40 protein-coding genes and 4 rRNA genes (1 of these 44 cut by a window edge) are annotated in these 57,671 nt (G+C 41.3%); 12 read left to right on the plus strand and 32 right to left on the minus strand.

Features of this window, described 5'->3' with window-relative positions:
• Together BG00_RS00565 and purL are read right to left on the minus strand one after the other, a co-directional pair.
• A protein-coding gene (locus BG00_RS00565; RefSeq protein WP_036979840.1) for an intermembrane phospholipid transport YdbH family protein crosses the window boundary here: on the minus strand, nucleotides 1-1,769 show its 5' portion. 673 nt of this gene lie to the left of the window's left edge; the window shows 1,769 of its 2,442 coding nt (coding positions 1-1,769); it begins with the start codon at nucleotides 1,767-1,769; the stop codon falls past the left edge of the window.
• Between the two features lie 174 nt (nucleotides 1,770-1,943).
• Nucleotides 1,944-5,834, minus strand: coding sequence for a phosphoribosylformylglycinamidine synthase (gene purL, locus BG00_RS00570; protein ID WP_036979842.1), 3,891 nt, complete (start codon nucleotides 5,832-5,834; stop codon nucleotides 1,944-1,946).
• Between the two features lie 211 nt (nucleotides 5,835-6,045).
• Between purL and mltF the strand changes: the two genes are divergently transcribed.
• A complete protein-coding gene (mltF, locus tag BG00_RS00575) occupies nucleotides 6,046-7,509 on the plus strand; it encodes a membrane-bound lytic murein transglycosylase MltF (RefSeq protein WP_036979844.1) in 1,464 nt (487 codons plus the stop codon).
• A gap of 106 nt (nucleotides 7,510-7,615) precedes the next feature.
• On the plus strand, nucleotides 7,616-7,786 hold the full coding sequence (locus BG00_RS17750) for a hypothetical protein (RefSeq protein ID WP_008468235.1): 171 nt from the start codon (nucleotides 7,616-7,618) through the stop codon (nucleotides 7,784-7,786).
• On the opposite strand, the gene tadA is transcribed toward BG00_RS17750, so the two are convergent.
• A complete protein-coding gene (gene tadA / locus BG00_RS00580) occupies nucleotides 7,783-8,289 on the minus strand; it encodes a tRNA adenosine(34) deaminase TadA (protein WP_036979847.1) in 507 nt (168 codons plus the stop codon). The two genes, BG00_RS17750 and tadA, sit on opposite strands and share 4 nt — an antisense overlap.
• A gap of 177 nt (nucleotides 8,290-8,466) precedes the next feature.
• On the opposite strand from tadA, the gene BG00_RS00585 reads away from it, so the two are divergent.
• A complete protein-coding gene (locus BG00_RS00585) occupies nucleotides 8,467-9,771 on the plus strand; it encodes an inosine/guanosine kinase (protein ID WP_036979850.1) in 1,305 nt (434 codons plus the stop codon).
• Nucleotides 9,772-9,793: 22 nt separating this feature from the next.
• Here BG00_RS00585 and glsB read toward each other — a convergent pair whose 3' ends face one another.
• The 6 genes from glsB to BG00_RS00615 all read right to left on the minus strand — a co-directional run bounded on the left by glsB (nucleotide 9,794) and on the right by BG00_RS00615 (nucleotide 18,317).
• Complete coding sequence (gene glsB / locus BG00_RS00590; protein ID WP_036979853.1) at nucleotides 9,794-10,717, minus strand: glutaminase B; 924 nt, start codon at nucleotides 10,715-10,717, stop codon at nucleotides 9,794-9,796.
• Between the two features lie 894 nt (nucleotides 10,718-11,611).
• Nucleotides 11,612-11,726, minus strand: a 5S ribosomal RNA gene (gene rrf, locus BG00_RS00595).
• A 64-nt stretch (nucleotides 11,727-11,790) separates the two neighbouring features.
• Nucleotides 11,791-11,905, minus strand: a 5S ribosomal RNA gene (gene rrf, locus BG00_RS00600).
• A 195-nt stretch (nucleotides 11,906-12,100) separates the two neighbouring features.
• Nucleotides 12,101-14,986 (minus strand): 23S ribosomal RNA (locus BG00_RS00605).
• A 295-nt stretch (nucleotides 14,987-15,281) separates the two neighbouring features.
• Nucleotides 15,282-16,815 (minus strand): 16S ribosomal RNA (locus tag BG00_RS00610).
• The 16S, 23S and 5S rRNA genes sit together here, the layout of an rRNA operon.
• A gap of 644 nt (nucleotides 16,816-17,459) precedes the next feature.
• The gene (locus BG00_RS00615; RefSeq protein WP_036979855.1) at nucleotides 17,460-18,317 is read right to left on the minus strand and encodes a tetratricopeptide repeat protein; all 858 of its coding nucleotides are present in this window, start codon (nucleotides 18,315-18,317) and stop codon (nucleotides 17,460-17,462) included.
• 109 nt (nucleotides 18,318-18,426) lie between these two features.
• Here BG00_RS00615 and BG00_RS00620 point away from each other — a divergent pair, with 109 nt between their 5' ends.
• On the plus strand, nucleotides 18,427-19,737 hold the full coding sequence (locus BG00_RS00620; protein ID WP_036979857.1) for a M20 metallopeptidase family protein: 1,311 nt from the start codon (nucleotides 18,427-18,429) through the stop codon (nucleotides 19,735-19,737).
• A 65-nt stretch (nucleotides 19,738-19,802) separates the two neighbouring features.
• Here the strand turns inward: BG00_RS00620 and BG00_RS00625 are convergent, their stop codons facing one another.
• From BG00_RS00625 to pomA, 4 genes are all read right to left on the minus strand, one after another.
• Nucleotides 19,803-21,731, minus strand: coding sequence for a DNA topoisomerase III (locus tag BG00_RS00625; protein WP_036979860.1), 1,929 nt, complete (start codon nucleotides 21,729-21,731; stop codon nucleotides 19,803-19,805).
• A 71-nt stretch (nucleotides 21,732-21,802) separates the two neighbouring features.
• On the minus strand, nucleotides 21,803-22,291 hold the full coding sequence (locus tag BG00_RS00630) for a hypothetical protein (RefSeq protein ID WP_036979862.1): 489 nt from the start codon (nucleotides 22,289-22,291) through the stop codon (nucleotides 21,803-21,805).
• 147 nt (nucleotides 22,292-22,438) lie between these two features.
• Nucleotides 22,439-23,359: a flagellar motor protein MotB gene (locus BG00_RS00635; protein WP_028834921.1), complete on the minus strand. Its 921-nt coding sequence runs from the start codon at nucleotides 23,357-23,359 to the stop codon at nucleotides 22,439-22,441.
• Between the two features lie 2 nt (nucleotides 23,360-23,361).
• A complete protein-coding gene (gene pomA / locus BG00_RS00640) occupies nucleotides 23,362-24,129 on the minus strand; it encodes a flagellar motor protein PomA (RefSeq protein WP_036979865.1) in 768 nt (255 codons plus the stop codon).
• A 303-nt stretch (nucleotides 24,130-24,432) separates the two neighbouring features.
• Here pomA and xseB point away from each other — a divergent pair, with 303 nt between their 5' ends.
• From xseB to dxs, 3 genes are all read left to right on the plus strand, one after another.
• Nucleotides 24,433-24,675: an exodeoxyribonuclease VII small subunit gene (xseB, locus tag BG00_RS00645; RefSeq protein ID WP_010390946.1), complete on the plus strand. Its 243-nt coding sequence runs from the start codon at nucleotides 24,433-24,435 to the stop codon at nucleotides 24,673-24,675.
• Nucleotides 24,676-24,677: 2 nt separating this feature from the next.
• Nucleotides 24,678-25,565: a (2E,6E)-farnesyl diphosphate synthase gene (ispA, locus tag BG00_RS00650; protein WP_036979869.1), complete on the plus strand. Its 888-nt coding sequence runs from the start codon at nucleotides 24,678-24,680 to the stop codon at nucleotides 25,563-25,565.
• Nucleotides 25,566-25,680: 115 nt separating this feature from the next.
• On the plus strand, nucleotides 25,681-27,543 hold the full coding sequence (gene dxs, locus BG00_RS00655) for a 1-deoxy-D-xylulose-5-phosphate synthase (RefSeq protein WP_036979872.1): 1,863 nt from the start codon (nucleotides 25,681-25,683) through the stop codon (nucleotides 27,541-27,543).
• Nucleotides 27,544-27,605: 62 nt separating this feature from the next.
• Here the strand turns inward: dxs and BG00_RS00660 are convergent, their stop codons facing one another.
• The 14 genes from BG00_RS00660 to BG00_RS00725 all read right to left on the minus strand — a co-directional run bounded on the left by BG00_RS00660 (nucleotide 27,606) and on the right by BG00_RS00725 (nucleotide 43,536).
• On the minus strand, nucleotides 27,606-30,692 hold the full coding sequence (locus BG00_RS00660; protein WP_036979875.1) for a ligand-binding sensor domain-containing diguanylate cyclase: 3,087 nt from the start codon (nucleotides 30,690-30,692) through the stop codon (nucleotides 27,606-27,608).
• Nucleotides 30,693-30,723: 31 nt separating this feature from the next.
• A complete protein-coding gene (locus tag BG00_RS00665; RefSeq protein ID WP_008110211.1) occupies nucleotides 30,724-31,209 on the minus strand; it encodes a phosphatidylglycerophosphatase A family protein in 486 nt (161 codons plus the stop codon).
• Nucleotides 31,206-32,180, minus strand: coding sequence for a thiamine-phosphate kinase (gene thiL, locus BG00_RS00670; protein ID WP_036979878.1), 975 nt, complete (start codon nucleotides 32,178-32,180; stop codon nucleotides 31,206-31,208). The genes BG00_RS00665 and thiL overlap by 4 nt, the downstream gene beginning before the upstream one ends.
• Before the next feature lie 84 nt (nucleotides 32,181-32,264).
• Nucleotides 32,265-32,678: a transcription antitermination factor NusB gene (nusB, locus tag BG00_RS00675; protein ID WP_008110215.1), complete on the minus strand. Its 414-nt coding sequence runs from the start codon at nucleotides 32,676-32,678 to the stop codon at nucleotides 32,265-32,267.
• 15 nt (nucleotides 32,679-32,693) lie between these two features.
• Complete coding sequence (ribH, locus tag BG00_RS00680) at nucleotides 32,694-33,158, minus strand: 6,7-dimethyl-8-ribityllumazine synthase (RefSeq protein WP_008110216.1); 465 nt, start codon at nucleotides 33,156-33,158, stop codon at nucleotides 32,694-32,696.
• 93 nt (nucleotides 33,159-33,251) lie between these two features.
• Nucleotides 33,252-34,364, minus strand: coding sequence for a bifunctional 3,4-dihydroxy-2-butanone-4-phosphate synthase/GTP cyclohydrolase II (gene ribBA / locus BG00_RS00685; RefSeq protein WP_013464232.1), 1,113 nt, complete (start codon nucleotides 34,362-34,364; stop codon nucleotides 33,252-33,254).
• Between the two features lie 28 nt (nucleotides 34,365-34,392).
• Nucleotides 34,393-35,046 (minus strand): riboflavin synthase, encoded by a 654-nt coding sequence (locus BG00_RS00690; RefSeq protein ID WP_036979881.1) that lies wholly within the window; start codon nucleotides 35,044-35,046, stop codon nucleotides 34,393-34,395.
• Nucleotides 35,047-35,070: 24 nt separating this feature from the next.
• On the minus strand, nucleotides 35,071-36,198 hold the full coding sequence (gene ribD, locus BG00_RS00695; protein WP_036979884.1) for a bifunctional diaminohydroxyphosphoribosylaminopyrimidine deaminase/5-amino-6-(5-phosphoribosylamino)uracil reductase RibD: 1,128 nt from the start codon (nucleotides 36,196-36,198) through the stop codon (nucleotides 35,071-35,073).
• A gap of 2 nt (nucleotides 36,199-36,200) precedes the next feature.
• Nucleotides 36,201-36,650 (minus strand): transcriptional regulator NrdR, encoded by a 450-nt coding sequence (gene nrdR, locus BG00_RS00700; RefSeq protein WP_010390928.1) that lies wholly within the window; start codon nucleotides 36,648-36,650, stop codon nucleotides 36,201-36,203.
• 107 nt (nucleotides 36,651-36,757) lie between these two features.
• Complete coding sequence (gene glyA, locus BG00_RS00705) at nucleotides 36,758-38,014, minus strand: serine hydroxymethyltransferase (RefSeq protein WP_013464229.1); 1,257 nt, start codon at nucleotides 38,012-38,014, stop codon at nucleotides 36,758-36,760.
• Between the two features lie 268 nt (nucleotides 38,015-38,282).
• Entirely contained in the window at nucleotides 38,283-39,566 is a 1,284-nt protein-coding gene (gene thrC / locus BG00_RS00710; protein WP_036979887.1) for a threonine synthase, read from the minus strand.
• A gap of 11 nt (nucleotides 39,567-39,577) precedes the next feature.
• Complete coding sequence (thrB, locus tag BG00_RS00715) at nucleotides 39,578-40,513, minus strand: homoserine kinase (RefSeq protein WP_036979889.1); 936 nt, start codon at nucleotides 40,511-40,513, stop codon at nucleotides 39,578-39,580.
• 9 nt (nucleotides 40,514-40,522) lie between these two features.
• Entirely contained in the window at nucleotides 40,523-42,940 is a 2,418-nt protein-coding gene (gene thrA / locus BG00_RS00720) for a bifunctional aspartate kinase/homoserine dehydrogenase I (RefSeq protein WP_036979893.1), read from the minus strand.
• Between the two features lie 230 nt (nucleotides 42,941-43,170).
• On the minus strand, nucleotides 43,171-43,536 hold the full coding sequence (locus BG00_RS00725) for a response regulator (protein ID WP_175416134.1): 366 nt from the start codon (nucleotides 43,534-43,536) through the stop codon (nucleotides 43,171-43,173).
• Between the two features lie 379 nt (nucleotides 43,537-43,915).
• Here BG00_RS00725 and BG00_RS00730 point away from each other — a divergent pair, with 379 nt between their 5' ends.
• Together BG00_RS00730 and rdgC are read left to right on the plus strand one after the other, a co-directional pair.
• Entirely contained in the window at nucleotides 43,916-45,682 is a 1,767-nt protein-coding gene (locus BG00_RS00730; protein WP_036979900.1) for an ATP-binding protein, read from the plus strand.
• Between the two features lie 73 nt (nucleotides 45,683-45,755).
• Nucleotides 45,756-46,667: a recombination-associated protein RdgC gene (rdgC, locus tag BG00_RS00735; RefSeq protein WP_036979903.1), complete on the plus strand. Its 912-nt coding sequence runs from the start codon at nucleotides 45,756-45,758 to the stop codon at nucleotides 46,665-46,667.
• A 66-nt stretch (nucleotides 46,668-46,733) separates the two neighbouring features.
• Here the strand turns inward: rdgC and BG00_RS00740 are convergent, their stop codons facing one another.
• Nucleotides 46,734-47,573, minus strand: a complete 840-nt coding sequence (locus tag BG00_RS00740; protein ID WP_036979906.1) for an HDOD domain-containing protein — start codon at nucleotides 47,571-47,573, stop codon at nucleotides 46,734-46,736.
• A gap of 281 nt (nucleotides 47,574-47,854) precedes the next feature.
• Between BG00_RS00740 and BG00_RS00745 the strand changes: the two genes are divergently transcribed.
• Complete coding sequence (locus tag BG00_RS00745; RefSeq protein ID WP_036979909.1) at nucleotides 47,855-49,555, plus strand: dipeptidyl-peptidase 3 family protein; 1,701 nt, start codon at nucleotides 47,855-47,857, stop codon at nucleotides 49,553-49,555.
• A gap of 57 nt (nucleotides 49,556-49,612) precedes the next feature.
• Here BG00_RS00745 and BG00_RS00750 read toward each other — a convergent pair whose 3' ends face one another.
• On the minus strand, nucleotides 49,613-50,143 hold the full coding sequence (locus BG00_RS00750) for a protein tyrosine phosphatase family protein (RefSeq protein ID WP_036979911.1): 531 nt from the start codon (nucleotides 50,141-50,143) through the stop codon (nucleotides 49,613-49,615).
• Between the two features lie 31 nt (nucleotides 50,144-50,174).
• Nucleotides 50,175-50,573, minus strand: coding sequence for an HIT domain-containing protein (locus BG00_RS00755; RefSeq protein ID WP_036979914.1), 399 nt, complete (start codon nucleotides 50,571-50,573; stop codon nucleotides 50,175-50,177).
• 107 nt (nucleotides 50,574-50,680) lie between these two features.
• Here BG00_RS00755 and BG00_RS00760 point away from each other — a divergent pair, with 107 nt between their 5' ends.
• Both BG00_RS00760 and BG00_RS00765 read left to right on the plus strand, forming a co-directional pair.
• Nucleotides 50,681-52,906: a S9 family peptidase gene (locus tag BG00_RS00760; protein WP_036979917.1), complete on the plus strand. Its 2,226-nt coding sequence runs from the start codon at nucleotides 50,681-50,683 to the stop codon at nucleotides 52,904-52,906.
• 273 nt (nucleotides 52,907-53,179) lie between these two features.
• Entirely contained in the window at nucleotides 53,180-54,817 is a 1,638-nt protein-coding gene (locus BG00_RS00765) for a methyl-accepting chemotaxis protein (RefSeq protein ID WP_036979920.1), read from the plus strand.
• Between the two features lie 80 nt (nucleotides 54,818-54,897).
• On the opposite strand, the gene BG00_RS00770 is transcribed toward BG00_RS00765, so the two are convergent.
• Both BG00_RS00770 and dinB read right to left on the minus strand, forming a co-directional pair.
• The gene (locus BG00_RS00770; protein ID WP_036979922.1) at nucleotides 54,898-56,433 is read right to left on the minus strand and encodes a M17 family metallopeptidase; all 1,536 of its coding nucleotides are present in this window, start codon (nucleotides 56,431-56,433) and stop codon (nucleotides 54,898-54,900) included.
• A 110-nt stretch (nucleotides 56,434-56,543) separates the two neighbouring features.
• Nucleotides 56,544-57,599, minus strand: coding sequence for a DNA polymerase IV (gene dinB / locus BG00_RS00775; RefSeq protein WP_036979925.1), 1,056 nt, complete (start codon nucleotides 57,597-57,599; stop codon nucleotides 56,544-56,546).
• Nucleotides 57,600-57,671: the final 72 nt, after the last annotated feature.

A 57,671-nucleotide genomic window follows, 5' to 3' on the forward strand; every position in this document is an offset into this window, starting at 1 on the left:
CCCGTTAAGCGGCTACTAAAATGCTTAGCTAAATAATCGTTGTATAAGCCACTTACCTGTTCTACTTGAAATGTAAACTCAGCCTGCTGTAAATTAACATCTCCGCGAACAACCCCATTAAAGCTACCGTCGGTCAGCGTGGCTAATGGTTCAAACTGCTGTAAAACAGGGTTAAGTTTAGTCACGGCTTGCTCTGCAACTGTTATCTCAAATGGATGCTCCACAGCAGATATGTGGTGACTGGCTACCAATTCAATACCATCAATAAATACATGATGTGAGGCTTGAAGCGCCCGACTTTGCAAGCCTTTAGAGCTTATGCGAATATTACTTAGGTTTAAAAAGTCACTGTTAAGTTGGGTAAGTTTAGTTTCACTGTTTAAATCGACAAATAATTCGCCAACAGCCAAACTAGAAAATGCTGATAATTGATTATTTACACCACGCACTTGGTATTGCTCATAAGCCACTGAGCGTAATTGGCTATTTAGGCTAGCGTTGATATTTTGTTTATCATCAAGCTCAGCACTAAACTGCGCCTTGTAGCCCTTTACTGTTAATTTATCAAAACTAAGCTCAGCAAAAGTCATCTCGCTAGTTATTTTTGCATTTTGCTGACGCTGTAAAACATTCTCTATTTGAAATAGGCCAGTGCTTGCTACCTTTTTAGCTGATGCGGGTAAAAAGTCTGGCAGCTCATCGACGTTTAATTGGTAGTTGCCATCTACAGCCAAATTATTTAAAGCTGCCTCTATTTCTATATGCTTAATACCTTCGCTGATAAACAATAACTTAATATTGCCTTTAGCATACTCTAACGGTTGCTGAACATTAATTGCTAGGTTTTTCAGGCTGAGCTTCGTTTGACTATTTTTAGTGTTTAATAGCATTGACGGTATAACAAGTTGTCCGTTTTCAAACTTTACCGTATCACTGAGCATCAATTGCCACTTTAACGGCAGCTGCTTGGCTATAAATTCACGCTGTGATTGATTGTTTATAAGCGCCAAACAATCGCTATCAAACGTTACCAAACCGCTTAATTGCTGTGCATTTAACAAAGCTTTTTTATCGTTAAAATGATAGTACATATTCATATTACCAAAAGCATTTAGCGTTACTGGGCATTTACTAAACTGCTGTGTAAAATCAGCATCTATGTTTGATTTTATATCAACGGATAACCCATCGAAGATGAAATCATGCTCACTGTTTAGTGAAAGCGCGGGCATCGGCTTTATCTTTGTTAATATTCCATCAGCTACCTTAAAATGACCAGTAACTTTATGATTGCTGACTGTTATCTCGGCAATTGCATCACCTGAAATCACAAATGTATTTAACTTCTCTTCACCAATGCTAAAAACTAGTTCATCATGAAGTTGTGGGTGGGTAATTAACAATCTTTTGATATCAATTTTAGGCCGTTGCTTGGGTAAATTAAGTGCCAGCTTTTTGAAGGAATTATTACTTGCTGAGACACTCTCGCTATCATTTAAACGAAGATTAGCGCGGCCAACTGTTATTTTTTTTGTATCAGCCACAATGCCACCAAGCTCAATTTGATGGCCTTGGTAAGCCAAACATAATCGGTTTACGTCTAAGCTAATATTTGAGTTTAGTGACCAATCTAAACAATGTAGTTCAACACCAGATTGGCTCAAAGATGACGCTATAGCCCATTGAGTTATAGGCATACGAAATACATAACCCAGTGTTAAAACACTCAGAAATAAAAACACGATTCCCCATGCGATGCGTTTGATCATACTATCCTTAATTTGAACCTTGAACCTTGAACCTTGAACCTTGAACCTTGAACCTTGAACCTTGAACCTTGAACCTTGAACCTTGAACCTTGAACCTTGAACAGTCTAAACAAAAAAGGCTGCACAAGGCAGCCTTTTTTATTTTACATCCAGATCATGAATCTAGTGTGTATATTAACCTACATTTTTACGCGCATTACGGAACATACGCATCCATGGGCTATCCTCTTTCCACTCATCTGGGTGCCAAGAGTTAGCAACAGTACGAAATACACGCTCTGGATGTGGCATCATTACAGTTGCACGACCATCTGTTGATGTAATACCGGTGATACCTTCTGGCGAGCCGTTCGGGTTCGCTGGGTATTGCGTTGTAGGGTTGCCATAGTTATCAACAAATTTAACCGCTACAGTACCACTTGCAAGTGCTGCTTTTGTTGCTGCTTCGTTTGCAAACTCTGCATGGCCTTCACCATGAGATACCGCAATTGGCATCCGCGAGCCCGCCATACCATTAAAGAATACCGATGGATTCTCTTGTATTTCAACTAAGCTAAAGCGTGCTTCAAAACGCTCTGACTTGTTCGTTACAAAGCGTGGCCAATGCTCAGTACCTGGGATCAACTCTTTTAATGTTGATAGCATTTGACAACCGTTACATACCCCTAAGCTAAAGGTGTCTTCACGGTGGAAGAAACTTTGGAATTGATCGCGTGCCATGTCATTAAACAATATTGACTTAGCCCAACCTTCACCCGCACCAAGCACATCACCGTAAGAGAAACCACCACACGCCACTAAACCTTTGAACTGTTCAAGTGTTAAACGACCTTCTAAAATGTCGCTCATGTGCACATCAACCGCTGCAAAGCCCGCACGGTTAAATGCAGCTGCCATTTCTAAATGAGAGTTTACACCTTGCTCACGTAAAATAGCCATTTGCGGTTTAGCACCAGTTGCAATATATGGAGCTGCAACATCTTCATTTAAATCAAAGTTAAGTTTTACATTTAAGCCAGGATCTTTTGCGTCAAACTTAGCGTCAAACTCTTGCTTAGCACAATCTGGGTTATCACGACGCGCTTGCATTTGATACGTTGTTTCGGCCCAAATTGTACGAAGTTCAGTACGAGTATGATTAAGTACTGTTTGCTCACCACGATTAAACACTATGTTATCGTCGTTATTTAGCGAGCCAATCACATGACTAATTGCGGCAACTCCATGCTGCTCAAATACCGCATTTACAGCCTCTAAATCGCTATTCGCTACTTGAATTACAGCACCTAGCTCTTCGTTATAAAGCGCTTCAATATCAGAGCCGGTCAAAGTCGCTAAATCAACGGTAACACCGGTGTGACCGGTAAACGCCATTTCAGCGATAGTGGTAAATAAGCCACCGTCTGAACGGTCATGGTACGCAAGCAACTTGCTATCAGCGACTAGCGCTTGCATTGCGTTGTAAAAACCTTTTAGTAGCTCTGGGCTATCTACATCAGGTGTTGTATCACCTAATTGCTTATAAACCTGAGCAAGGCTTGATGCGCCCAGTCGGTTTTTGCCCGCGCCTAAGTCAACTAAAATAAGCGATGTATCGCCTTTATCTGTTCGTAACTGTGGGGTCACTGTTTTACGTACGTCTTCAACACGACCAAACGCAGTGATAATAAGCGATAACGGGGATGTTACAGATTGCTCTGTAGCATCATCTTCGTTCTTCCATGTCGTTTTCATCGACATAGAATCTTTACCTACAGGAATTGTTAACCCAAGTGCCGGACATAACTCTTCACCCACCGCTTTTACTGCTTCGTATAAACCGGCATCTTCTCCTGGGTGTCCCGCTGCGGCCATCCAGTTTGCAGATAACTTAATATTTTCAAGAGAGCCAATGTTTGCACAGGCAATATTCGTTAACGATTCTGCCACGGCTAAACGCGCTGAAGCGCCATAGTTAAGTAGTGCTGCAGGCGTACGTTCACCCAGTGACATTGCTTCACCGTGGTAAGTGTCATACGTTGCTGCGGTTACTGCACAGTTAGCTACTGGTACTTGCCATGGGCCTACCATTTGATCGCGTGCTACTAAACCTGTTACCGAGCGATCGCCAATAGTAATGAGGAAGGTTTTTTCAGCAATGGTTGGTAAACGTAATAAACGTTCTGCAGCATCAGCAGCACTGATATTTTCAACGTCGAGTGCTTTACCTAACACTTGTTGTGATGTTACATCACGATGCATTTTAGGTGCTTTCCCTAATAAAACATCGAGCGGTAAATCAACAGGATTATTTTCAAAGTGACTATCAGCCACCGTTAAATGAGGCTCTGCAGTTGCTTCACCAATGACCGCATATTGCGCTCTTTCACGCTTACAAATAGCTTCAAAACGATCAAAATCTTCAACAGCAACAGCGAGTACATAGCGCTCTTGCGATTCATTACACCAAATTTCGTGTGGTGCCATGCCCGGTTCATCATTTGGGATATTGCGAAGCTGAAATTTACCGCCACGTCCACCGTCACTAACAAGTTCAGGGAATGCGTTAGATAAACCACCTGCACCCACATCATGAATAAACGCAATTGGATTTGCATCACCTAGCTGCCAACACTTGTCGATGACTTCTTGGCAACGACGTTCCATTTCTGGGTTTTCACGCTGTACAGAGGCAAAATCTAAATCTTCATTTGATTGACCCGACGCCATACTTGATGCAGCGCCACCGCCTAAGCCAATGTTCATTGCAGGGCCGCCTAGTGCAATGAGTTTTGCACCAACTGGAATATCGCCTTTCTGAACATGATCAGCACGGATATTACCTAAACCACCGGCAAGCATAATTGGCTTGTGGTAACCACGCACCTCTTCACCATTGTGACTGGTCACTTTTTCTTCGTAAGTACGGAAATAACCTAATAAATTAGGACGTCCAAACTCGTTATTAAACGCAGCACCACCTAATGGGCCTTCAGTCATAATATCTAGGGCATTAACAATACGGCCTGGTTTACCAAAATCACTTTCCCAAGGTTGTTCAAAACCAGGAATACGTAAATTAGATACAGTAAAGCCCACTAAACCCGCTTTTGGTTTTGAACCACGACCAGTTGCGCCCTCATCGCGAATCTCACCGCCCGATCCTGTTGCCGCACCAGAGAAAGGAGCAATAGCCGTTGGGTGGTTATGGGTTTCAACCTTCATTAAAATTTCAATGTCTTCTTGGTGATACGCATATTCACCTTGTGCATTCGGGAAGAAGCGACCCGCCTTTGAGCCTTTCATTACGGCCGCATTATCTTTATAGGCAGATAATACATTCTCAGGATTATGCTCAAAGGTGTTTTTAATCATTTTGAACAACGACTTTGGTTGTTCAATGCCATCGATAGTCCAATCAGCATTAAATATTTTATGACGACAATGCTCTGAGTTCGCTTGAGCAAACATAAACAGTTCAATATCGTTAGGGTTACGCCCTAACTTAATAAAGTTTTCAACTAAATAATCAATTTCATCATCAGCAAGCGCAAACCCTTGCTCTATATTTGCTGCGGCTAATGCTTCACGGCCGCCACCTAAAATATCAACTGATGACATTGGACGAGGTGCATCGCTGCGAAATAACTGCGCGGCATCTTCTAATTTACTGTGAGTAGCTTCAGTCATGCGGTCATGAAGAAGTGCTGCAACTTGTGCTAACTGTTCTGCACTTAAATCACCTTCAATATAGTAAGCAATACCGCGCTCTACGCGATGAACTTGTTTAAGCCCACAGTTATGAGCGATATCTGTCGCTTTTGAAGCCCATGGCGAGATTGTACCAGGGCGAGGCGTTACTAATACCAACTGACCTGCTGGCGCATGCTCAGCAATTGTTGGGCCGTAGGTTAATAACTTTTCAAGTTTGGTGTGCTCATCAGTGTTTAATGGCGATGTTAAATCGGCAAAGTGAGCGTATTCGGCATATACATTGGTGACAGGAAGTTGCGATTGTTGGCAACGCGCTAAAATTTTATTAACTCTGAACTCTGAAAGTGCTGGTGCACCACGAAGGATCAACATAAGTAATTTCACCCGGGGTTAGGGATTGAACGATATTTTAGGCGCGTATTATAGTCCAAATTACTCTCAGATTTAACTCAAAAATGCGCTTTTCATTAAATTAACTTTTTCTTTTTGTTTACACCTATTTTTTACTCACTGCGATTAAACGACAAGTGACGTAATCAGTAAGTTTTGTTATAACAGGAGATACGATGCTAAAGAGGCGAATATGTTGAAGATAAAGCTAATAACAATCATTACGTTAGTCATACTTTTGTGTGCATGTAATACACAAGAGCAATCAACACAGCTTGCCCAAATCAAATCTGAAAACAAAATTCGTATTGGTACACTTGCCAGTGCAAGTAATTACTATCAAGCCGTTCAAGGGGAGCAAGGATTTGAATTTGAGCTCTCTCAAGCGTTTGCAGACTACTTAGGGGTAGAGCTTGAAATTGTACCCTTTTTTAATTTATCCGAAATGTTTGCGCGCTTAGACAGTGGTGACCTCGATTTAATTGCCTCAGGGCTTACCTACAATAAAGTACGTGCTGAGCGCTATCGCTATGGCCCTACATACAGAACAATTAGTCAAAAATTAGTCTTTAAACAAGGCCGTGAACGCCCTCGTGATTTTGATGATTTAACCGGAAACTTCACCGTTATCGCTAAAAGTAGCCATTCATTAACATTAGAAGACATTCAACAAACCAGCCCAAACTTAAGCTGGAATGAAACCGAAGAGTTTGATGAAGAAGAATTACTGCAAGCAGTTATTGATGGGGAAATAGATTACACCTTAGCGGATTCTCATACTTTAGCGCTATTTCGTCGCTATCACCCTAATTTAAGTATTGGCTTTTCAGTTACCCGAAATGATTCAATTGCATGGATACTAAGAAAGTCGAATGATGATTCCCTATACGCATTATTAGTCCCCTTTTTTGGTGAAGCAAAACAAAATAATCAACTTTATGTGCTCGAAGAAAAATACTTCGGTCATGTCCGCCAGTTTAATTACGTTAATACCTTGGCCTATATAGATGCAATTAAAGAAACACTGCCTAAATATCAACCTTGGTTTATGCAATATGCAGGTAGCCTAGATTGGCGCTTACTGGCGGCATTAAGTTATCAAGAGTCGATGTGGAACCCGCGTGCTAAGTCACCAACCGGTGTGCGTGGTATTATGATGCTAACAAGACGCACAGCAAAACAAGTCGGTGTAACAAACCGCTTAGAACCAGAGCAAAATATACGCGGTGGTGCACAATACTTAGCAAAATTAATTAAACGCGTCCCGGATCGAATCCCTCAACCGGATCGTACTTGGCTTGCACTTGCCGCCTATAATGTAGGTTGGGGACACGTTAACGATGCCCGTATTATTACCGAGCAACAGGGAGCTAGCCCTGATAAATGGGCTGACGTTAAAAAGCGCTTACCATTGTTAGTAAAAAAACGTCACTATCGTAATACCCGTTATGGCTATGCTCGCGGTGATGTAGCTGTGACTTACGTTGATAATATACGCCGCTATTACGATGCGCTTGTTTGGCTTGATGAAAATAATGCAATGGCGCCGATTACCTCAACAAATGAAACAGAAGATAAAATCGTTAAACCAGATGATTCAGAGCAACGTACAAATAATTCCGCTGAGGAAAAAATAAATACGCTGCTTAGTAATTAACTTAACATCAGAAAATCAAATAGTTGTTTACTTGTAATCAATTATTCAATAATCTGGCTTAATTGTATAAAATTTTGTGTCATTACCAAGCACATAAGGATAAGTCATGCTTAAACGTAGACGTACACATCAACTTAAACGTTGTATAAAGCACTCAACCGCCACTCGTCGTCGAGTGATGTTAAGAAATTTACATAAAAAAATAATTTGGCGCCGCCGCATGTTTGCTATGCAGCAAATGGCTGAATTAGACGCCTTAATAGCAGCAGCTGACTAATCGCTGTTACTATTACGAGCGGCCTGCTTTGCCGCCTTTATTTGTGCTCGGCGACGCTTAAAAAAACTAGAAATAGTCTCTGCACATTGTGTTTCTAATACCCCACCCGTTATTTCTACCTGATGGTTTAAACGAGGTTCTTGTAAAAGGTTCATAATTGAACCAGCAGAACCCGTTTTAGCATCGGCTGCACCAAATACTAAGCGTTTAATTCGGCTATGTACTAATAAACCTGCGCACATAGAGCATGGCTCTAGCGTGACGTAAAGAGTACAGTCAATTAAGCGGTAATTATTAAGTGCTTTTCCGGCTTCACGTACCGCTATCATCTCAGCATGAGCCGACGGGTCATTATCAGTAATTGAGCGATTATAGCCTGCGCTAATAAGCTGATTATCTTTAACAATTATAGCCCCTACCGGGATCTCATCTAGCTGCTCCGCTTGTTTTGCATACACAAGCGCTTGTTCCATCCAATATTGGTCGTCAAATGGCTCTATCATTATTATTACTTAACTATTTTTTATGCCGTAATTATACCAACTTAGCGCAATAAAATGCGTCATTGATCACTTTATTGCAAAAATAAAACAAATTTAAGTGGTTTGTCATGGCTCATAAGGCAGGATTTACGCTATAATCTCACGCTTTTTTTATTTAGCTCACAACACGGGTAGCAAATGAAATTTCCTGGACGCCGCAGGCATAAACATTATTTTCCAGTGGAAGCCAAAGATCCACTGACCAATCAACTTAACGCCACTGAGCGATTACACCGCAGCTATATTACGGGGATCGATCAAATCGTTGTTGATATAGAAGCTAAGGTTGACCAAGCTTTTCTCGATGAATTTCAATTGCGCCGAGGGATGTCGCAAGTTATAGATAATGACATCACCAATGCTTTATACGATCGCTTAAAACTAAACGACATGGTCGATTACGAATTCGCAGGCGGAACCGTTGGCAACACGATGCACAACTATTCCGTACTTGCTGATGACCGTTCGGTGCTATTAGGTGTAATGAGTGAAAACATAAAAATAGGCAGTTATGCTTATCGCTTTTTATGTAATAACTCAAGTCGCGTAGACTTAGACTACTTACAGCCTGTAGATGGTCCTATAGGCCGCTGTTTCACATTGATTGATGAAACGGGTGAACGCACCTTTGCCATTAGTGCTGGTCTGATGAATTACCTAAAGCCTGAGTCAATTGATAAAGAGCTAATCGAAGGCTCATCAGCATTAGTCATCAGTGCTTATTTAATGCGTACTCAAGGCGATGAAACCATGACCGAAGCGACCATGCAAGCAATCAAGTATGCTAACGATGCAGATGTACCGGTTGTATTAACACTCGGTACTAAGTTTCTTATCGAGCAGGATCCGACATGGTGGGCTAACTTTGTAGAAAAGCATGTTGATATCCTTGCTATGAACGAAGAAGAAGGCCAAGCAATTACTGGATTTGAAGATCCATTACTAGCTGCCGACAAAGCATTAGACTGGGTTGATTTAGTAATTTGTACTGCCGGTGAAAAAGGCTTATTTATGGCCGGTTTTGTTGATGACAGTTTCAAACGCGAAACAGAGTATCCACTTTTGCCTGGTGCTATCCCTGATTTTAATCGTTATGAGTTTTCACGTGCAATGCGTAAAGTTGACTGTGAAAACCCAATAAAGGCATATAGTCATACTGCTCCGTTTATGGGCGGGCCTGACTCGATTAAAAATACCAACGGCGCTGGTGATTGTGCTTTAGCCGCTGTATTACATGACTTATCAGCGAATGTTTATCATAAGTTGAATGTTGCTAATTCAGCAAAGCATCAGCAACAAGCCATTACCTACTCTTCTCTCGCACAAATTAGCAAATATGCTAACCGTGCAAGCTTTGAAGTGCTTGTACAGCACTCTCCTCGCTTATCTCGTGGTTTGCCTGAGCGCGAAGATTGTTTAGAACAAGTGTATTGGGATCAATAAGATCCCGTTACGCTAAACAAAGCTAAAATATCGATATATCAAGCTTTTTAGATAGCAGCTCTAATGCTGCTATTCCCGCCACTGAGTTACCAAAAGAGTTTAATCCTGGTGAATAGACTGCCACTGTAAATCTATTCGGTAACACCGCTAATATTGTTCCAGAAACACCCGATTTACCTGGCATACCAACACGATAACCAAAGTCACCTGCTGCGTCATATAACCCACTGGTAAACAACAACGAATTTAGTTGCTTGTTTTGACGACTAGAAAGTACTCGTTTATTCGAGCTGTAATCTATCCCTTTATTGGCTAAAAAATTGTACGCCTTGGCAAGTTCAATACAATTAAGTTCTATGGCACAAAAATTAAAATACGACCAAAGGACATCATCTACTTCATTCTCAAAGTTACCGAATGATTTCATTAAATGTGCCATTGCCGCATTTCTATGCCGAAACTCATATTCTGAGTTAGCCACTTGCTTATCAATTACGATACTTCGATTACCTGATAAATCGCGAAATGTTTCAAGCATAGAGTGCATTGGAGCTGATAAACGACTATACAAAGCATCACAGGTAACAATCGCTCCCGCATTAATGAACGGGTTGCGTGGTATACCTTTTTCAAACTCAAGCTGTGTCAGTGAATTAAACGCTGTTCCTGAGGGCTCTTTACCCACTCTACTCCATAATTCATCGCCATAACGTTGCAGCGCTAATGTCAGAGTCATTACTTTAGAAACTGATTGAATAGTAAAACGTTGTTCGCAATCACCCGCGCAAAATATCTCCCCCTCAGTGGTGTAAATGGCAATAGAAAACTGCTCAAGATCAACTTCAGCAAGAGCAGGGATATAATCAGCAACCTTACCTTGGCTCAATAAAGGTTTAACCTCTTGAGTTATCTCATTTAGCACTCGTTGATAATCACTGGTTGGCAATAGACACCTCAATAATATGCAAAGTTAAAATCAAATTTTAACACGTAGGATCTATAACTGCATGAGAATGTTAAGTCTATAAGTTATTAGTAATCTGATAGGAAGCATATACATGATGAGATTAGCGGACAGTCTATTTTTTAAGATATTAAGTAATTTATCTTTAAATTTAAAACAATAAAAAACAGTATTTTGCTGTAACGTGGTTCTGTTATTTGAAGCCAGTGCGCTAATTTATAGCGACAATACAATAAAACATCCCACTTTTTTGTTTAGATCCAAGCTGTTTTGTTTGATGTATAGGAATACGAATGCCATGGAGCACAGGATATGCAAGAGCGGCCACTACTAAGTTCCATATACAGTCTTGGCTTGATGTTTTACTTTATCTCAGACAACAAAAAACCCGTTACATTGCTGTAACGGGCTTCTTTAATTGGATCTTGGTAATGTCATGGTGCCCACAGCAGTAGAAAGTCACATAGCAAATGCGACAGTGGCCTTGTGCGGGGCTTGCCTTCGAGCTGTTTAGGAATACGAATGCCGTGGAGCACAGGATGTACGAGAAAGTCCACCACTGAGTTCGGCATGGGCTCTTGGCTATTTATTAAATCCCAGGCAGCAAAAAACCCGTCACATCGCTGTAACGGGCTTCTTTAATTGGATCGTGGTAATGTCATGGTGCCCACAGCAGTAGAAAGTCACATAGCAAATGCGACAGTGGCCTTGTGCGGGGCTCGCCTTCGAGCTGTTTAGGAATATGAATGCCATGGAGCACAGGATATGCAAGAGCGGCCACTACTAAGTTCCATATACAGTCTTGGCTTGATGTTTTACTTTATCTTAGACAACAAAAAACCCGTTACATTGCTGTAACGGGTTTCTTTAATTAGATCCTGGTAATGTCCTACTTTCACATAGCAAATGCTACACTATCATCGGCGCTGTTTCGTTTCACTACTGAGTTCGGCATGGGGTCAGGTGGGTCCAAAACGCTATTGTCACCAAGAAAATTCTTTTTTAATTTTCTTATTATTTATTTTTAAATTTAAAGTCTTTCGACTAAATTTGGAGCCTGGTAATGTCCTACTTTCACATAGCAAATGCTACACTATCATCGGCGCTGTTTCGTTTCACTACTGAGTTCGGCATGGGGTCAGGTGGGTCCAAAACGCTATTGTCACCAAGCAAATATGGTGCAAAGGATTAATGACAAAGCACGTAGTGCTTACATTTCCTTTGCGCAAGGTGCCTCAATGTTAACGCTACGCGCTAAGAGTCACCTCATAAATTTGGAATTCTGATAATAAAAGTTTTCAGTAATCTACTTTAGTTATATTAACTTCTTGCTTAAACTGTCGCATAAAACGCGTTTGGCGTTGTATGGTTAAGCCTCACGGGTAATTAGTACAAGTTAGCTTAATGGCTCACACCACTTCCACATCTTGCCTATCAACGTTGTCGTCTTCAACGGCCCTTCAGAGACTTTAAAAGTCTAGTGAGAACTCATCTCGAGGCCTGCTTCGCGCTTAGATGCTTTCAGCGCTTATCAGTTCCGAACGTAGCTACCGGGCAATGCCATTGGCATGACAACCCGAACACCAGCGGTTCGTTCACTCCGGTCCTCTCGTACTAGGAGCAACCCCTCTCAATTCTCAAACGCCCACGGCAGATAGGGACCGAACTGTCTCACGACGTTCTAAACCCAGCTCGCGTACCACTTTAAATGGCGAACAGCCATACCCTTGGGACCGACTTCAGCCCCAGGATGTGATGAGCCGACATCGAGGTGCCAAACACCGCCGTCGATATGAACTCTTGGGCGGTATCAGCCTGTTATCCCCGGAGTACCTTTTATCCGTTGAGCGATGGCCCTTCCATTCAGAACCACCGGATCACTATGACCTACTTTCGTACCTGCTCGACGTGTCTGTCTCGCAGTTAAGCTGGCTTCTACCATTACACTAACCGTACGATGTCCGACCGTACTTAGCCAACCTTCGTGCTCCTCCGTTACTCTTTGGGAGGAGACCGCCCCAGTCAAACTACCCACCAGGCACTGTCCGTAACCCCGATTCAGGGGCCAACGTTAGAACATCAAAACTACAAGGGTGGTATTTCAAGGACGACTCCACAAAAACTAGCGTCTCTGCTTCTAAGTCTCCCACCTATCCTACACATGTAGGTTCAATGTTCAGTGCCAAGCTGTAGTAAAGGTTCACGGGGTCTTTCCGTCTAGCCGCGGGTACACAGCATCTTCACTGCGATTTCAATTTCACTGAGTCTCGGGTGGAGACAGCGTGGCCATGGTTACACCATTCGTGCAGGTCGGAACTTACCCGACAAGGAATTTCGCTACCTTAGGACCGTTATAGTTACGGCCGCCGTTTACCGGGGCTTCGATCAAGAGCTTCTCCGAAGATAACCCCATCAATTAACCTTCCGGCACCGGGCAGGTGTCACACCGTATACGTCATCTTGCGATTTTGCACAGTGCTGTGTTTTTAATAAACAGTCCCAGCCACCTGGTCACTGCGGCTCCCGTCCGCTTAGAGAGCAAGTCTCATCACAGATAGGAGCGTACCTTCTCCCGAAGTTACGGTACGATTTTGCCTAGTTCCTTCACCCGAGTTCTCTCAAGCGCCTTAGTATTCTCTACCTGACCACCTGTGTCGGTTTGGGGTACGATTCGGTATAATCTGAAGCTTAGAGGCTTTTCCTGGAAGTATGGCATCAGCAACTTCATCACCTTGGTGACTCGTCTCGTGTCTCAGCCTAACAGCAACCCGGATTTACCTAAGTCACTAGCCTACACACTTTCACATGGACTACCATCGCCATGCTTGCTTAGCCTGCTCCGTCCCCCCATCGCAATTATACCAAGTACGGAAATATTAATCCGTTTCCCATCGACTACGCCTTTCGGCCTCGCCTTAGGGGTCGACTTACCCTACCCTGATTAACATGGGATAGGAACCCTTGGTCTTCCGGCGTGCGGGTTTTTCACCCGCATTATCGTTACTCATGTCAGCATTCGCACTTCTGATACCTCCAGCATGCCTCCCGGCACACCTTCAACGGCTTACAGAACGCTCCCCTACCACTCAAACAAAGTTTGAATCCGCAGCTTCGGTGCATAGTTTAGCCCCGTTACATCTTCCGCGCAGACCGACTCGACCAGTGAGCTATTACGCTTTCTTTAAAGGATGGCTGCTTCTAAGCCAACCTCCTGGCTGTCTGGGCCTTTCCACATCGTTTCCCACTTAACTATGACTTTGGGACCTTAGCTGGCGGTCTGGGTTGTTTCCCTCTTCACGACGGACGTTAGCACCCGCCGTGTGTCTCCCGGATAGTACTTTACGGTATTCGGAGTTTGCAAAGGGTTGGTAAGTCGGGATGACCCCCTAGCCTTAACAGTGCTCTACCCCCGTAAGTATTCGTCCGAGGCTCTACCTAAATAGATTTCGGGGAGAACCAGCTATCTCCCGGTTTGATTAGCCTTTCACTCCTAACCACAGGTCATCCCCTAACTTTTCAACGTTAGTGGGTTCGGTCCTCCAGTTGATGTTACTCAACCTTCAACCTGCCCATGGCTAGATCACCGGGTTTCGGGTCTATACCTTGCAACTATTCGCCCAGTTAAGACTCGGTTTCCCTACGGCTACCCTAATCGGTTAACCTCGCTACAAAATATAAGTCGCTGACCCATTATACAAAAGGTACGCAGTCACAGAACAAGTGGGCTCCTACTGCTTGTACGTACACGGTTTCAGGTTCTATTTCACTCCCCTCACAGGGGTTCTTTTCGCCTTTCCCTCACGGTACTGGTTCACTATCGGTCAGTTGGGAGTATTTAGCCTTAGATGATGGTCCACCTATATTCAGTCAAAGTTTCACGTGCTCCGACCTACTCGATTTCACTTAAAATGCGTTTTCATGTACGGGACTATCACCCTGTATCGTGGCACTTTCCAGAGCCTTCCATTAACACATAATAAGCTTAAGGGCTGTTCCGATTTCGCTCGCCGCTACTCTCGGAATCTCGGTTGATTTCTTTTCCTACGGGTACTTAGATGTTTCAGTTCTCCGCGTTCGCCTCGTTAACCTATGTATTCAGTTAACGATACCTGCAAGCAGGTGGGTTTCCCCATTCGGAAATCCTAGTCTCAAGCGCTTTTTACTAGCTTGACTAGGCTTATCGCAAGTTAATACGTCCTTCATCGCCTCCAACTGCCAAGGCATCCACCGTGTACGCTTAGTCACTTAACCATACAACCCAAACGGGTCTTTGTTTCGTGACAGTTTAACTTCGCCAGAAGTTAATATTGAATACTAAAGTAGATACCAATCAACAAACGAAACGTTCATTAAATGGCACTGAATGATACTGCTATCATTCTTTTTTACTTTTGAAAACTCTGTACAAATAACAATGTTATTCATACGAATTTTATTATCAGCTTTTCCAAATTTTTAAAGAGCATATTAATTAGTTAACCCAGAGGGTAAAACTAACTAACAATCATCTGTGTGGACACTACGAACAAATAAGTTCTAAATCGTATAAGGAGGTGATCCAGCCCCAGGTTCCCCTAGGGCTACCTTGTTACGACTTCACCCCAGTCATGAATCACTCCGTGGTAAACGTCCTCCCGAGGGTTAGACTATCTACTTCTGGAGCAACCCACTCCCATGGTGTGACGGGCGGTGTGTACAAGGCCCGGGAACGTATTCACCGCGTCATTCTGATACGCGATTACTAGCGATTCCGACTTCATGGAGTCGAGTTGCAGACTCCAATCCGGACTACGACGCACTTTAAGTGATTCGCTTACTCTCGCGAGTTCGCAGCACTCTGTATGCGCCATTGTAGCACGTGTGTAGCCCTACACGTAAGGGCCATGATGACTTGACGTCGTCCCCACCTTCCTCCGGTTTATCACCGGCAGTCTCCTTAGAGTTCTCAGCATTACCTGCTAGCAACTAAGGATAGGGGTTGCGCTCGTTGCGGGACTTAACCCAACATCTCACAACACGAGCTGACGACAGCCATGCAGCACCTGTATCAGAGTTCCCGAAGGCACCAAACCATCTCTGGTAAGTTCTCTGTATGTCAAGTGTAGGTAAGGTTCTTCGCGTTGCATCGAATTAAACCACATGCTCCACCGCTTGTGCGGGCCCCCGTCAATTCATTTGAGTTTTAACCTTGCGGCCGTACTCCCCAGGCGGTCTACTTAATGCGTTAGCTTTGAAAAACAGAACCGAGGTTCCGAGCTTCTAGTAGACATCGTTTACGGCGTGGACTACCAGGGTATCTAATCCTGTTTGCTCCCCACGCTTTCGTACATGAGCGTCAGTGTTGACCCAGGTGGCTGCCTTCGCCATCGGTATTCCTTCAGATCTCTACGCATTTCACCGCTACACCTGAAATTCTACCACCCTCTATCACACTCTAGTTTGCCAGTTCGAAATGCAGTTCCCAGGTTGAGCCCGGGGCTTTCACATCTCGCTTAACAAACCGCCTGCGTACGCTTTACGCCCAGTAATTCCGATTAACGCTCGCACCCTCCGTATTACCGCGGCTGCTGGCACGGAGTTAGCCGGTGCTTCTTCTGTCAGTAACGTCACAGCTAGCAGGTATTAACTACTAACCTTTCCTCCTGACTGAAAGTGCTTTACAACCCGAAGGCCTTCTTCACACACGCGGCATGGCTGCATCAGGCTTGCGCCCATTGTGCAATATTCCCCACTGCTGCCTCCCGTAGGAGTCTGGGCCGTGTCTCAGTCCCAGTGTGGCTGATCATCCTCTCAAACCAGCTAGGGATCGTCGCCTTGGTGAGCCATTACCTCACCAACTAGCTAATCCCACTTGGGCCAATCTAAAGGCGAGAGCCGAAGCCCCCTTTGGTCCGTAGACATTATGCGGTATTAGCAGTCGTTTCCAACTGTTGTCCCCCACCTAAAGGCATGTTCCCAAGCATTACTCACCCGTCCGCCGCTCGTCATCTTCTAGCAAGCTAGAAATGTTACCGCTCGACTTGCATGTGTTAGGCCTGCCGCCAGCGTTCAATCTGAGCCATGATCAAACTCTTCAATTAAAAAGTTTTATGTCTTTCGACAGCTCAATGAATTCTGAATTTATTTAATATCTTTCGATATTGAATTGACTGTGCTGAATAATTACTAAAAGTAACTATTCTGTTGGTCACTCAGTTTCTCTTTCGAGAAATCACATTGAGACTCTAAATTTGTTTGCCTTGTTACTTGCTCAATAAAGAACGAAGTAGCTTGGCTGTTAGAACTCAATCTGTACGAGTGCCCACACAGATGATTGCTTTATATTGTTAAAGAGCTATACCGGTTACCCGGTTGCGATTAAAGCGTTTAACTTTATCTCGCTAGGGCTGCGCATATTACGCTTTCCTATTTTTTTGTCAACACTTAATTTTAAACTTTATCAAAAATCTAAACTCAAGTTTTACTCGACTTTCTGAGCAGCTCCTGCTTCGCTATGCGTTGGCGTTCCCCGTCTCAGTGAGGTCGCATTATAGGGAGAATCGATTTTAACGCAAGCGTTTTTAAAGGCTTTTTTGCATTTAATTGTTACCCCAAAGATACCCCACCTAGACACACACGTTACCCACAAAACCCTGTGGATAACCCTGCATTTATCCTCTTTTTAAATGTAGAAAACAAAAAAGCATCTTTAGTTAGATGCTTTTATAAAGGTTCTAATTAGCCGTTAATATAAAATACTATAGAGCTTGCGGCGATATTTAGCGGCTAATGCATCGCCGTCAGGTAAAGAGGCGATTATTGCTAAGAAGTTTGGTTTGGCTTCATCATAGTTAAGATCTTTTTTAAGGATAGTAAAGAGTGCTTCTAATGCTTCTTCTTTCCTTCCTGCTTCATTGAGTAGGTTACTAAGTTCCATTTGTAATTCAAGCTCATTGGGATGCTTGGCTACTCTTTCTTGCAATGCTTTTATTTCAGGTGAATCGGTTGCCTCTAATGCGGCCTCACATTTTGCCTTAATATTATTAAAGTATGCATCTTGCTCTTTTACATCTATTGTTTCTATTAACGCAGCGGCTTCATCTAGTTTGTGAATCTGTATACATATATCTGCAAGCACTAATTTAATTCTCGCATTACGACTATCTAATTCATACGCTTGCTTAGCATGATTAAACGCGGCATTTAAATCACTATTAATAAGTGCTTGCTTGGCTTGCTCTAATAAAAGGTCTTGTTGCGCAGGTAAATGTTTAGATAATGCATCACGAACTTGGCTTTCTGTTTGAGCACCCGCTAATACATCAACTGGAGCTGAGTCTTTTAATAACACTAAAGTAGGTAAGGTTTGCAATCCAACTTGTTGGGCAAGTTGAGAGGCAAGTGCCTGCTCTGCATCGCAGTCTAAGTTTGCGACTACTATATAGTTGCTGTATTCAGCAGCTAACTTATCTAAAATAGCTGCTTGGCTAATACACTCTGGGCTTTGTGGAGAAAAAAAGTTAAGTAGTACTAACTTTTGTTGTGATGTTTCACCCAATACTTGCTGAAGGTTTTGTGCGTTAAGACTAACTATATTACTCATTGAATTATTGCCATGTTCATCTATTTAGGTTTTTATATGGTGATGAAGATAATAATTACAAGTCACCTGTTTAAATCATTTAAATACAATTGAAGGTAGTGAGGGAAATATGAAATTAGCGTATGTAAGTGCATTGTGTTTATTAGTCAGCCCATTATTGAATGCGCAAGCACTTAAGTTGGATCTTGATACCAGCATGCCGGCAATAGAAAAACTTTACTTAGACCTACATCAATCACCTGAATTGTCATATAAGGAAAAGCAAACAGGTAAAAAAATCGCTGAACGACTTCAGAAATTAGGGTTTGACGTAACCGATAATATAGGTGGTTATGGTGTAGTCGGAATTTACAAAAATGGTCAAGGCCCTACCGTCATGATCAGAACTGATACTGATGGCCTGCCTATAACAGAGCAAACAGGCAAAACTTACGCATCAACTATTACCACAATTAATGATCAAGGTAGTGAAGTTGGCGTTATGCATGGCTGTGGTCATGATATTCATATGAGCTCTTTTATTGGCACTGCAGAGCAATTAATTATGCATAAAAATCAGTGGCAAGGTACTTTAATGATGGTTGCTCAACCCGCTGAAGAAGTAGGCGGTGGTGCAAAAGCAATGCTCAAGGAAGGATTATTTAGCAAATACGCTAAACCTGATCATATTATTGCTTTGCATGTAAGCGCTAATGTTGCTGCGGGTAAAGTGGCAATGAAAAATGAATACACCATGGCCAGTGTTGATTCTGTCGATATTAGTATAAAAGGAAAAGGTGGCCACGGTGCTTACCCGCATACAACTATTGACCCTGTGATCATCGCAGCTCGAACAATACTTGCACTACAAACAATTACTAGTCGAGAGCTTTCTCCACTTGAACCTTCAGTGATAACGGTGGGTTCCATTCATGGTGGCTCTAAACACAATGTTATTTCTGATGAAGTTAAGTTGCAACTTACGCTACGCAGCTACAATCCAGATGTACGTAACGCACAAATAGCGGCAATTAAACGTATTACTGCAGGTATAGCACAAAGCGCAGGCCTCGAGGAATCTCTTTACCCTGTAGTGAAAGTTCATGAAGATGAATCAATTCCATCAACTTATAATAATCCAGTACAAACTAATCTTGTTCGAAACGCTATAAAAAGTGCGATAGGTGATGTAAACGTGCTCGAAACAGAAGCGGTAATGGCCGGTGAAGACTTTGGATTATACGGGCGCACCGACGAAAATATTCCTATCACCTTATTTTGGCTAGGTGGCGTTAACCAACAACAGTACGCCAAGGCAATAAAAAATAACGAAACACTGCCCTCGTTACATTCAAGTAAATTTGCGCCTGATTATAAAGTAGCACTGCCTACAGGAATAAAGGCTATGAGTAACGCCGCTGTGGCACTATTCAATCAGTAACCTTCAACGCTATATGTAAGCCCTGCGATTAATTTACCGTAGGGCTTTTTTTATAACTCGACTTTTTATACGGCGCTTTTTTTGTACGTTTGGCAAAGCGCTTTTTTTGTACGTTTGGCAAAGCGCTTTTTAGGTGACGTTTTAGGTAACAGTGCAAATGCCTGACTATTGCAGTTCGCCGCTTGGCTTACAAAATTAGTTAAATCGGCTAATAAAGGTTGTATAAACTGCTGATAACTCATTGCTTGCTGTGCAATATCACCTAAACTCGACTCCCATTTTGCAGTTAAGTCGGGGCTTGATAACCCCTCTGGTAATACACTAATTAATGCCAGACCTGTTTCAGTTGCTTTAATTGCTTTTCCCTCACGTTTTAAAAAGCGACGTTTAAATAACAGCTCAATAATGCCTGCACGCGTTGCTTCTGTACCGAGGCCATCTGTTTCTTTTAATATTTTTTTGATTTGCAGGTCTTTTACATAACGGCTAATTCCCGTCATAGCAGCAAGTAAGGTTGCATCGGTAAAATGAGCCGGAGGAGATGTATGCTTTTGCACCACTTCACCTTTAGTACAAGTAAGTGCCATGCCTTTTTCTAAATAAGGTAATGTAGCTTCTTCTTTAAGTTCCGACTTACCCATGAGCAATTTAAAACCTAAGCTTACATCTTGCTTTGCACTTGCTTTAAATAAACCACCGGCTATGGTTACCTCTACTTTGCTTTCGTTATATATGTAGTCGGGATAAAACTGAATTAAATAGTGTCGACTTATTAACTGATAAATTTTTGCTTCATCATTGGCTAAACTCACACTTTTTAACTGTTTAGCTGTCGGCACAATGGCGTGATGAGCGGCCACTTTTGCATCATTAAAACATTTACTACGTTGTTTTGCATTTGCCTCATTTACCAGCTCTACTGACTGCCCACCATTTACGGCTATCGCTTTTAAAATAGCAGGTGCATCTTGGTGATGCTCTCTCGGTAAGTAACGGTTATCTGAGCGTGGGTAGGTAATTAATTTATGACGTTCATATAAAACTTGGCAAATATCGAGTACTTTTTGTGCTGGCATCCCAAAAGCTTTAGCAGCATCTATTTGTAAAGCAGATAAGTTATAAGGAAGAGGCGCGGTTTGTTTTTTTTGCTTTTGCTCAAGCGCTGTTACATTTGCGGGCTGATTAGCAATGCGTGAAGTCACATTTTCGGCTAAGGCTTTATTAAGTACTCTGCCCTCTTCATCTTGATATGGTTCGCACGCTTTACTCGGTATCCACTTAGCAGTAAATGATTGCTGCTCAGGTGTAACAAGATGAGCAAGTACTTCATAAAATGGTTTGGATACAAAATTTGCGATTTCATTATCACGATTTACAACTAAACCTAAAATAGGTGTTTGTACTCGCCCAACCGACAACACATTACCAAAGCCCGCTTTTTGCCCAGCTAGCGTATAAGCTCGCGTTAAATTCATACCAAACAACCAATCAGCACGAGACCGTGCTAAAGCAGATACACTTAAAGGGATAAAATCACGGTTAGCACACATACTATTTATTGACTTTTTAACTGCCGTTAAGTTTAAGTCACTGATCAATAAACGCTGAATATTTTGTTTTTTTGCTTGGCTGATTTTTGCTTGTTCTATAACTTCATCAACTAATAACTGGCCTTCACGGTCAGGATCGCCAGCATGTACAAGTGTTGTTGCTTTTTTGATTAGCTTTTTTAAAATAGTGAGTTGTTTACGAGTTTTAGGCTTTGCTTTAAGTTGCCAATGCTCAGGCACAATAGGTAAATGTTCAAACTGCCACTTTTTAAAACGCTCATCATAATCATCGGGTTCTGCTTGCTCAAGCAAATGACCTATGCACCAAGATACGCAATCACCATTTGCCACTTCAATATAGCCATCATGCTTTTTATGCGGTTTAGGAAGTGCGTCTGCAATAGCGCGACCCAAAGAGGGTTTTTCAGCAATATAAAGTTTCATAACATAGCTCTAACACTGTTCATATAAACAGTAGTCTAGCACATCATTTTAAACGAGGGGTATTTTTGTCGTTATAAGCTTAAAGCTTTATTTCGCTTATTAACAAAAATATATAAAAGCGGTAGATAACATATAACAACAGTAGCGATATTTATTAAGGGCATAAATGTTTGATACATAACAGTACTATACGATAAATCCCAAAGATGGCGATCTACTAAACGAAACAATTGCAGAATAGGGGCAGCAATAACCACAAGTTGGCCAAGTACACATTGCCACAAATGCACTTTATCTTTAAGACCCCAATAAGCAATAAGGGCCATCCAAGTAATATCTGTTAATGCCCATACAAGGTAACGGTATATATAAATACCATCATCAAACGCCATTAAACTTGAGTAGGTCACAGTGCCAAATAAGAAAAAAGCGGCGGTAATAACAACGAACCTAAGAGCTAAATAATCTTTGAGGATAAAGAATATAAAAATAGCCGGACTCAAAATAAGAACCCAGCTTTTACTTAATATACTTACAAAATACAAAAACCATTCAGGCAAACTAAATAACCTTACTTAACTTTTGTATCTTCATCAGTTCCATCGCCGTTACCAGGCATACTACAATACTTAGTCAACATATTCGCCCCATTACATTTGTTAATAATGTTGCACTCTACGCTAAAAAAGGTACATAGCCAAGTCATTCTATCTTACATCAATTGGCGCTGACTCTTTTGCCTTACCTTGTAAAATAGATATTTCTACACGGCGATTGCGTCTGCGATCTTCGCGGGAATCATTAGGTACTAAAGGTCGTGTTTCTGCACGCCCTACCACCATCATTCTGGTTTTATCAAAACCTGGAACTTTTTGTAATTCACTCGCTACCGCAACTGCGCGTTTAGAGGATAAATCCCAGTTATTAATGTAAAGCTCGTTGGATACCTGAAAATCATCCGTATGACCAGACACCGTAATTTCACCGGGTACATCTTTAAGTAATCGGCCAATATCTTGAATGATAGGTTTAAATTGTGGTTGTAAAAATGCACTCCCCGATGGAAACGAGCCATTTTCTCTAATACGAATTATGATTTGCTGCCCTAAAGATTCAAGCTCAATAGCCCCATCAATAATTTGTTTTTCAAGCTGTTGCGCAATTTTTTTAACTAAGTCATTTATTTGCTCTTGATCAGCAGCAGACACTGCCGTAGCTGCAGCAACTTCCTCTGAGGTACTGCTTGATTCACCACCTCGCTTTTCACCACGTTGCTCTTGACGTCCACCTGCGGAGCTTTCATCTCCCGCCTGAAACTCAAGCATTTGTTGAGTCATTTCAACCGTTTGTTGCTGAATGGTTTCTATAGGAGTTGGCTCAGGTTTACCCGGCGTAAACTCCATAGCAATAACAGATGTCCCTTTTGGAATGTCTTTTACCTCTATTTTATTTTGTACACCAAAAGCAAACTTCATTGAGCCCGCAATTTGTTTAAATTTAAGTACATCCATTTCAGAAAATGCGAGTAAAAGTACAAAAAAGCACATTAATAGCGACATTAAATCGGCAAATGTCCCCATCCATGCAGGTAACCCTGGAGGAGGGCATTTGCACTCTTCATCTGACATAATTATTCCTCAGTATTGACTGCGCGTTTTGATTCAGCTAGATAATTTTTCAAAATTCCTTCAATTACTTTAGGATTTTGGCCATCTTGGATGCCTAATACCGCATCTAAAATTAAGCGCTGATTCATGGCCTCTTCGTCTTTACGCAGTTCAAGTTTTACCTGAATAGGAATGGCGACAACATTCGCCAAAAATGCCCCATACAACGTTGTTAACAAGGCTACCGCCATTGCAGGTCCGATTGCTTTTGGATCATCCATGTTCGAGAGCATAGCCACTAAGCCTATCAACGTACCGATCATCCCCATTGCGGGAGCAATATCACCTAGCGACTTAAATAAGCTTGCGCCCATTTCATGACGAGTCGTCGTCAGGGAAATATCTTTTTGTAATGTTGCACGCACAACATCCGCATCATGCCCATCCACGAGCATATCAACGCCTTTGCGCATGAATGGATTTGGAATTTCGGCTTCTTCTAAGGCTAAAAACCCGCCTTTTCGGGCAGAATCTGCTAGCTCAACCGCCTTTTCAATTAACGCTTCAGGGGGTTCAATTTTAAACATAAACGCTTTTGCACATACTTTACCAATGCCAAGAAATTGCGACATGGTAAAATTAGATAAAACGATAAAAAGGGAACCACCAAATACGATAACCACAGAAGGGGTATTGTAAAACATAGCGACTTCACCGCTACTACTCATAAACATGGACATGACAATTAAGCCAATTGCGCCAAGGATCCCAATAATGGTTGCTAAATCCACATTCCCTCCAAAGGTTTTATATTTTTTCTTCGCAAGCGTTGTTATTAATTGTTTATCGGCAAGATACTGAAATACTTAAGTGATTTTTATGATAAACGGTAAAATTACGATTAGTCCTATTTTAGATCAACATAGGTAATCAACCTAATTAATCAAAATTAATAATTTTAAAAAATAACGTTGAAACGCAATAAAACCCAATCAACAGCATTTATCTATCAAAAAACAATATCATTCTTTGACCTAGTTTAGCATTCCCCCTAAAATTGGCGTCTAAATTTATTATGTAAGTTGAAAATAAAGATGGCGACTAAAAAACCTGAAAATTTAAGTTTCGAACAAGCACTAGAAGAGCTAACAACAATTGTCAGTGAAATGGAACAAGGTGATTTATCGCTTGAACAGTCTTTAAAGCAATTTGAGCGAGGTATTGCACTTGCGAGCGCATCTTCAGGCAAACTTCAACAAGCTGAGCAAAAGGTGTCGATATTAATGGGTAATGACGAAAAAGCACCGCTTACTCAGTTTGATAACGATTTGGAATAATTGTGAGCATAAAAGAACAAATAAAGCTCGCTCAAGATGATGTAGTCAATACACTCAACCTTTATTTCGAACAACCACTTGAAAGCGACAACACCATAAAAGAAGCCACACATTACAGTCTAATGAATGGCGGGAAGAGATTACGCCCTTTTTTGGTTTATACCACAGGCAAAATGCTCGGTGCTGAAAAACGTGATTTAGATGTGCTGGCAGCAGCCATTGAATGCATTCATAGTTATTCATTAGTGCATGACGATTTACCTGCGATGGATGATGACGACTTACGCCGTGGTCGCCCTACTTGCCATATTGTATACGGTGAAGCACAAGCGATTTTAGCTGGAGATGCACTGCAAACTTTAGCATTTGAACTTATTGCCAAGCATAAATTTAAATGCTCGACTGAAGCACAATTAAAAATGATCGCAGCATTAGCGCATGCTTCGGGGTTACAAGGTATGGTTGCCGGACAAGGCCGTGATATTGCAGCAACCGATAAGGTTATTACTGTTGATGAGTTAGAACGTATTCATAAACTTAAAACCGGTGCGCTAATAAATTGTGCGATTACTCTTGGTGCACTGTGTGCTCCTAATACGAGCCAACAAACTTTAGATAACTTATCAACTTTTGGATACGCTATAGGGCTTGCATTTCAGGTTCATGACGATATTTTAGATGTTGAGGGCGATACGCTTACTTTAGGCAAGCCACAAGGGTCAGATATTGCAGCGAATAAAGCGACATACCCCGCTTTATTAGGTATGCTAGGCGCTAAGCAAAAAGCACAAAATTTAATACAACAAGCCCATGAGGCATTAGCTAACATTGACGCAGACACAACAGATTTAGCGGCATTGGCAAACTATTTAATTGAACGTGACCATTAAACATGGCTAAACCGTATTAAATCTTAGAACAAAATTATTACTGAATATTAAGTCGCCTTTTAAACCTCGTTTGTTTTGAGGAGGGTTAATATTAGCGAAGGATATATAAAAAACCATGACACTTGATAGCAGCAAGTATCCATTACTTGATTTGGTGAACGAACCAGCCCACTTGCGAGAGTTAGCACAAGATAAGCTTCCTGCATTTAGCCATGAATTGCGTGACTATTTAGTCAATTCGGTATCGCAAAGTAGCGGTCATTTAGCGTCTGGTTTAGGAACCGTAGAACTTACCGTTGCATTACATTATGTATACAACACACCCGATGACCGTTTGGTCTGGGATGTGGGCCATCAAGCTTATCCGCATAAAATACTGACTGGCCGCCGTGACCAAATGCATACCATTCGCCAAAAAGACGGATTGCACCCTTTCCCTTTTAGAGATGAAAGTGAATACGATACCTTTAGTGTTGGCCATTCAAGTACCTCAATTTCTGCGGCGCTGGGTATGTCCATTGCTGCGCAAAAAGAAGGCAAAGGGCGTAAAACAGTCGCGGTAATCGGCGATGGCGCAATTACTGCGGGTATGGCCTTTGAAGCAATGAACCACCTTGGCGATGTTAAATCAGACATGCTGATCATTTTGAACGATAACGAAATGTCGATATCTGAAAACGTCGGTGCGTTAACCAATCATTTTGCGCGTATTTTATCAGGTAGCTTTTATACCAACATCCGCGAAGGCAGTAAAAAGCTGCTCTCTGGTGTACCGCCGGTAAAAGAGCTTGCCAGCCGTATGGAAGAACATATTAAAGGGATGATGATCCCGGGTACTTTTTTTGAAGAATTAGGTCTAAATTACATTGGCCCAATTGATGGACATGATGTGAATATGTTGGTTGATACGCTGCGCAATATGCGTAACTTAAAAGGCCCACAGCTTTTACATATAAAAACCCAAAAAGGCAAAGGTTATAAGCCTGCCGAAGCCGATCCGATTGGTTATCATGGCGTACCAAAATTTGATCCTGCAACATCAAGCTTACCAAAATCTAAGCCAGGTGCGGCGACTTTCTCAAATGTGTTTGGTGATTGGCTTTGTGACATGGCCGAGCAAGACAGTAAACTCATGGCAATCACGCCAGCTATGCGTGAAGGTTCAGGTATGGTACGTTTTTCTAAAGTGTATCCAGAACAATACTTTGACGTAGCGATAGCAGAACAACACGCCGTTACTCTTGCTGCAGGTTTTGCCTGTGAGGGCTTAAAGCCCGTTGTGGCTATCTATTCTAGCTTTTTACAACGCGCGTACGATCAACTAATTCACGACGTTGCACTGCAAAACCTACCGGTATTATTTGCTATAGACCGCGCCGGTATTGTTGGAGCCGATGGTGAAACCCATCAAGGCGCCTACGACTTAAGCTTTATGCGCTGTATACCTAACATGGTCATTATGGCCCCAAGTGATACTAACGAATGCCGTCATATGCTTTATACAGGCTATCAAGCTAATTGTCCTGTTGCTGTTCGTTACCCGCGTGGTAGTGCAGGCTCAGCAGACATTCAAAGCACTATGCAAAAGCTAGAAATTGGTAAAGCGAATGTAATTAAAAAAGGTACTAAAGTGGCTATATTGTCATTTGGTACCTTGCTTGAAAACGCACAACTTGCCACTAATGAGCTCAATGCTACATTAGTAAACATGCGATTTATTAAGCCACTTGATACGGCATTAATTGATGAGCTGATTAATGATAACGATATTATTGTAACCCTTGAAGATAACGCGATTGCGGGCGGTGCAGGCTCTGCAGTTAATGAATATTTAGCGAGCATTAAAGCCGATGTAAAAGTGCTTAACTTAGGTATTCCTGATGAATTCATTAAACATGGCACACAACAGCAAATGCACGATGAAATGGGGTTAGGTGAACATGGTATTTTAACTTCAATTAAAGCATTTATGAGCTAATACTTATAGTGTTTAATAAAAAAGGAGCCATTGGCTCCTTTTTTATTGCTCATCTATAATCTCTAGCGCATCCACACCTTAATGTCGGCTAGACCATTGCTTTGTAACAAACCAATTTGCTGTTCAACATTGGGGTTTTGCTCAAACTCAAATGCATCTAATTGCTCGTCAAAGGTAATATTAGCGACGCCATCGCCGCCGCGTTTTTTAACTTGATGTAATGCTATGTCAGCTAGATTAATTGATGTTTCCCAGCTAATAACTTGCCCACCTAAAAGAGGTAAAGGATAGAACGACCACCCGACTGACGCTGTTATATTGGTTGTTTCACCGTTAGGAAGCTGAAACGAATAATCAGCAATTGCTTGGCATAATTCAGATACATAGCTGTCGATTAAATTACATTTAAAATCGCGCAATAACAGTAAAAACTCATCACCACTCCAACGGGCAACATAATCAGAACCTTGGGTACGCGAGTTAAGTAATGCCGCTACTTGTTGTAAACAGCTATCTCCGGCAATAGGGCCATAGGCATCGTTAATGCGGCTAAAGTTATCTAAATTAATAATTAACAATACCAACGATTTACCTTGAGCCTGCAATGACTGCGAGTTACGCTGAAAATGCTCAATATCTTTTGGTAGTTGATCAAACAAAAAACGGCGACTTCTCAGCCCTGTTAGCTCATCAGAGTGACTAACAAGCTTAAGCTGAGAGTTTACTTGGTTTAATTTATCGTTTGCTTGGCGAAGCTCAAGGGTTCGCTCAGTAATAAGCCCCTCAAGAACTTGCTGCTTACGTCGCTCTTGAACTTTAAATACCCAAAACACCAAATAAAAGAGCAACACAAAACCACTGGTGATCAGTAATCTAAAATATATAGTTTCACCAAATCGTTCAGGCACCACAAAAGCGTATTCGGCCGATTGCGCTTTGCCCCAATCTTCACCTTGACGTTTTGTCTCTAATTCAAATAAAAACATACCTGCTGGTAAGTTAGTGTAAATTGCTTCTCGGCGGGTATTTGCATAGCGCCAATCATTATCAAGCCCATTGAGTTTATACCTAAACTCTATACTTGCAGGTGCATAGTAATCGATGGCGGTATAGGTAAGCGTTACATCACGCTCGTCAGTTTTAAGTACTGGCTTTTTACCTAACGCAGCCGCAGTAAGTTTTCGTGATGGCGTGGTTAAAGTTTCTATAGTTGGTTTAAGTGAACGCAGTCCAAATAATTCTACGTCTTTAGGAATTTCTACAACACCTTGCAAGCTGGGATACCAAATTGAATTATCCATATCAACCACCGCATCATGGCCTAAACCATTACAGCATTGACTTGCTTTACCATCGAGCTGTCGATCAAATGAAGAGATCACTTCCTCCACTTTTAGGCTTTCAATGTTGGCTTTGAATTGCTCAACCGGCATGCGATAAACCCCTTTCATGGTGCTTACCCAAATACGTTTTGTAGTATCATCGTATTCAAGACTAAATATAGAACCGTATGGCAGCCCATTGGCGGCATCTAATTGCTGCCACTGCCCTTGTCCACTGCGATAAAACAAACCATCGTTAAGCGAGCCAATTAAAATCCCCACACCTTTAATGTGTAAAATGCTAGTCACGTACGCACTTTCCAAAGTGGTTTGGTCGCCTATTTTTTCTATCCCGCGTTCAGTAAAGTAATACGCCCCTTTACTGGTACCAATCACGCCAAAATTTGGTTTATCTAAAACATAGGTTACAAACTTACTGCCTAAAAAAGCATTGTACGCAAAAGGGTTTAAGCCATTGTAATTTAAACGATATAAGCCTCGCCCAGTGCCCACCCAAAAGCCGCCTTTAGTCGACGTACTAATAGCAAATACAGGATTATCACTCAACGCACGGGCAGGAAAACTATATAAGGTATTCGACTCGTAGAAAAACAAACCTCTACCAGTGGCAACATAAAGACGATTGCCGTCAAACTGTAAGTCATGTACTGAGGCGTTGCCATACTTGGTACTGTTAATGACATTGATAAACGTTTTATCGGCATCGAAATAGCCTACGCCGCTTTTGTTGGCAATCCATAACTTACCATCTGGTGATTTACTAATGGCCATAACCGCTTCGGTCATTTTAGAAATGGCTGAATGGCGCTCTATTCGCCCTTCGTGAGCAAGCCAAAGTCCCTCACTAAAACTCGCTAACCATATATTATTTTCATCATCTCTAAATATATCGGCAAACCAAATACTTTGATCTAATTGACTGGGCTCAACCCATTGCCAATCATCCGATTTCCCTCTGAACAATAAGCGCCCATAAGTCGATACCCACAGGCCACCATTGCCATCACTCATAAACTTATAAACGGCTGAGTTGTTAGCGTTAGGCAGCGGAAATGGGCGTAGCTCATCATCTAAATCTAAAAAGTAAGCACCTAGCTCAGAAGCAAGATATAAATTGCCATTTAAAAAGGATAAGTCGTGAACAATTGTTTGCGCTAAACGATCAGGCAAGGCCACTTTAGCGGTAAGCTCTAAGCGCAATTTAGAAAAATCAGACGCGCTTTGCGTCAAGCGCAATAAATTACGATCGTTAACCAGCCAAATTCCCTCGGGTGAGAGCGCCATTTTACTGACTGACCCTACTATTTGGGTGATCGCAGTGGCATTTACGATAGGGCTCGGATTGTTTAGCTGGTCGCGCAGCTCTATCTGGCCTCTGTCTATGTAATAAAGCCCATTAGCTGCTATCCAAATACTGCCTTTAGAGTCTTCAAGAATATCTCTAACAGGGCCTTTAATATTAAACTCTTGTGCGGTTAGCTTTTCTGGGTCTATAACAACGAGGCCGTTTTTCGTGCCTATCCATAATAGTCCTTGGCCATCAATCAGTAATTTATTGATGCCATTGCTGGGTAAAAACAGACTATTTTGAGTGTTGTAATTAGTAAAAGTGTTACCATCAAATCGGCTTAATCCGAATTGCGTACCAAGCCACATGTAGCCTTGGTTATCTTGCACCACACTTTTAAGGGATTGTGAGGGAAGTCCGTCTTTAATGTTCCATTGTTTAACTACGTAATCAGTAATTGAAGCCGTACTTGGCATGGCACACATCAAGAGTACACAAACCAATAAAAATCGCATCATAGTGCTGCCACCTAGTTAAACAAATAATAAATTAAAAGGGTAGTAAACCTACTTTTATCAATGCTTGCAAACAAATAAGCGAAAAAATACCTGCAAGTACATCATCGGCCATAATACCAAACCCACCATGAGCACGTTTATCAAGTATACGAATCGGCCCTGGCTTTGCTATATCAAAAAAGCGAAATAGTAAAAAGCCCACTAATAAGGTTTGCCAATTCAGTGCTGCACCAATCATCGTTATATAGTAACCAGCGACTTCATCCCAAACAATAGCGGGGTGGTCATGAACTTGAAGGTCATCAGCTGTTTTTCCACATGCCCAAATACCAAATATACTGATCACCACCGCAAATACAATTTGTAACCATAACGGAAAATGCATGGTAATAAAAATAAATGGTAACGCCGCTAAAGTACCAAATGTACCAGGGGCTTTAGGCGCAAGCCCTGTACCAAAACCCAAACCAAAAAATTGATGTGGGCGTTTTAAATTAAATAATCGGTTTTTATTCAAACCTGCTCCTTGGAAAAGTGCTCAAAGCCTTTGTGCTCAAAAACAAACTTTTCACCTTGGTGTAATAATTCTATATTCCCGTCACCACTTTTGATTTGGCCGATACAGGTTGCTTCTACACCGTATTGGCGCAACTTAATATCGAGCATACTCTTATTACTGTCTGGGACAGTGTAAAGTAGTTCATAGTCATCGCCATAGTTGAGTATAAAAGGAAGCTGTTGCTCAAAATCAAGACTCGCTTGCATCGCATCAGAAGTAGGTACATTTTCAATATTGATTGTTGCACTGACCTGTGACAAATCCAAAATGTGCCCTAAGTCAGCAAGTAAACCGTCTGAAATATCAATCGCTGATGACGCTAAGCCACGCAAAGCTTGTCCGGCGGCCACGCGTGGCGTTGGAAAGTTTAAACATTTATTAATATGCTTTAAATGTTCAGGTGCAACTGGCAAACCTTGTTTTTTTGACTCAATTGCCAAACCAGCATCACCTAGCGGTCCGGTTACAAAAATCCAGTCGCCCACTTTTGCGCCACTTCGACACAGTGCTTTACCTTCAGGAACCGTGCCTTTTGCACAAATAGTAATACTGAGTGGGCCTTGAGTCGTATCGCCACCAATAATTTGTACATTAAAGTACTCAGCAATTTCATGCATGCCGTCAGTCAGCTCTGCAATCCATTGTGGATCGATACTTGGCAACGTGAGTGCAACCGATACCCATGTAGGCTCTGCACCCATGGCAGCTAAATCACTTAAATTTACTGCCAGAGCTCGATGCCCTAATGCGCGAGGAGAGATATCATGAAAAAAATGCACCCCAGCAACTAAGGTATCTGTTGTTATAGCAAGCTGGCAGTTTGCTGGTACTGTGACAAGCGCACAGTCATCTCCAATCCCTAAATTAACATCGCGACGAGTGATACCGCGACCTTTAAAGTAGTGATTAATTAATTCAAATTCCTTCATACACAAAAAAGCCGACCTATGCCGGCTCTCCTTTTTAACGGTTATTTATAACAACTCACTGAAATTAATATGCAGCTTAAGTTGTTATGACTTGCGTAACTGTTTTACAGCTTTATCAAGTACACCGTTTACAAATTTATGGCTATCTTCAGCACCAAACATTTTCGCTAATTCAATGCTTTCATTGATAGCCACTTTGTAAGGAACATCTTCACGAAATTTAAGCTCGTAGCTGCTTAAACGTAAGATTGCACGTTCAACTTCGTCTAATTCATCAAATGGACGAGTTAAATGAGGCGATACAGCTTCGTCTAGTTGCTTATGATTTACGGCAACTCCACGTGCTAAATCTTTAAAATATTCAACATCAATTTTAGTCACATCGTTTTCGATCAACATTTGTTGTTCGATATCGGCAATCGCATTGCCGCTTAATTGCCATGAATACACGGCTTGAAGTGCTAATATACGTGCTTTACGTCTTGCTGCTGGTTTCACAAAAATTCCTTAAACTTAAATTTTATCTAACACATTAACCATTTCAAGCGCACCTAAAGCAGCTTCGCCGCCTTTGTTACCCATTTTGGTACCTGCGCGCTCAATTGCTTGCTCAATGCTTTCAGTGGTTAATACGCCAAATGCAACCGGGATATCATACTCAAGCGATACTTGTGCAAGCCCTTTATTTGACTCGCCAGCGACGAGATCAAAGTGAGGCGTGCCCCCTCTGATCACTACACCTAAGGCGATAATTGCATCATATTCTTTTTTTGCTGCAACGCGTTTCGCTGCTAAAGGTAATTCAACCGCACCGGGTACGTAAATCACGGTAATATCGTCTTCTGATACTCCACCAGTACGTTTTAGCTCATCAACAGCACCTGCAAGCAAGCTACTACCAATAAAGTCATTAAAACGAGAAATGACAATGGCAAACTTTTTGCCTGGAGCGTATTTATTACCTTCAATAATTTTCATTTGATAACCCTAAAAATAAGTTTAAGCGATTTCGGTTGCGCAAAAATTGATGCGCATTATACCACATAAATAAAATAATAACCTAGCGCGTAATTATTGTGGCTCTACGTAGTCAACCACTTCTAAATGGAACCCTGATAATGCATGGTATTTTTTAGGTAAACTCATCAAACGCATTTTTTGAATACCTAAATCAGCCAGAATTTGCGAACCCACACCTACGGTGCGCGAAGTACCTTGAAATTTACGTGGCGTCACATTTTCACCCGCATCAGCTGCGGCAAACGCTTTTACTGTGGCTTCTAACTCTTCAGTGCTTTCTTGCTTACCTAAAATAACTAAGGCGCCATTATGCTCAGCAATATAAGCCATTGCTTGCGATAAACCCCAACTACGGTCAGCATTGCGATCAGAGAGTAAAATATCGTTAAAAGTACTTTGTAAATGCACACGTACTAAGGTCGGTTCTTGTTGTTTTATTTCACCTTTAAGCAGTGCATAGTGTAACTGCCCATCAATGGTGTCTTTGTAAGTCACTAAGTCAAACTCACCATGTTCAGTTGGCAATTTACATTTTGCAACTTGCTCAATTGTGGTTTCGTTTAGGTTGCGGTACTCGATTAAATCAGCAATGGTGCCAATTTTAATATCATGTTGCTTAGCAAATACTTCTAAATCAGGACGACGCGCCATGGTGCCATCTTCATTTAGGATTTCTACAATCACTGATGATGGCTCAAGCCCTGCTAAACGCGCTAAGTCACACCCCGCTTCTGTATGCCCTGCACGTGTTAACACGCCGCCTGGTTGCGCCATAATAGGAAAAATATGACCTGGTTGTACAATATCGCTTGGCACAGCGCCTTTCGCAATGGCAGCTTGAACAGTGCGAGCACGATCCGCTGCAGAAATACCTGTGGTGACCCCTTTTGATGCTTCAATTGACATGGTGAAATTAGTTGAGAATGCGGCACCATTATTTTTTACCATTAATGGTAAATCAAGCTGCGAGCAACGCTCTTGAGTCATCGTTAAACAAATTAGTCCACGGCCATGAGTCGCCATAAAGTTAATCGCTTCTGCACTAATGTGTTCAGCAGCAATAATTAAATCGCCTTCATTTTCTCTGTCTTCATCATCCATTAAAATAACCATTTTACCGGCTTTAATGTCATCAATTATTTCTTGTGCGCTGTTTAAATTCATAAGTTGCTCGTATAAGTTGTCAATGTCGTTATTTTATAAAGCCCGCTTTAGCGAGTAAGCTCATCGAAATATCTGAACCCGAAGGTTGGTCAGCCCCTCTAACTAGGCGCTCTAAATAACGTGCTATTTGGTCGACCTCTAAATTAACCTGGGTGCCAACTTTAAAGTCAGCTATGGTCGTTTGCTCGCTGGTGTGGGGCACAATCGTCAGTTTAAATTTATTACCTTCAACCGCATTAACCGTCAGGCTAATACCATCAATACAAACCGACCCTTTGTAAGGAATGTATTTCATTAAATTTTCATCGGTGGCTAACCAATATTCTGTTGCTCGCGCATTGGCATTAATCGCTGTAATAGTAGCAATACCATCTACATGGCCAGATACTAAATGACCACCGAGGCGCGAAACAGGTTGCATCGCCTTTTCTAGATTAACGGTTTGCCCTAATGCGTAATGTGCAAATCCCGTTAAGCTAATCGTTTCATTTGATAAGTCAGCACTAAAGCCATCAATATGCTTATCAACAACCGTCAGGCAGACACCATTAGTTGCAATACTGTCACCTAACTTAACATCACTCATATCAAGGTTTTTACTTTGGATACGAATAGCTAAATCACCTTGTTTTTTTTGTAATAACGCAATTTTACCTGTCGCTTCAACTATTCCAGTAAACATAGTGCTACTCTTTATATAAAATGATTAATGAGCTTTTTTTAGTGCTGTGATACGTAAATCATCACCAATTGACACACACTCATTAAAAGTTAAATTAATGGTATTTTGCATACTCATTAACTCTGGGAAATTCAGTAAACTTTTAGCATCGCAGCCCATTAATTTAGGGGCAATGTAAAAAACAAACTCATCAATTAAATCAAGTTCTGTCATTTTGCCAGCCAGTGTTGCTCCGGCCTCTAGCCACACATTATTAAACTGCAATTGGGCTAGCGTGTTTAACACGGCCAGTAAATCTACTTTATTATTATTTTCAGGTACTTCAATCTGTTTAACAAAATGAGGCCACTGATGCGATTTATCAACCTTGGTGGTAAATATTATCACCTCACTTTGAATTGAAAATAAGGCAAGATCAGGGGTAAGCCTATTTTGTGAGTCAATAACAACGCGAACCGGTTGGCGCAGTGGTAAATCAGTTGGTAAAGAATACGGTAACTCTTCTGGGCGCACATTTAATTTTGCATCATCCATTAATACCGTATCGGCACCGGTTAAAATTGCACAGCTTTGTGCTCGGTATAGTTGCACATCTTGGCGCGCTGCGGGGCCAGTGATCCATTTACTTTGCCCGTTTTTAAGCGCCGTTTTACCATCTATACTTGCGGCCATTTTGCAAGTCACAAAGGGTAATCCCTGCTCCATGCGCTTAAAAAACCCAAGGTTTAATGCGCGAGCTTGCGCTTCAAGTAACCCGTAAGCGACTTCTATACCAGCATCCGCTAAAATTTTCAGACCTTTGCCTGCAACTTGCGGGTTGCTGTCAACCATAGCAGCGATCACTTTTTTAACACCTGCTGCTTTTAGCCCTTCAGCACATGGCGGTGTTCGACCATAATGACTGCAAGGCTCAAGTGTTACATAAGCGGTTGCGCCTTTTGCATTTTCACCAGCCATAGCCAGTGCGTTTACCTCTGCGTGACCTTGACCCGCTAACTGATGAAACCCTTCACCTATTACTTTATTATTTTTTACGAGTACGCAGCCAACATTAGGATTAGGAGTGGTGGTAAAGCGCCCTTTTTTTGCCAGTTCAATAGCGCGAGCCATGTAGCGTTTATCATCCTCTGAAAACGAACTTTGCATGCTCATTACTATTCTCCTAAGCGGGCTATTTCTTCACCAAATTCGCGTATATCTTCAAACGAGCGATATACAGAGGCAAATCTTACATAGGCCACTTTATCTAACTTTTTAAGCGCTTCCATAATGCACTCACCCACCAAATGGCTAGACACTTCGCGTTCGCCAGTGGCACGTAATTGCGACTTAATAATATTAACCACTTCGTCAACTTGCTCAGTGCTTACGGGACGTTTTTCGAGGGCGCGAGTTAAGCCATTTAGTAACTTATCTTCATTAAACGGTTCGCGGCTGCCATCTTGCTTGATGACCCGTGGCATCACTAATTCAGCCCCTTCAAAGGTGGTAAATCGTTCGTGGCATTCATTACATTCACGACGTCTACGTACTTGGTGTCCTCCACCTACAAGGCGAGAATCAATAACTTTAGTATCTTTGGCGGTGCAAAAAGGGCAATGCATAACTGTGTGTTTCCGTTTTAAAAACAAAAAATGGCCGCTATCATAGCGGCCATTATCATATCAAAAATGTGTGCAGTTGTGATCTAAATTACTATTTTACTCTTGGATTAAGCGTAAACAGGTAATTTTGCACAAATTGCTTTCACTTTTTCTTTTACTTGCGCTTGTACTGACTCATCTTCGATGTTGTCTAGTACATCACAGATCCAGCCCGCTAACTCTTTTGATTCAGCTTCTTTAAAGCCACGACGAGTGATTGCTGGTGAACCAATACGCAGACCAGAGGTAACAAATGGTGAACGTGGATCGTTCGGTACTGAGTTTTTGTTAACCGTGATATTCGCATTACCTAGGGCAGCATCTGCATCTTTACCTGTGATATCTTTGTCGATTAAGTCAAGTAAGAATAAGTGGTTATCAGTTTTACCCGATACTACTTTGTAGCCGCGCTCTTGTAATACCGCAACCATTGCTTGTGCATTTTTAACAACTTGTGCTTGGTATGTTTTAAACTCAGGTTGAAGTGCTTCTTTAAATGCAACCGCTTTAGCAGCAATAACATGACATAAAGGACCACCTTGGCCACCTGGGAAAACAGCGCTGTTTAGCTTTTTGTAAATTTCTTCATCGCCACACGCAGAGATGATTAAACCACCGCGAGGACCCGCTAATGTTTTGTGTGTTGTGGTTGTTACAACGTGAGCAAATGGCACTGGGCTTGGGTAAACACCCGCAGCAATTAAACCTGCAACGTGCGCCATATCAACAAATAAGTAAGCACCTACTTTGTCTGCAATTTCACGGAACTTAGCCCAATCAACAATACCTGAGTATGCAGAAAAACCAGCAATGATCATTTTTGGTTTGTGCTCAAGTGCTAACGCTTCAACTTGTGCGTAATCAATTTCGCCAGTTTCTTCGTTAAGGCCATACTGAATTGCGTTGTATGTTTTACCAGAGAAGTTTACGTGTGAGCCATGTGTTAAGTGACCACCGTGCGCTAGGCTCATGCCTAATACAGTGTCAAGTGGGCTTAAAAGAGCTTGGAAAACAGCAGCATTCGCTTGTGAACCGGCATGAGGTTGCACATTTGCGTAATCTGTACCAAATAATTCATTTGCGCGGTCAATAGCAAGTTGCTCAACTACGTCTACGTGCTCACAGCCACCGTAGTAACGTTTGCCCGGGTAACCTTCAGCGTATTTGTTAGTCAGCTGAGAACCCTGCGCTTCAAGTACGCGTGGGCTACAGTAGTTTTCAGATGCAATTAACTCAATATGTTCTTCCTGACGTGATGTTTCTTTGCTCATCGCGTCAAATAACTCTGGATCAAAGTCCGAAATATTCATGCTACGTTCTAACATTGGGGTCTCCTGGGCAACGTGTATGGGTATTTTTTAGAGGCTTTATTGTACGCTTAAAACGACGTTTTGCCTACGCTCTTAAGTTGAGGATATTTAAACAGGGATTGAAACTATTTCACAGCATTTTGATGATGATATTTTTTTATAAACTAATAACAATTTTAAATGAATTTTATTTACTACATTTATATAGCTTATGCGTTATGTCTAAAGCGATGCACAAACAAACAAAAAAAGCGGCCTAAGCCGCTTTTATTATTTGCCTTTTTTAGGCTAGCTTTTTAAACAATTCTGTACGCAAAATACCATAATCGTTGTGCATATCCGTGGCTAAACACGGTTTTGCTAATGCATCAGCTAACGGCTTTGGCATATCTAATTCAACATTAAGGATATCCTCAACGCTGTCTTTAAATTTGGCCGGATGCGCAGTCGCTAAAAAAATCCCCACAGCATCTGCCGCCTTATTTTCTACAAGACCTTGGTAAGCAATTGCGGTGTGAGGCTCTGCAATATAGCCAAGCTGTTGAATTTTTTTCATCACTGTTTGTGTTTGCTGCTCATCAACACTCACCGAATAAAAGTTATCATAACTAAACCAGTTATTATCTAACATTGATTGCACACGTGGCCAGTTATTAGGTTTACTCACATCCATTGCATTTGAAAGCGATTCAATTGTCGCATTAGGCGTCCAATTTTTATCAAGCATAAAGCGCGGTACTGTGTCGTTTTGGTTTGTAGTCGCGCTTAGTTTACCTACAGGCATACCAATAACCGCGCCAATCATAGCCGCACACACATTACCAAAGTTACCACTCGGTACTGAAATATGCGCTGTAGCACGCTTTTCTTTTGGCAGCTGTGCAATGGCTTCAAAGTAATAACACACCTGCGCGACTAAACGGCTAATGTTAATTGAATTTGCTGAGTTTAAACCTAACTTCGATTTTAGCTCTTCATCTAAAAATGATTTTTTAACCAATTCTTGGCAATCATCAAAACTACCCTCAATCGCATAACAATGAATGTTGTCACCAAGCGTTGTAAATAACTTTTGCTGCGCTAATGAAATTTTACCTTTAGGGTATAAAATAACGACATCAATATTTGGTTTGTTATAAAAAGCATGCGCTACGGCAGCCCCAGTATCACCCGATGTTGCAGTTAAAATAGTGACTTTTTCACCTTGATTAAATTGCGCCAAGCACTCGGCCATAAAACGGCCACCAAAATCTTTAAATGCCAGTGTTGGGCCGTGAAATAACTCTAAGCAATAGGTATTATCTTCAACTTCCACCAGCTTAACCGGAAAGTTAAACGCATTCTTAACCATCTGGGCAACAGTATCACTTGGTAGCTCGTCACCAATAAGGTGCGATAAAATTTTGCCGCTGCGAGTAACAAAGTCCATATCTAGTAATGCATCAACATCACTTAATGGCGCTAACGACTCTGGAAAAAACACACCTTGATTACGCCCTAGTCCTGTTTTTACAGCTTCAACAAACGACACTTTTTGTGAATATTCTTTTAAATTATGTAATTGCATGACTCTTTATCCTATAAAACATTTAATTGACGCGTGCCGTCGTTATCTAATTTACAAATATGGCAAAAGCCTTGCTCGTTGATGTAATTTTCCTCTAGCCACTGCGCGCATTGCTCTGCCGCTTCAAGCGTTTTACATACACTAAACAAGGTTGGCCCTGCGCCTGAAATACTCACAACTTCAGCACCCAGTGCTGGTAAGCTTGCTTTGGCATCACTAAAGCCGCTTATAAGTGGCGCACGGTATGGCTCTGCTATTTCGTCTTTCATAATGCTTAATGCATCATCAAAACGCCCTGTTAACAGTAAGCTACTAAACGCCGATAAACGCTGTGCAAACTCAACCCCGGCATGCATACTGAGCTCTTTTGGTAAAACAGAGCGCGCTTTTGCGGTATTGAGCGAAAAGCCCGGAAATGCGGCGACGTAATACCAGTTTTCATCAACAGGTAAAGCAATAGATTTATCAGGAATTAAATCACCGGTTAGCTGTAAGCCGCCTAAATAACACGGTGTGATGTTATCGTAATGGCGCCCCCCACTTACAATGGCTTCAAAATCTGCCATAAGCTCAATGAGCTCTACTTGGCTTAAATTAGTTTTGGCAAATTTATCCAGTGCTGCAAATGTCGCCACCACAGAGCAGGCACTTGAGCCTAATCCCGAACCAATCGGCAAATTTTTCCTAAGTTCGAGCTTTACCGCAGGCATATCAGGCGCAACATGCGCTCTAAAGTGCACTAAACACTGATACGCTAAATTTTCTTGCGCATCACTAGGTAGCTTATGTGCGTAGTCGCCTGTACAAATAAATTCATCACTCGATGCGGCATTAACAATCGCCACATCACCTAATAAACCGCCATCAATGGGCGCAAGTGCGGCGCCCAGCGCATCAAAGCCAACGGCAAAATTACCAATAGACGCCGGAGCATATACTTCAATCATGACTGACTCCTAGCGAGATAATGTTTTTAAGATGTCTGCAAATACACCCGCAGCCGTTACTGCAGAGCCTGCCCCATAACCACGAATTACAAACGGACGCGGTTGGTAGTATTGGCTTAAAATAGCCAGCGCATTTTCACCATCACGAATAACATTCAATGCATGTGATGAATCCACCGCTTCGATTCCGACTTTACAGTGACCATTTTTAATTGTGCCTACATAGCGAAGTACTTTACCTTCACTTGCTGCACTTTGAACACGGTCGTTAAAACCAGCATCTAAACTAGGTAATTTCGCCATAAACTGCTCAACATTGTCATCTTGGGCAAAACCCGGCGGTAAAACCGACTCCACTTCAATATCGCTAAGCTCCAATTTCATACCGGCTTCGCGTGCAATGATAAGTAGCTTACGTGCTACGTCAGTTCCCGATAAGTCATCGCGTGGGTCGGGCTCTGTAAACCCGCTTTCTTTGGCTTTAATTGTTGCCTCAGAAAGTGATAAACCATCTTCTAGTGCACCAAACATGTATGAAAGCGAGCCTGATAAAATACCACTAAACTCAAGTAACTCATCACCTGCACCAAACAACGATTGCAAGTTATCGATTACAGGTAAACCTGCACCTACGTTAGTTTCGTATAAAAACTTACGATTATTTTTATGTGTTGCGGCAATTAAATCTTGGTAATACGTATATGAGCTCGTGGTGGCTTTTTTATTGGCAGCCACAACATGAAAACCTGCATTTAAAAAATCTACATATTGTGCAGCTAAGGCATCTGATGAAGTACAGTCAACTAGCACTGGATTAACTAAATGATTTTGCTTAACAAACTGCTCGACCAGTTTTAAATCAAACGCTTGCTCTGACTGCGCCAGTTTTTGCTGCCAATCATCAAACGCAATTCCCTCACCATCAAGGTGTAATTGACGAGAGTTGGCAACACCATATAGGTTTAATTTAATATTACGTTTTTCAAGCCATGCTTGTTGACGCTCAAGCTGGTTAATTAGCTCCTGGCCGACTAAGCCACAGCCCAATAAAAACACATCAATTGAAGGTACATGAGTAAAGAAGTTTTCATGGCAAATTTTAACCGCGTCATTACATAATTCACCGTCAATAACGGCTGAAATAGCACTTTCTGTTGAATCTTGCGCTATGGCAACAATGTTTACTTGCGCTTGTGCAAGCGATGCAAAAAACTTAGCCGCCAACCCTTTATGGGCACGCATGTTATCACCAACTAACGTTACTATTGCTAAATTACGTTGCACATTTACCGGCTCAATGAGCCCCGCTTTTGACTCTAAGTCAAAGGCTACTTGCAACGCACTTAACGCTAGATTTAAATCGCTTTCATGCACACAAAAGCTAATGCTAAATTCACATGATGACTGGGTAATAAGTACAATTGACACGTTATCATGGGCTAATGCATTAAATACTTTCGATGCCATGCCCACTTTGCCCTTCATACCTGGGCCTGAAACGGTCAACATAGCTAAGTTTTGCAAGCTTGAGAGTGCTTTTACTGGTTCATCAGATACCGTATCGTTACTAATTAGTGAGCCCTGTGCGTCTGGATTATGCGTGTTTTTAATTTCGCATGGCACTCCTGCTTTTGCACACGGTAGGATAGTTTTAGGGTGCAATACTTTAGCGCCAAAATAAGAAAGCTCCATCGCTTCTTTATAAGACAGGAAATCAACCTTAGTGGCTTTTTTGATATAGCGCGGATCGGCGCTGTAAACACCATCAACGTCAGTCCAAATTTGACACACTTGTGCTTCTAAACACGCTGCAGCAATCGCTGCCGAGTAGTCAGACCCATTACGACCAAGTGTTGTGAGCTCCCCTTCATCATTACTTGCGGTAAAGCCCGGCATAATATAAACCGTCGCAGGGGATTCTTTTAACACGGCTTGAAAACGTGCCTTACTGGCCACTAAATCCGCTTCTGCGTCTATGTATCCGCCGGTTGAAACAATACAATCTGTTGCTTGTAAATAATGCGCGTTATGATCGGCTAATAGGCTTTGCATTAGCGATACGCTAACACGCTCACCAAAGCTAATAATGAATGCTCTGACCTTATCAGGGCAGCACTTTATCAGTGCAATACCATCAAGCTTATTTTTAAGTTCGTTAAAGTCAGGCCAGTTTTGAACTGCTCCTTGCTTTTCCTCTACCGCCGCTTTAAGCGTATTGCATCGGCTAGTCAGTGAATGCCATTGTTCACTAAAGTCATTCCCCTGCTCTGCAGTACTAGCTAAATTAACTAACGAGTCCGTCATGCCACCTGGGGCTGACAGTACCAGTAACATTTCATCTTTTAATTGTGCCTTAGCGAGTGCAGCAACTTGCTCTAAACAGGCAAAATCAGCGAGCGATGAGCCACCAAATTTTAATACGCGCATTTTTTATGTTTCCTCATTCCATAAAACGAAAAAAGGCCTGTGTTCTAAGTGAACACAGGCCTTTAAATTTGTTGCACCGACCTATGCCACTATCCAGTAAGAATGGTGGTTGTAATAATAATGGTCGTTACAAGACTAAATGTTTTCATAAGCTTAAGACTGCCTTAACACAGGCTATTCTGTCAACCCTAAATTAGCAGATAAAACAGTCTTTTTCATCATGAATTTTATTAATAAATGCCAAACTTATGCAAAACTGCACTCAGTTGCGTTTTATTAATTGGTTTATGAATAAAATCAATTGCGCCCAGTTGTGCGACACGTGCTTGCATTTCTTGTTGGATATCAGCAGAGATCACTAATACATAAGACTCTATTTTAGAAATTTTGATTTGCTCAAGTACTTCAATACCGTCAACTTCAGGCATGGTTAAATCAAGACACAAAAGATCGAAATGCCTTTGACGCAATTGCTCCAAAGCGTCTTTACCGTTAGTTGCTTGCTGAATATCGGCATCAATACACTCTTTTAAACAGCGTATTACCTGTTTGCGAGCAACGGTGGAATCATCACAGACTAAAATAGAAAAACGCATTATAATGACTCATTAATTAAACTTATACAAAACACCTAAACCCACAGTAAAATTAGTTGGTTGCCCAATCCGCAACAGTCAAAATTATAACCAAATTAGCAACGAGCAGATTATTTATTGTAACTTCTATTAAAGTTATCAATAAAATGCTTAATTGCACAATACAAATTAGTAAATTAACTATTTCCAAGTAAAAAACAGCCTATCCAAACCAACGGTTCTCAAACAGAAACCCCATGCATATAAAACAGAATGATTGCTTATTTAACAACGCTAAATAGCAATATTATAAAATATATGTTTATTTTTAATCATTTATTAACTAATGTTTATAAGCGTACATTAACAGTTGAATAATTTAAGGAAATATAAGCCTCCCATGCCGCAAAAAAGTCTTTCAACAAAGTTACTCACTCGGGTTTTATCAGTTTATTTTATACTGACCTTTGTGGTGACCTGCGGGCAAATTTTCGCAGAGTACGTCAATACTAAAGATTACATACGCAATGAACTTGGCACATTACAAAAGACCTTTGGTAGAAGTTTAACCAGAGCAATTTGGGAGCTAAATATAAAGCAAACCATCACAACCGCCGAAGGATTACTCGATATACCTATGGTTGAGGGGGTTATTATTCGTGACGATAATGGCGCTATTATTTCTCAATTAGGCCGCGCGCTAAATATTCACAATCTTTACAGTCAGCAACTTGTGCAAGAAGATGTCATGGTAGAGGACACCAAAGCCGGTTTATTTGGCTATACATTCCCACTTATTTTTGAGTTTTCAGGACGAGCAACGCAAGTAGGCGATGTTACTTTATTTTCTAGTCGCGATGTAATTTTTAGTCGCATTATGCTCTCTATCTACTTTTTGATTGGTAATGCCATGATTAAAACAACCTTTTTAATCATCTTATTTTTAATTGCATTTAGAAAGTTACTCACCGAGCCTCTTACTCAATTAACCGAGCAAATTGAATACCTTGAGTTAGAAGAGCTTGATGGTCAACAGGTTAAAATAGTCACCGATGAAAATAACGAGCTTAAAGTAATGGAACGCTCTTTTAACAATCTGATTTCGAAGGTTGTTGAGTATAAAAAAGAGTTAAAACAAACTCAGCATGACCTAATTGAAAGCAATCAAAAACTGGATCAACAAAACTTACAACTTGAACAAGATGTTGCGCGTAAAACATCAAATTTAAGCCAAGCAATGATCGATCTGCAACAACAAAAATATGAACTAGAGCGACAAAAAGCAGTTTTAACAGAAGAAGTCGATTTACGAAAGCAAACCGAACAAGAACTGTTAAGCAAACAAACTCAGCTACAAAGCTCGCTCGATGAATTAAGCTTTGCGCAAGAGCAACTGGTTGGCTCAGAAAAAATGGCGGTATTAGGCGGCTTAGTGGCGGGGATCACTCATGAAATTAATACCCCTATTGGCATTGGCGTTACTGCCACCTCTTTTCTACAAGAGCGATTAACCGAAATAGAAACTGCGTATAAAAATAAATCATTATCGTCTGCGTCGTTAGAAGGCTTTATTAATGATGCAGCGCAAAGCGCTCAACTGCTCTCTCACAACTTAGAACGTGCCTCAGATTTAATAACCAGCTTTAAACAAATTGCGGTAGATCAGGCCAGTGAAGCCCTAAGAACAATTAACTTTAAAGACTACATCAATGAAGTTATACGCTCTTTGCACCCACAAATTAAAAAAACATCTCACAGCATTCGCCTACATTGCCCAGATGATTTAATTATTAACTTACCTGCGGGAGTCATTAGCCAAATATTTACGAACCTAATTATGAACTCATTAGTGCATGGTTTTGAAAATATAAACAGCGGCCAAATCACCATAGATGTGAATACTGATGAAAACGACCTCATCATTAATTATCAAGATAATGGTTTAGGTTTAAAACCGGCTCAACTAAAGCGTTTATTTGACCCATTTTTTACCACCAAGCGTGATGAGGGTGGCAGCGGCTTAGGTGCCCATATTATTTTTAATCTAGTAAAACAAGCGCTCAATGGTAAAATTGAAGTAAGTAGTGAGCCTGGGCAAGGGTTACACTACCGTATTTCGTTCCCTAAAAACATGTCATCTCCCCTGCCACTTTTTAAACTCGATTAAGCTAAATCAGCCGTTTCTAGAAGCGGCTTTTATTGCTATGATTGCACAAATTTTTTAAATGGATCATTCCCCTATGTGGTTTAGTAACCTTATATGCTATCGCTTTAAACAAGACGTTTCATACACACAAGAAGACTTTGATAAGGCATTAGAGCAAGATCTATTTCGTCCTTGTACTGGCCAAGAGTTGGCAACATTTGGTTGGACAAAAGCATTTGGTAAACATGGTGAAACTCTTTCTCATTTCTCACAAAAAAGTATTTTAGTGTGCGCTAAGCGTGAAGAAAAAGTATTACCAGCCTCGGTAATAAATGAGCTGGTAGCAGAAAAAGTTGATCAGATTGAAGCCGAAGAAAATCGCCCAGTAAAGAAAAAAGAAAAAGATGAATTAAAAGAAAACATCTTACACACCTTATTGCCACAAGCATTTAAAAAATCGAGCTTGCAGTTTGCTTTTATAGACCAAGAAAATGGGTGGGTGGTAGTTAATAGTGCAAGCTTTAATAAAGCAGAGGAACTACTTGCTCTATTACGTAAATCATTAGGGACATTACCCGTTGTTCCTGCGTTTGCTAATTATGATTTAGACGTATTTTTAACTGACTGGCTTACTAACTTTAGTACTCCAGAGGGCTTTGCAATTGGATCAGACGCTGAACTTGAAGAAGCTGATGACAGTGGCGCCCAGGTAAAACTTAAAGGCCATGACCTATCGTGTGACGAAGTGAAGTCGCACCTTGAAAGTGGTAAGCGCGTTACTAAGCTTGCCCTTGATTGGCAAGAGCGCGTTAAATTTATGCTACAAAACGATGGCTCAATTAAACGTTTAAGCTATTCAGAAACACTTAAAGAAGAAAATGCCGATATTCCTAAAGAAGATATGGCGGTTAAATTAGATGCTGATTTTATTCTTGCATCTGAAGAAATTAAGCAATTGCTAGAAGAGCTTACACAGGGCTTAGGTGATGCTGAAGATTTAGCGTAAAAGCTTTATAAAATAGTATTACAACTAAAAAGCACGATTAAATCGTGCTTTTTATTGCTCAAAAATTTAGCTAAACATTTTTTTTACGTCTTCAACCATATGCAAGTATTCCTCACTCTCTAACATTTCTAATGAAGGAAAAATGCCTTTATCAATATAGGTTTGTAGCGCCGCAGATTTATCTGATACTTGTAGGGTTCCCTCAAGGATTGCACCAATGCGAATAAAGTCGATATAACTCACTTCAGCAGTACGATGATTCACATCTGCCCAGTGCTGTGCAACCTCTACAAACACATCAGGGAATTCCCATGCTTTCATTATTGAGCCACCAATTTTACCGCTTAAACGTTGAATTGCATGCGCCAAAAAACTCGGATTGGCAAACACTTCTGGGTGTCGCTCAGCCTCAGTTAAAATCGGTAACACCCCAATATTATAAACCAATGAAGCTAGTGTAATGGCATCACGGTTAAGCGAAGTGTGAGTATTTCTTTTTAAGTAAAACTCCATTAATGAAATAGAGTGCGAGGCCACATGCAGCGTTTTATGCCACGCCTTTCCCATGTAACCTTTAATTAACTCGTTGTTAGATAAAAATAACTGCTCCATTGCCATGGCTGTAGCAATATTTTTTATTTGCCTAAGCCCAATGCGTGTAACAGCTTGGTGCAAGTTAGACACCTTTACAGCTCGGCCCATAATTGCACTATTTGCGACTTTGATCATCCGCGCCGACAATGCAGGATCATGTGCTATCACATCTGACATTTGCATCAAATTAACATCGGGGTTATCTGCGGCTTGACGAACCTTAATCACTACCTCAGGTAACGTAGGCAACACCAGTGTGTCGTTGTTAATTCTGTCAACTAAAATAGTGAGTAAGGCATTTTCTGTAGACATAAAATATCCCTTTGCTTAATGACCTACACTTTACAGCAAGTCTTATATTATTAATTATTTCAAAGCTTAGTAGTATTAAACATATACCTAAAATAAAAAGAATTGTAGATAATTATTGATTATTTACCAGCGCCCCCTCATGAGTGCACTCTAACGCCTAATACTTGCTATTTGCTAGTATGTTTTGCTTTAATGCAAACATGCTAAGGCACACTAATACTCATTCAGTACCTTAATTTACAGTATACAAGTTATAAAATAGACTTTTTAAAGGCAATATAATGATCTTAAATAAAATTAGCCAAGCAATACTGCTCTCTGGCATCGTTTTTCTTAGTGCCTGCTCTGAGCAAGCACCGTCTTCAAACAATACGCCGCAAAGCTCAGCGCCAACGGCTTCTCAAGCGCCTTCAGGGCCAACACTCGTTAATATTGACCGTCAACGCTTAGACATATACACAGACTTTAGCTTACAAAGCGATTTGTCACACTTATCTGATAACCAAAAAGCCATGGTTGCCAAGCTTATTGATGCTTCAAAAATTATGGACGATTTATTTTGGAAACAAGCATTTGGTGAAGATAAACAAAGCTTTTTAGCACAATTAGATGATGAAAAAGTACGTCAGTTTGCAGATATAAACTACGGCCCATGGGATCGCTTAAATGGCGATGAAGTATTTTTATCTGGCTATAAAGAAAAGCCGCTTGGGGCAGGTTTTTATCCGGCCGACATCACCAAAGAAGAGCTTAATAACGCTGATGTAAAAGATAAAACAGGGCTTTACTCACTTATTAAACGCGATGAACTAGGTAATTTATACAGCACGCCTTATTCAGAAGAATATGCCGTAGAACTTGCCCAAGCAGCTAAGTTACTTAGAGACGCTAGCAAATTAGCTGACGACAAAGAATTTGCCAACTACCTAAACTTACGAGCTGACGCAATACAAAGCGATGACTTCCAAGCCTCTGACTTTGCTTGGATGGATATGAAAAATAATCCTATCGATGTTGTTATTGGCCCAATTGAAAACTACGAAGACCAATTATTTGGTTACCGTGCTGCCTATGAATCGTATGTACTAATTAAAGATTTAAAATGGAGCGAGCGCCTGGCTAAATTTGCTGCCTTTTTACCTGAGCTGCAAAAAGGCTTACCTGTTGATAGCAAGTACAAGCAAGAAGTACCTGGCTCAGATGCTGATTTAAATGCCTACGATGTTGTTTATTATGCTGGGCACTCAAATGCCGGCAGTAAAACCATTGCAATTAACTTACCCAATGATGAGCAAGTGCAGCTAGAAAAAGGCACACGTCGCTTACAGCTTAAAAATGCAATGCGAGCGAAGTTTGATAAAATTTTAGTCCCTATCGCAGAGCAGTTAATTGTGCCAGAGCAACGTAAACACATTACCTTTGATGCATTTTTTGCTAACACTATGTTCCATGAAGTAGCTCACGGTTTAGGAATTAAAAACACCATAACGGGTAAAGGTACTGTTCGCCAATCACTTCAAGAGCACGCTAGCGCCTTGGAAGAAGGTAAAGCCGATATTCTTGGTTTATACATGGTTGAACAGTTACTTAAAAAAGGTGAAATCACCGAAGGTACATTAGAAGATTACTACACCACTTTTATGGCGGGTATTTTCCGCTCAGTGCGCTTTGGTGCATCAAGTGCACATGGTAAAGCAAATATGATCCGCTTTAACTTTTTTGCTCAAGAAGGTGCCTTCTCTAAAAATGAAGACGGCTTGTATAGCATCAACATGGATAAAATGGGCGACGCTATGGCTAAATTATCGCGCCTTATTTTAACCCTACAAGGTGACGGTGATTACGAAAAAGTTGATCAACTGATTGCAACTCATGGCGATATTAAAGCGGAACTAGCTAAAGATTTAGAAAAGTTAAGCAAAGCGAACATCCCTGTAGATGTAACCTTCAAACAAGGTAAAGAGGTACTTGGCCTTAATTAATAAAAACCAACCACATAAAAAAAGCGTTACACTGTAACGCTTTTTTTATTATTTGAATTATTTATCACTCATCACTTTACGAACAACCGGCTCAAGGCTTGCCATTCCCCACTGCTTACCGGTTTCAATCGCAGACTCTATATCAGCACCTTGTTGATGGGCTGAAATAGCCATTAGCGCACCAACACGATTACTGCTCGCACAATGAACAACCACTGACTCACCTTTAAGTTCTTCTAAAAGGCTAGCTAATCGTTTTGCATTGTCGATGTTTACATCTTGTGCACCTGCAATCTCAATTGCGTGATAGCTCATTCCTAAAGAATTAACTAATGCCCCTTCATCCCAGTCTTGCTCATCTGCTGCACGTAAATTAATAACATGCTTAACATTAGCTTGCGACAATTGCTTAAACTGTGCATCACTGGGCTGGGCTGCTGAAAAAACCAAGTTGTTATGTGCTGCAAAGTTTTTAATATTAGCGTTATTTACCACATCTATAACTACAGGTTGCTCACTGGCTATCACTGTTGATACTGCAACTGCAGCAATAAATACACTCGTACAGAGCTGTTTGATTAATTTCATACTACCCCCTCAAAGTAACTCATTTTGATTTTTAAAAATGCGCTTTTAATTGCTCTATCTGCTCATGAGTATAAGGCACACTCGGAAACTTGCCCCATACCGGCGCAGGCCATGCAATATCTGTTTTAAAACGCGCTATATGATGAATGTGTAATTGCGGCACCATATTACCCAATGCGGCTACATTTAACTTATCAGGATTAAACACCTCCATTAACAAATGACTGAGTTTCGCTGACTCGTGTAAATAAGTAATTTGTTGCTGCTCGGTTAAATCAATAATCTCTTTTAAGCCCGCTATTCTGGGGACCAATACAAACCAAGGATATTGGCTGTCGTTTAATAGCAACACCTTACAAAGTGGCCAATCAGCCAGTTCAATACAATCTCTTTTCAGTTCAGGTGCTAAGATAAATGATGTTTTGCTCATGTTAAAGTCCTTAGATTATTTTACCGCATACTTTATAGCATTTAGTTGCAGTTGCACACGCTTGTGCTTTACCATCGAGATAATTTTATGTAAGTAAAGGCAATCCTGTGTTAAAAAAACTAAAACATCTCTCACTGGCAATTCCCCTACTCGCGGGCGCATTAAGCGCAGAAGCTGAGCCGCTAACGCTTGAGCGTATATTTGATGATCCGAGCTTAGCAGGCAAATCTCCGGTACAACTTAAGTTTTCGCCTGATGGTAGCCGGGTTACCTACTTACAAGGTAAAGCCAATGACTATAACCGCTACGATTTATGGGAATATAATTTAAAAGATAATACCAACCGGTTGTTAGTTGATTCGGCGCAGTTATTTTCAGGCCCAGAAAATCTCTCCGATGAAGAAAAAGCACGCCGCGAACGCCAACGTATTTTTGGAAAAGGTATCCTTGAATATAAATGGTCAAAAGATGGGAAAGCACTGTTATTCCCTCTTAATGGCGATCTTTATTACTATGACTTAGATGCTAAAAATAGTAAAAAGCTGACTAACACAGACGCATTTGAAACCGATGCGCGTTTCTCTCCAAAAGGAAATTTCGTATCCTTTATCCGAGAGCAAAACCTATATGCACTAGAGCTGGCTTCAGGTAAAGAAATTCAGTTAAGTAAAGATGGCGGTGGCGTAATTAAAAACGGCATGGCCGAATTTGTGGCGCAAGAAGAAATGAGCCGTATGACCGGTTATTGGTGGGCAAATGATGAATCTAAAATCGCCTTTACTCGCGTTGATGAAAGCCCTGTTCAAGAAGCGATTCGTAACGAAATTTATGCTGATGAAGTAAAACTATTTAACCAGCGTTATCCATTTACTGGCACCAATAATGTTGACATTCAACTTGGAGTGGTAAAACTTAATGATCAAGCAGTTGACTGGATTGACTTAGGCGACGATAAAGATATTTATATTGCCCGCGCTAAGTGGCTAAACGACAGCAGTACGCTCTCTTATCAATGGCAAAACCGCTCGCAACATAGCTTAGAATTACGTTTTTACAACACTAAAACAAAACAGCAAACCGTTGCTTTAACTGAAAAAAGTGATACCTGGATCAACTTGCATTTTGACCTTGAATTTTTAAAAGATAAAAAGCATTTTGTATGGGCCTCAGAGCGCGATGGATTTAAGCACCTTTATTTATATCGTAATAACGGCCAACTTATCCGCCAGATTACCGCAGGTGATTGGGTCGTAGATAGCCTAAAAGGGATAGATGAAAAAAATGGCGTTGTTTACTTTGCTGCACGTAAAGATACCCCGCTAGAGAGCCATTTATACAGTGCGCCTTTATTTAAAAAAGGGGCTATGAAGCGCATTACTGAAAAAGGCCAATACCATAATGTCGTTCTAGCGAAAGATAATAAAACTTTCATTGATAATAGCTCATCGGTTAATAAGCCAAATTCAGCTGCACTGCGCAAAATTAATGGTGAGTTTATTACGTGGCTTGAAGAGAATAAGCTTGATGACTCTCACCCACTTACCCCGTATCTAACTGATTTAGCCCAGCCCGAATACGGCACAATTACCGCTGAAGACGGCCAAATTATGCATTATCGTTTATTTAAACCAGCAAATATGGCAAAGGGTAAAAAGCATCCGGTTATTGTCAACGTTTACGGTGGTCCTCATGCTCAGCGAGTAACCAATAGCTGGCGCAGTAAAAATTTATATTTTCAATACATGGCGCAACAAGGTTATGTAATTTTTCAACTTGATAACCGAGGCTCTTACAATCGCGGTAAGAAGTTTGAAGATGCAATTTATAAGCACTTAGGCGTTGTAGAGGTGGCGGATCAAATCAAAGGCGTTGAGTTTTTACGTACTCTTGATTACGTAGACCCTGCTCGCATAGGCATATACGGCCACAGCTACGGTGGTTATATGGCGCTAATGACCATGTTTAAAGCAGGCGATTACTTCAGCGCGGGTGTATCTGGTGCTCCGGTTACCGACTGGGCTCTATACGACACCCATTATACCGAGCGCTATTTGGGTCACCCTGATACTAATGCCCAAGGCTATATCGACAGTGCGGTGTTCCCATACGCTGAAGGCTTAAAAGGCCCATTAATGATTTACCATGGTATGGCCGATGACAACGTATTATTTACCCATGCCACTAAATTGTTTAAACAGCTGCAAGATAACAATCAACAGTTTGAAATGATGACTTACCCGGGCTCAAAACATAGCCTTCGCGGTAAACAAGTTCAAACTCATTTACATCAAACTATAACAAACTTCTTTAACCGTAATTTTAATACAAAGTAACTAAAATTGGGTTAATTATTCGACTAAAGGCTGATACAAGTATCAGCCTTTTTTTATGCAGATAAGCTATATTGAAACGTCAACAAACAATAATTAAATTCATTATAAGCACCCGTTAAATAAAAGTTCGGCCTATCCTTTTTATTGTATTTACGCAAACTAGTTAACAAAGAGAGTATTAAAAATACAATATAAGGAAAATAAAACCGTATTAGCCTATATTTTAACTATGCTTATTTAAGAGAAATAATGCTCTAATACGGGAACATGCATATGCCAAACCTCCGTCGTTTTACTATATTTCAACGTTTAGCCATTTTAGTAGGGATTGTAATTTTTGGTTTAATTGTTTTGAGTATTTCGAGTTTAAGTAATCAATATAAATCGCTTAAAAATGAGCAATACCTAAAAACAAAAAATGTGGTGGAAACTGCTTATAGCATCATTACACACTACGCAGCGCTTGAACAAAGTCAAACACTCACTCGTGCACAAGCACAATCTCAAGCGATGGCCTCAATACGCTCATTGCGTTACGATGATACTAACTATTTTTGGATCAACAATTATCAGCCAACCATGGTAATGCACCCAATTAAACCAGCCCTTGAAGGGAAAGATTTAACGAATAATAAAGACCCTGATGGCACCCCTTTATTTGTTGAAATGGTTGATGTTGTTAAAAAATCCGGCGAAGGCTATGTGCCTTACAAGTGGCCAAAACCCGGCAGCGACAAACCCGTAGATAAAATTGCGTATGTAAAAGGCTTTAATCAATGGCAATGGATCATCGGCTCGGGCGTTTACCTCGATACTATAGACAGTGCCTTTTCGCAGCAACGTACTATTATCGTTATCAATGTGATGATTATGATCGTCGTTGTCGTACTTTTTAGCTACTTTATTGGTCACAGTATTTTAACGCCGACTCGTTTAGCAGCAGAAATGATGAAAGATATCTCTCAAGGTGAGGGGGATTTAACTCGTACGCTTAACGAAAATGGCAATGATGAAATATCTCAACTGTCGAGATCATTTAATTTATTTGTCTCTAAAATTAGGGAGTCTTTGGTGCTGGTTGCAAAAAGCGCAAACGATGTAAACGAGCATGCCCATGCTGTAGATGATTCTAGCAAAACCAGCCAGTCGTTTATTGAGCTTCAAAACGACAGTAGCACCCAAGTAGCCGCGGCAATGGAGCAAATGACTCATCAAATTCATGATGTTAGCCGTAATGCCGAAGCTGCTGAGCAAGCCGCAAATGATGCTGCTAGTAATGCATCAACGGGTAAAAATGTAGTGTCGAAAACCATTACCGCCATTGAAACCCTCTCTAGTAATATAGAAACTGTCAGCAAAGTGACCGCCGAACTTGCTCAAGAGAGTAATAATATTGGCTCGGTACTTGATGTTATTAGAAGCATTGCTGAACAAACCAATCTGTTAGCGCTAAACGCAGCTATTGAAGCTGCAAGAGCAGGTGAACATGGAAGAGGCTTTGCAGTTGTAGCCGACGAAGTAAGAACACTTGCCAGCCGGACAGGTAAAAGCACGGATGAAATTCAAGCTATGATAGCTAAGCTTCAAGAAGGGGCTAAAGCTGCAGTTGAAGCGGTAAAATCTAGCCAAGAGATTTCTATTTCTACGGTTGAACAAGCCTCTTCTGCTAATGCATCACTTGATGAAATAGACAGGCTGGTATCGGTGATCACCGACATGAACGGCCAAATTGCTCGCGCCACAGAGCAGCAAACATCAGCCGCAGACGAGGTGAATTTAAGAATTAATGATTTATCACAATCTACAAAGCAATCATTGGGTAACACTAAAGATTTAACTCGCGCTAGCGACAAACTCAAACAAAGCAGTGTTGAGTTATCAAGCGTGGTATCGCGCTTTAAGCTTAGTTAACCTTAACTCCGGATAATAAATACCTTTGACCAATTAAAAAGCCCTGATTTTCAGGGCTTTTTAGGATTATTTATAGAAAATTATAAACAATAGCGGGCAAATAAACTGCTAACTGACGCTGCAGTTGGTTTACCATGTTGCCAGTCGCCGCCTTCAACGCCACTACCAGCAATATCCATATGTACATAAGGAAGTGGTAAAGTAGATTCATTACCATGCTTATCTAATCCACCTACCACAGCTAAAAATGCCATAGGGAATTGATGGCCGCGCGCTGTGACAGCAGAAGCCGCATTATTACTAGAAAGCACATCGTCAGCTAAAGTGCGTGGTTTTATAAAATCATAATCTTCACGGCGTGAACGCGACACTTCAGCACCGTCAGCCCATAAATCACCACAATCGGCCAATTGGCGTGAAATATTAGCACTACGCGCTGGTCCATTCTCAACATATGCGCCATAGGGTCCCATCGCGCGCGCAGCATGCCCTGTTAAAGTAGCCACTGTAAACAACGTTGGATTTATTTCGTTTTTAGCTAAATCTTTCATTTCGCTAAGTAAATCACCCATAGCTAAACGCCCTTCGGCATCGGTATTACCAATACGTACTCGTACACCTTCACGGCTAGTAATTATTTCATCAGGGACGAAACAATCTGAACCAATGGAGTTGCGTACAACCGCCAAAAAGGCAATCACTTTAACGCCTTTAGGCTGATAATCTGCTACTGCTTTCATAAATCCAGCAACCGAGGCCGCACCGCCTTTATCGCGGCTCATGCCCGCCATAAAACCACCGACTTTTAAATCTGCACCGCCCGTGTCATAGACTAAACCTTTACCAACAAACATCAGTGTTCGGGTTACTTCACCCTCAGGCACGTATTCAAGTTTAACAACGCGTGGATGATGGCGCTCTACCGCATACGACGCACGAGCAACGGTACTTAGCATGGGGTAATGCTTATCAATGGCAGCTAAATCATCAATCACATCAACGCTCACCGCACTATTTTCAAATAACTCACTACAGTAATCGGCAAAACGTGGGGGGGCCATGCGCTCAGGCTCGGTGCCACATAAATCACGTGCGGCATATTGCCCGGCAGCTAACGCATTGACTGCTTTAATTGTTTGCTCATTGGCATCAATTAAGCCTATTTGAGTAATAGGCTCAATACCTTGACCATGAAATTCACGCGCTTCTAGGGGTTGCCATAATGCTTGGCATGCGCCTAAGTAAGCCACTTCAAGAGCGTGTTGATAACGGCCATCTGTATTTAAAGCGGGTAAATAAATAGCAGGGTTAACACTACCTGATGCTTTTGCCTCATTAATGGCTAATTTGGCTGCATCAAAATAACGACGAACGTCATCATAATCTCTATTTAAAGGGCCTGTTGGCGCTAACACGACACGTTTACCGGCAATCACTAACAAGGTGACTTGGTTGCCGATGCGAGAGTCTACTTGGGCTTGGTCTAAAATTGCATCACGCAGTGGCGTATTTGGTAAATGAGAAAAGTCGTTGCTGATAATAATAAGTGCATCATGCGATGTACAATCTAGGCTTGCACTTACCGGCTTTGCCAGTACTGCTTTTGGATATGCCATAAAAAAGGATCCTGTTAGAAAACGTAGTCCCTATTATTATTTATTTAGCAATTTATAACCAGTGTACTGCGATAACCTGCTTACTTACTGGCAACTTGGAGTTACGCGTTTTACACATCTAAAATACTAAGCTGTAAATTATGCTCTGGTTGGTTTTTAATACCCACGCCAATTCCCAATAAGCGCACCGGTTGTTGTAATCCACGTTGGTAGGCTTTGGCGAGTAACTCTTTAAAAATAGCCGTGTTTAATTGATGCGCAGCTTGATCTGCTGAGGTCACTACAAAATTAGCAAATTTAACTTTAACACTTAATTTATTAATTTTATGTTGTAGTTGCTGTTTATTTAATCGAACCACGAGTTCATCTAACAGTTGCGGTAATTGTTCAAGGCATTCATCTAGGCTGTTTTTGTTGTATTCATAAGTATGTTCCACACTCAATGACTTACGTACCCGCTCAGTTGAAACTCGCCCTATATGTTCACCCATGCACTTTTGATATAACGACACACCAAAATTACCCACATGCTGTTGCATCCAATTAGCCCCTTTTTCGCGCACATCTTGCCCCGTGTATAACCCTTTTAAATTAAGCTTTTCTAGAGTTACTTTACCCACTCCTGGAATTTTACCTAATGGCAATTGGGCTAAAAACGAGTCAACCTGCTCAGGCAATACCACAAATTGCCCATTAGGCTTATTTTCATCACTGGCTATTTTGGCAATAAACTTTATTGGGGCAATACCTGCAGATGCAGTCAGTCCTGTGGTATTAAAAATATCGGTACGAATTTGCTCTGCAATTAACGTTGCACTGCCCTTAAAAGCAGTACTGTGGCTCACATCTAAATATGCTTCATCAAGCGAAAGAGGTTCTACTAGGTCAGTATAGCGGTTAAAAATGGCGCGGATCTGTGTTGATACTTGTTTATAAACAGTCATTCTGCCAGGCACAATAACTAAGTCAGGGCAAAGCTGTTTGGCATGATAGTTAGACATAGCAGAGCGCACCCCATACTCTCTGGCAATATAGTTAGCGGTAGAGAGCACTCCACGGCGACTATTTCCGCCAATTGCCAGTGGTACGCTGGCAAGCTTAGGATTGTCGCGCATTTCTACGGCCGCATAAAAGCAGTCCATATCTATATGAATAAACTTTTTCATCACACAATAATAACTGTTTATTTATACAGCCATTATTGTGGAATCACTTTTAATTAGCAAGCATGTTATTGC

This window comes from Pseudoalteromonas sp. SCSIO_11900, assembly GCF_000576475.1.
In the GTDB taxonomy this organism is placed as follows: Bacteria; Pseudomonadota; Gammaproteobacteria; order Enterobacterales; family Alteromonadaceae; genus Pseudoalteromonas; species Pseudoalteromonas tetraodonis.

Coding starts and splice junctions, on each gene's coding strand:
- BG00_RS00745 (WP_036979909.1), top strand. CDS start 47,855: ATGATCTTAAATAAAATTAGCCAAGCAATACTGCTCTCTGGCATCGTT.
- thrA (WP_036979893.1), bottom strand. CDS start 42,940: ATGCGCGTATTAAAATTTGGTGGCTCATCGCTCGCTGATTTTGCCTGT.
- BG00_RS00690 (WP_036979881.1), bottom strand. CDS start 35,046: ATGTTTACTGGAATAGTTGAAGCGACAGGTAAAATTGCGTTATTACAA.
- BG00_RS17750 (WP_008468235.1), top strand. CDS start 7,616: ATGCTTAAACGTAGACGTACACATCAACTTAAACGTTGTATAAAGCAC.
- rdgC (WP_036979903.1), top strand. CDS start 45,756: ATGTGGTTTAGTAACCTTATATGCTATCGCTTTAAACAAGACGTTTCA.
- BG00_RS00755 (WP_036979914.1), bottom strand. CDS start 50,573: ATGAGCAAAACATCATTTATCTTAGCACCTGAACTGAAAAGAGATTGT.
- BG00_RS00625 (WP_036979860.1), bottom strand. CDS start 21,731: ATGAAACTTTATATTGCTGAAAAACCCTCTTTGGGTCGCGCTATTGCA.
- BG00_RS00725 (WP_175416134.1), bottom strand. CDS start 43,536: ATGCGTTTTTCTATTTTAGTCTGTGATGATTCCACCGTTGCTCGCAAA.
- BG00_RS00585 (WP_036979850.1), top strand. CDS start 8,467: ATGAAATTTCCTGGACGCCGCAGGCATAAACATTATTTTCCAGTGGAA.
- BG00_RS00620 (WP_036979857.1), top strand. CDS start 18,427: ATGAAATTAGCGTATGTAAGTGCATTGTGTTTATTAGTCAGCCCATTA.
- BG00_RS00615 (WP_036979855.1), bottom strand. CDS start 18,317: ATGAGTAATATAGTTAGTCTTAACGCACAAAACCTTCAGCAAGTATTG.
- dxs (WP_036979872.1), top strand. CDS start 25,681: ATGACACTTGATAGCAGCAAGTATCCATTACTTGATTTGGTGAACGAA.
- thrB (WP_036979889.1), bottom strand. CDS start 40,513: ATGATTGAAGTATATGCTCCGGCGTCTATTGGTAATTTTGCCGTTGGC.
- xseB (WP_010390946.1), top strand. CDS start 24,433: ATGGCGACTAAAAAACCTGAAAATTTAAGTTTCGAACAAGCACTAGAA.
- BG00_RS00750 (WP_036979911.1), bottom strand. CDS start 50,143: ATGAAATTAATCAAACAGCTCTGTACGAGTGTATTTATTGCTGCAGTT.
- BG00_RS00770 (WP_036979922.1), bottom strand. CDS start 56,433: ATGGCATATCCAAAAGCAGTACTGGCAAAGCCGGTAAGTGCAAGCCTA.
- thrC (WP_036979887.1), bottom strand. CDS start 39,566: ATGCAATTACATAATTTAAAAGAATATTCACAAAAAGTGTCGTTTGTT.
- BG00_RS00765 (WP_036979920.1), top strand. CDS start 53,180: ATGCCAAACCTCCGTCGTTTTACTATATTTCAACGTTTAGCCATTTTA.
- BG00_RS00635 (WP_028834921.1), bottom strand. CDS start 23,359: ATGTCAGATGAAGAGTGCAAATGCCCTCCTCCAGGGTTACCTGCATGG.
- nrdR (WP_010390928.1), bottom strand. CDS start 36,650: ATGCATTGCCCTTTTTGCACCGCCAAAGATACTAAAGTTATTGATTCT.
- glyA (WP_013464229.1), bottom strand. CDS start 38,014: ATGTTAGAACGTAGCATGAATATTTCGGACTTTGATCCAGAGTTATTT.
- ribBA (WP_013464232.1), bottom strand. CDS start 34,364: ATGAATTTAAACAGCGCACAAGAAATAATTGATGACATTAAAGCCGGT.
- BG00_RS00730 (WP_036979900.1), top strand. CDS start 43,916: ATGCCGCAAAAAAGTCTTTCAACAAAGTTACTCACTCGGGTTTTATCA.
- tadA (WP_036979847.1), bottom strand. CDS start 8,289: ATGATAGAGCCATTTGACGACCAATATTGGATGGAACAAGCGCTTGTG.
- purL (WP_036979842.1), bottom strand. CDS start 5,834: ATGTTGATCCTTCGTGGTGCACCAGCACTTTCAGAGTTCAGAGTTAAT.
- mltF (WP_036979844.1), top strand. CDS start 6,046: ATGTTGAAGATAAAGCTAATAACAATCATTACGTTAGTCATACTTTTG.
- dinB (WP_036979925.1), bottom strand. CDS start 57,599: ATGAAAAAGTTTATTCATATAGATATGGACTGCTTTTATGCGGCCGTA.
- ribH (WP_008110216.1), bottom strand. CDS start 33,158: ATGAAAATTATTGAAGGTAATAAATACGCTCCAGGCAAAAAGTTTGCC.
- BG00_RS00740 (WP_036979906.1), bottom strand. CDS start 47,573: ATGTCTACAGAAAATGCCTTACTCACTATTTTAGTTGACAGAATTAAC.
- ribD (WP_036979884.1), bottom strand. CDS start 36,198: ATGAGCATGCAAAGTTCGTTTTCAGAGGATGATAAACGCTACATGGCT.
- thiL (WP_036979878.1), bottom strand. CDS start 32,180: ATGAAGGAATTTGAATTAATTAATCACTACTTTAAAGGTCGCGGTATC.
- BG00_RS00660 (WP_036979875.1), bottom strand. CDS start 30,692: ATGATGCGATTTTTATTGGTTTGTGTACTCTTGATGTGTGCCATGCCA.